The organism is Arthrobacter sp. 01T425, from assembly GCF_056398725.1.
This window is the reverse complement of sequence record NZ_JBFTPY010000022.1, coordinates 1-57,671: the sequence shown is the minus strand read 5'-3', so window position 1 is coordinate 57,671 and position 57,671 is coordinate 1. Positions and strand designations below refer to the sequence as shown.

General features: G+C 66.4%; 44 protein-coding genes and 4 tRNA genes (1 of these 48 running past the window's edge). 16 read left to right on the top strand and 32 right to left on the bottom strand.

All coding sequences use genetic code 11. The features are described from left to right. Window positions 1-440 carry the beginning of a 3-isopropylmalate dehydratase large subunit gene (leuC, locus tag AC1DNG_RS19265; protein WP_223916419.1) on the bottom strand. It extends 1,015 nt beyond the left edge of the window, so only the first 440 of its 1,455 coding nucleotides appear in the window; the start codon lies at window positions 438-440; the stop codon falls past the left edge of the window. A 130-nt stretch (window positions 441-570) separates the two neighbouring features. Here leuC and AC1DNG_RS19260 point away from each other — a divergent pair, with 130 nt between their 5' ends. Both AC1DNG_RS19260 and AC1DNG_RS19255 read left to right on the top strand, forming a co-directional pair. Then, window positions 571-1,290: an IclR family transcriptional regulator gene (locus AC1DNG_RS19260; RefSeq protein WP_026266447.1), complete on the top strand. Its 720-nt coding sequence runs from the start codon at window positions 571-573 to the stop codon at window positions 1,288-1,290. A 13-nt stretch (window positions 1,291-1,303) separates the two neighbouring features. Beyond that, window positions 1,304-1,840, top strand: a complete 537-nt coding sequence (locus AC1DNG_RS19255) for a DUF1697 domain-containing protein (protein ID WP_476857793.1) — start codon at window positions 1,304-1,306, stop codon at window positions 1,838-1,840. A gap of 34 nt (window positions 1,841-1,874) precedes the next feature. Here the strand turns inward: AC1DNG_RS19255 and AC1DNG_RS19250 are convergent, their stop codons facing one another. The 4 genes from AC1DNG_RS19250 to AC1DNG_RS19235 form a co-directional block, all read right to left on the bottom strand. Beyond that, entirely contained in the window at window positions 1,875-3,527 is a 1,653-nt protein-coding gene (locus tag AC1DNG_RS19250) for a GTPase (RefSeq protein WP_476857794.1), read from the bottom strand. After that, window positions 3,524-5,296, bottom strand: a complete 1,773-nt coding sequence (locus AC1DNG_RS19245; RefSeq protein WP_476888030.1) for a dynamin family protein — start codon at window positions 5,294-5,296, stop codon at window positions 3,524-3,526. The genes AC1DNG_RS19250 and AC1DNG_RS19245 overlap by 4 nt, the downstream gene beginning before the upstream one ends. Window positions 5,297-5,465: 169 nt before the next feature. Further along, window positions 5,466-5,538 (bottom strand) — tRNA-Glu (locus tag AC1DNG_RS19240). Window positions 5,539-5,667: 129 nt separating this feature from the next. Beyond that, window positions 5,668-5,739: transfer RNA gene (locus AC1DNG_RS19235), tRNA-Gln, on the bottom strand. Window positions 5,740-6,084: 345 nt separating this feature from the next. Here AC1DNG_RS19235 and AC1DNG_RS19230 point away from each other — a divergent pair. Continuing rightward, on the top strand, window positions 6,085-7,470 hold the full coding sequence (locus tag AC1DNG_RS19230; protein ID WP_476857795.1) for a hypothetical protein: 1,386 nt from the start codon (window positions 6,085-6,087) through the stop codon (window positions 7,468-7,470). 37 nt (window positions 7,471-7,507) lie between these two features. Here AC1DNG_RS19230 and AC1DNG_RS19225 read toward each other — a convergent pair whose 3' ends face one another. From AC1DNG_RS19225 to AC1DNG_RS19155, 15 genes are all read right to left on the bottom strand, one after another. Beyond that, window positions 7,508-8,233 carry an HAD family hydrolase gene (locus AC1DNG_RS19225; protein WP_476857796.1) on the bottom strand — a complete coding sequence of 242 codons (726 nt, stop codon included), beginning with the start codon at window positions 8,231-8,233 and terminating at the stop codon, window positions 7,508-7,510. Window position 8,234: 1 nt separating this feature from the next. Further along, window positions 8,235-9,752: a glutamate--tRNA ligase gene (gltX, locus tag AC1DNG_RS19220; RefSeq protein ID WP_476888026.1), complete on the bottom strand. Its 1,518-nt coding sequence runs from the start codon at window positions 9,750-9,752 to the stop codon at window positions 8,235-8,237. A 117-nt stretch (window positions 9,753-9,869) separates the two neighbouring features. Beyond that, complete coding sequence (locus AC1DNG_RS19215) at window positions 9,870-10,646, bottom strand: fumarylacetoacetate hydrolase family protein (protein ID WP_026538927.1); 777 nt, start codon at window positions 10,644-10,646, stop codon at window positions 9,870-9,872. A gap of 5 nt (window positions 10,647-10,651) precedes the next feature. Beyond that, window positions 10,652-11,449, bottom strand: coding sequence for an MBL fold metallo-hydrolase (locus AC1DNG_RS19210; protein WP_476888025.1), 798 nt, complete (start codon window positions 11,447-11,449; stop codon window positions 10,652-10,654). A gap of 115 nt (window positions 11,450-11,564) precedes the next feature. Beyond that, window positions 11,565-12,677, bottom strand: a complete 1,113-nt coding sequence (locus AC1DNG_RS19205) for a branched-chain amino acid aminotransferase (RefSeq protein WP_476888024.1) — start codon at window positions 12,675-12,677, stop codon at window positions 11,565-11,567. 151 nt (window positions 12,678-12,828) lie between these two features. After that, on the bottom strand, window positions 12,829-13,881 hold the full coding sequence (locus AC1DNG_RS19200) for a 3-isopropylmalate dehydrogenase (protein WP_476888023.1): 1,053 nt from the start codon (window positions 13,879-13,881) through the stop codon (window positions 12,829-12,831). Window positions 13,882-14,015: 134 nt separating this feature from the next. Further along, a complete protein-coding gene (gene metG, locus AC1DNG_RS19195; protein ID WP_476888022.1) occupies window positions 14,016-15,575 on the bottom strand; it encodes a methionine--tRNA ligase in 1,560 nt (519 codons plus the stop codon). A 9-nt stretch (window positions 15,576-15,584) separates the two neighbouring features. After that, window positions 15,585-16,352, bottom strand: a complete 768-nt coding sequence (locus AC1DNG_RS19190) for an ABC transporter ATP-binding protein (RefSeq protein ID WP_018773527.1) — start codon at window positions 16,350-16,352, stop codon at window positions 15,585-15,587. Further along, the gene (locus AC1DNG_RS19185; RefSeq protein ID WP_476888021.1) at window positions 16,349-19,135 is read right to left on the bottom strand and encodes an ABC transporter permease; all 2,787 of its coding nucleotides are present in this window, start codon (window positions 19,133-19,135) and stop codon (window positions 16,349-16,351) included. The genes AC1DNG_RS19190 and AC1DNG_RS19185 overlap by 4 nt, the downstream gene beginning before the upstream one ends. A gap of 205 nt (window positions 19,136-19,340) precedes the next feature. Next, window positions 19,341-20,936: a phosphoglycerate dehydrogenase gene (gene serA, locus AC1DNG_RS19180; protein WP_028277927.1), complete on the bottom strand. Its 1,596-nt coding sequence runs from the start codon at window positions 20,934-20,936 to the stop codon at window positions 19,341-19,343. A 127-nt stretch (window positions 20,937-21,063) separates the two neighbouring features. After that, the gene (ilvC, locus tag AC1DNG_RS19175; protein WP_026266449.1) at window positions 21,064-22,089 is read right to left on the bottom strand and encodes a ketol-acid reductoisomerase; all 1,026 of its coding nucleotides are present in this window, start codon (window positions 22,087-22,089) and stop codon (window positions 21,064-21,066) included. A gap of 78 nt (window positions 22,090-22,167) precedes the next feature. Continuing rightward, entirely contained in the window at window positions 22,168-22,680 is a 513-nt protein-coding gene (gene ilvN / locus AC1DNG_RS19170; RefSeq protein ID WP_018773531.1) for an acetolactate synthase small subunit, read from the bottom strand. Window positions 22,681-22,682: 2 nt separating this feature from the next. After that, window positions 22,683-24,581: an acetolactate synthase large subunit gene (locus AC1DNG_RS19165; protein ID WP_028277928.1), complete on the bottom strand. Its 1,899-nt coding sequence runs from the start codon at window positions 24,579-24,581 to the stop codon at window positions 22,683-22,685. Between the two features lie 471 nt (window positions 24,582-25,052). Beyond that, on the bottom strand, window positions 25,053-26,774 hold the full coding sequence (ilvD, locus tag AC1DNG_RS19160; protein ID WP_476857803.1) for a dihydroxy-acid dehydratase: 1,722 nt from the start codon (window positions 26,772-26,774) through the stop codon (window positions 25,053-25,055). 129 nt (window positions 26,775-26,903) lie between these two features. Next, a complete protein-coding gene (locus AC1DNG_RS19155) occupies window positions 26,904-27,842 on the bottom strand; it encodes a LysR family transcriptional regulator (RefSeq protein WP_230011110.1) in 939 nt (312 codons plus the stop codon). Window positions 27,843-28,027: 185 nt separating this feature from the next. On the opposite strand from AC1DNG_RS19155, the gene AC1DNG_RS19150 reads away from it, so the two are divergent. The 3 genes from AC1DNG_RS19150 to AC1DNG_RS19140 all read left to right on the top strand — a co-directional run bounded on the left by AC1DNG_RS19150 (window position 28,028) and on the right by AC1DNG_RS19140 (window position 30,461). Next, a complete protein-coding gene (locus AC1DNG_RS19150) occupies window positions 28,028-29,098 on the top strand; it encodes a sunset domain-containing protein (protein ID WP_476888020.1) in 1,071 nt (356 codons plus the stop codon). Between the two features lie 46 nt (window positions 29,099-29,144). Beyond that, on the top strand, window positions 29,145-30,272 hold the full coding sequence (locus AC1DNG_RS19145; protein WP_476888029.1) for a PQQ-dependent sugar dehydrogenase: 1,128 nt from the start codon (window positions 29,145-29,147) through the stop codon (window positions 30,270-30,272). A gap of 116 nt (window positions 30,273-30,388) precedes the next feature. Then, window positions 30,389-30,461, top strand: a tRNA-Lys gene (locus AC1DNG_RS19140). A 659-nt stretch (window positions 30,462-31,120) separates the two neighbouring features. On the opposite strand, the gene AC1DNG_RS19135 is transcribed toward AC1DNG_RS19140, so the two are convergent. The 5 genes from AC1DNG_RS19135 to AC1DNG_RS19115 all read right to left on the bottom strand — a co-directional run bounded on the left by AC1DNG_RS19135 (window position 31,121) and on the right by AC1DNG_RS19115 (window position 36,337). Continuing rightward, window positions 31,121-32,383 carry a Fic family protein gene (locus AC1DNG_RS19135; protein WP_476888019.1) on the bottom strand — a complete coding sequence of 421 codons (1,263 nt, stop codon included), beginning with the start codon at window positions 32,381-32,383 and terminating at the stop codon, window positions 31,121-31,123. A 388-nt stretch (window positions 32,384-32,771) separates the two neighbouring features. Then, a complete protein-coding gene (locus tag AC1DNG_RS19130) occupies window positions 32,772-33,524 on the bottom strand; it encodes a hypothetical protein (RefSeq protein WP_476871111.1) in 753 nt (250 codons plus the stop codon). A 79-nt stretch (window positions 33,525-33,603) separates the two neighbouring features. Then, entirely contained in the window at window positions 33,604-33,861 is a 258-nt protein-coding gene (locus AC1DNG_RS19125) for a hypothetical protein (RefSeq protein WP_476888018.1), read from the bottom strand. Beyond that, window positions 33,842-35,497, bottom strand: coding sequence for a hypothetical protein (locus tag AC1DNG_RS19120; protein ID WP_476888017.1), 1,656 nt, complete (start codon window positions 35,495-35,497; stop codon window positions 33,842-33,844). Before AC1DNG_RS19120 ends, AC1DNG_RS19125 begins: the two co-directional genes overlap by 20 nt. A gap of 213 nt (window positions 35,498-35,710) precedes the next feature. Next, the gene (locus AC1DNG_RS19115) at window positions 35,711-36,337 is read right to left on the bottom strand and encodes a thymidylate synthase (RefSeq protein ID WP_476888016.1); all 627 of its coding nucleotides are present in this window, start codon (window positions 36,335-36,337) and stop codon (window positions 35,711-35,713) included. A 128-nt stretch (window positions 36,338-36,465) separates the two neighbouring features. On the opposite strand from AC1DNG_RS19115, the gene AC1DNG_RS19110 reads away from it, so the two are divergent. Both AC1DNG_RS19110 and AC1DNG_RS19105 read left to right on the top strand, forming a co-directional pair. After that, window positions 36,466-36,837 (top strand): hypothetical protein, encoded by a 372-nt coding sequence (locus AC1DNG_RS19110; RefSeq protein WP_476888015.1) that lies wholly within the window; start codon window positions 36,466-36,468, stop codon window positions 36,835-36,837. Between the two features lie 171 nt (window positions 36,838-37,008). Then, the gene (locus tag AC1DNG_RS19105; protein WP_476888014.1) at window positions 37,009-37,467 is read left to right on the top strand and encodes a hypothetical protein; all 459 of its coding nucleotides are present in this window, start codon (window positions 37,009-37,011) and stop codon (window positions 37,465-37,467) included. A 32-nt stretch (window positions 37,468-37,499) separates the two neighbouring features. On the opposite strand, the gene AC1DNG_RS19100 is transcribed toward AC1DNG_RS19105, so the two are convergent. Continuing rightward, window positions 37,500-37,754, bottom strand: a complete 255-nt coding sequence (locus AC1DNG_RS19100; RefSeq protein ID WP_476888013.1) for a hypothetical protein — start codon at window positions 37,752-37,754, stop codon at window positions 37,500-37,502. 869 nt (window positions 37,755-38,623) lie between these two features. After that, a complete protein-coding gene (locus AC1DNG_RS19095) occupies window positions 38,624-38,812 on the bottom strand; it encodes a hypothetical protein (RefSeq protein ID WP_476873152.1) in 189 nt (62 codons plus the stop codon). Between the two features lie 288 nt (window positions 38,813-39,100). Between AC1DNG_RS19095 and AC1DNG_RS19090 the strand changes: the two genes are divergently transcribed. Together AC1DNG_RS19090 and AC1DNG_RS19085 are read left to right on the top strand one after the other, a co-directional pair. Then, on the top strand, window positions 39,101-39,730 hold the full coding sequence (locus AC1DNG_RS19090) for a DUF2510 domain-containing protein (RefSeq protein ID WP_476888012.1): 630 nt from the start codon (window positions 39,101-39,103) through the stop codon (window positions 39,728-39,730). Between the two features lie 366 nt (window positions 39,731-40,096). Continuing rightward, window positions 40,097-40,486, top strand: a complete 390-nt coding sequence (locus AC1DNG_RS19085) for a hypothetical protein (protein WP_476858791.1) — start codon at window positions 40,097-40,099, stop codon at window positions 40,484-40,486. 108 nt (window positions 40,487-40,594) lie between these two features. Here the strand turns inward: AC1DNG_RS19085 and AC1DNG_RS19080 are convergent, their stop codons facing one another. Then, the gene (locus AC1DNG_RS19080; protein WP_043433894.1) at window positions 40,595-41,077 is read right to left on the bottom strand and encodes a MarR family winged helix-turn-helix transcriptional regulator; all 483 of its coding nucleotides are present in this window, start codon (window positions 41,075-41,077) and stop codon (window positions 40,595-40,597) included. Window positions 41,078-41,186: 109 nt separating this feature from the next. On the opposite strand from AC1DNG_RS19080, the gene bcp reads away from it, so the two are divergent. From bcp to AC1DNG_RS19050, 6 genes are all read left to right on the top strand, one after another. Then, window positions 41,187-41,660 carry a thioredoxin-dependent thiol peroxidase gene (gene bcp / locus AC1DNG_RS19075; protein WP_476888011.1) on the top strand — a complete coding sequence of 158 codons (474 nt, stop codon included), beginning with the start codon at window positions 41,187-41,189 and terminating at the stop codon, window positions 41,658-41,660. Window positions 41,661-41,778: 118 nt separating this feature from the next. Continuing rightward, window positions 41,779-41,860 (top strand) — tRNA-Leu (locus AC1DNG_RS19070). Between the two features lie 237 nt (window positions 41,861-42,097). Beyond that, on the top strand, window positions 42,098-42,775 hold the full coding sequence (locus tag AC1DNG_RS19065) for a fasciclin domain-containing protein (protein ID WP_476848895.1): 678 nt from the start codon (window positions 42,098-42,100) through the stop codon (window positions 42,773-42,775). A gap of 241 nt (window positions 42,776-43,016) precedes the next feature. Continuing rightward, window positions 43,017-44,672: an ABC transporter substrate-binding protein gene (locus AC1DNG_RS19060; protein ID WP_476888028.1), complete on the top strand. Its 1,656-nt coding sequence runs from the start codon at window positions 43,017-43,019 to the stop codon at window positions 44,670-44,672. Window positions 44,673-44,750: 78 nt separating this feature from the next. Then, the gene (locus AC1DNG_RS19055; RefSeq protein ID WP_476871103.1) at window positions 44,751-46,253 is read left to right on the top strand and encodes a malate:quinone oxidoreductase; all 1,503 of its coding nucleotides are present in this window, start codon (window positions 44,751-44,753) and stop codon (window positions 46,251-46,253) included. Between the two features lie 119 nt (window positions 46,254-46,372). After that, window positions 46,373-49,552: an efflux RND transporter permease subunit gene (locus tag AC1DNG_RS19050; protein ID WP_476888010.1), complete on the top strand. Its 3,180-nt coding sequence runs from the start codon at window positions 46,373-46,375 to the stop codon at window positions 49,550-49,552. Here the strand turns inward: AC1DNG_RS19050 and AC1DNG_RS19045 are convergent. From AC1DNG_RS19045 to AC1DNG_RS19030, 4 genes are all read right to left on the bottom strand, one after another. Then, window positions 49,549-53,883, bottom strand: a complete 4,335-nt coding sequence (locus tag AC1DNG_RS19045) for a Pls/PosA family non-ribosomal peptide synthetase (protein ID WP_476888009.1) — start codon at window positions 53,881-53,883, stop codon at window positions 49,549-49,551. The two genes, AC1DNG_RS19050 and AC1DNG_RS19045, sit on opposite strands and share 4 nt — an antisense overlap. Before the next feature lie 15 nt (window positions 53,884-53,898). Further along, on the bottom strand, window positions 53,899-55,350 hold the full coding sequence (locus AC1DNG_RS19040; protein ID WP_476848891.1) for an aspartate kinase: 1,452 nt from the start codon (window positions 55,348-55,350) through the stop codon (window positions 53,899-53,901). A 75-nt stretch (window positions 55,351-55,425) separates the two neighbouring features. After that, window positions 55,426-56,697, bottom strand: a complete 1,272-nt coding sequence (gene ectB / locus AC1DNG_RS19035; RefSeq protein ID WP_476848890.1) for a diaminobutyrate--2-oxoglutarate transaminase — start codon at window positions 56,695-56,697, stop codon at window positions 55,426-55,428. Between the two features lie 473 nt (window positions 56,698-57,170). Beyond that, window positions 57,171-57,671, bottom strand: a 501-nt coding sequence (locus AC1DNG_RS19030; protein WP_476888008.1) for a M28 family peptidase, incomplete at its 5' end; no start/stop codon positions are given.

Here is a 57,671-nt window from a genome sequence, read left to right as displayed (position 1 = left end):
ATGGCGAGCGCTCCGAAGGCGCCGTGGGTTGAGGTGTGCGAGTCACCGCAGACCACGGTCATGCCGGGCTGTGTGAGGCCCAGCTGGGGGCCCACCACGTGCACGATTCCCTGTTCGGCGTCGCCGAGGGAGTGCAGGCGGACGCCAAACTCCTGGCAGTTGTTGCGCAGGGTCTGGATCTGGGTCCGGCTGGTGAGATCGGCAATTGGCTTGTCGATATCCAGCGTGGGAGTGTTGTGGTCCTCGGTGGCGATGGTGAGGTCCGGACGGCGCAGCTTGCGGCCGGCGAGCCGCAGACCTTCAAAGGCCTGCGGCGACGTCACCTCGTGCACCAGGTGGAGGTCAATGAAGAGGAGATCCGGCTGGGCGTTGGCTCCTTCGCCGTCCCCCTTGCGCACTACGTGCGCGTCCCAGACCTTCTCGGCCAGTGTCTTTGCCACGGCCTGCTCCCTTCACTGCGGTAAGTATTGTGCGTTCCGACGGACTATCTCCTCCACTGAACCAGCACAGCCAAGTAATACGCCAGCGCGTTGACTTGCATCTCAGATAATGAGACGTCAATATCATTACATGGACAATTCTAGTGGAGTCGGTGTCATCGATAAAGCGGCCCATGTGCTTGACGCACTTGAGGCCGGCCCCACCACCTTGGCGCAGCTGGTGGCGGCCACGGGACTGGCCCGGCCCACCGTGCACCGGCTGGCTCTCGCGCTGGTGCACCACAGGCTCGTGAGCCGCGATATCCAGGGCCGCTTCGTGCTCGGGAGCCGTCTGGTGGAACTGGCCTCCGCCGCCGGCGAGGACCGCCTCATCGCCTCCGCCGGCCCCGTGCTCATGCAGCTGCGCGACGCCACCGGCGAAAGCGCCCAAATCTTCCGCCGCCAGGGTGACTGGCGCGTCTGCGTGGCCTCCGCCGAACGCCCGATCGGGCTGCGCGACACCATCCCCGTCGGCACCCAGCTGTCCATGAAGGCCGGCTCCGCCGCCCAGGTGCTGCTGGCGTGGGAGGACCACGACCGCCTCCTGGAAGGCCTCCAGTCCGCCCGCTTCACCCCCACCGTCCTGGCCGGAGTACGACGCCGGGGCTGGGGCCAGAGCCTCGGCGAACGCGAGCCCGGTGTCGCCTCCGTTTCGGCCCCCGTCCGCGGGCCGTCCGGCCGCGTGATTGCCGCGGTGTCCATCTCCGGCCCGATCGAGCGCCTGACCCGCCAACCGGGGCGCCTGCACGCCGAAGTGGTCTGCAACGCCGGCCGTGTCCTGACGGAAGCGCTGCGCAAGACCAACGACTAAGTATGCTGTGCCCATGAACAGCTATGTGGTCTTCCTGCGGGGCATCAACGTGGGCGGCATCAATATCAAGATGGCCGATCTCAAGAACGCCCTGAAGTCCCGGCCATTTTCGGGTGTCGTGACCCTGTTGGCCAGCGGCAACGTCGTGCTGGCCAGCGAGCTGGATCCGGCCGGCGTCAAAAAGGAATTCGAGGCGTGCCTGCGGGAAACCTTCGGCTACGACGCCTGGGTGGTGGTGCTCACCGCGGGCCGTGTGGCAGCACTGGTGGAGGCCTGCCCCTACCCGGCCGACGACGCGTCCACCCATACGTACCTGACGCTCGCCTCTGATGAAGAGGTCCTCTCGGAGCTGCTCGAGGCAGGCAGGGCCTTGGACGGGGCCGAGCTCACCCGGCTGGGCCCGGAAGCCCTGGCCTGGCTCGCCCCCGCCGGCGGCACTCTGGACAGCCCTTTCAGCAAGCTCTCCTCGAAGGCGAAGTACAAGGCTGCCACCACCACACGCAACCTCCGCACCATGATCAAGGTCCGCGACGCCGCGGCCGGGATTTAGGCAGGCCGCATCCGGCCGGACCCGCACGGACGGCTCACTGCCGACCCGCGGCGGCCTTCAGCGCTGCCATGAACTTCGCCAGGCGGCTGAGCTCACGTTCCACGGGCGCCACGACGAGTTCCCCCGCGACGACGGCGACGGCGGCTGTCAGTCGCTTCCGTGCCACGGCACTGCGTGACGCTGCCGCGGCTCCGGAGATGAACCGCGCCCCAATCGCCAGGACGATGCCCAGCAGCACTCCCCCGGCGATCATCACCGTAGGAACCGGCCAGCCCTGGACCCGTGGGACCTCTGGCACCGGCAGTTGCAGGTAGCCGATCGCAGCCAGGACTCCCAGCCACGCGAACCCGGCCAGGGCCGTCACCAAGGCGAGCCACTGAACCGTGTTGAACCCACCCCACCACCAGGACTTCCTGCCAGCGGACAACTCTGTGGAGGCAATTGCCTGGTCCAGTGCATCCGGCAGCCGGTCGTTTCCTTCCCGGGCGGCGCCGCGGATGGCCGCCCGCCACGGGCCAGGGGCACCGGCGGACGCCGCCTCAGCGAATTCCCGGACGGCGGCATCGGTCCGCGCCTGTTCCGGCGCCCCGGCAGGCGGCAGCGAGGTCCGGTTCAGCTCAGGCTTGGCTCCCTCGCGGCGCAGGTTCAGACGCCGCAACGGATCCGGCCGGAATCTGGCCAGCCAGCGGGTCACGGGCCAGCCCGTGCGCCGGGTTGCCTCCAGCCGGTAGGACCGGGCGACGGCGTCGACCACCAACGGCACATTGGCGGCCACAGCCAACTCCCCCGCCAGCCGGGCCTTGGCCGCCGCCGTCGCACCGGCGGCCGTCCCGCCACCGGCGGCCGTCGTGCCACCCGTGGGCAGGCCGGACGCCTCGGCAAGCCGGGCGGCGGCCAGCGTGACATCTGCCGCAAGTCGCTGTGACATCGCTTTACGCTGCATCGCCACCTGCCGGATCGCGGCCCGCACCTTGTCCACCCCCGTCCCCAGCACGGCGGAAGCCCCGAGGACCTGAACTTTGTCCAGCCCGTCCCGCGCCAGGATAGCTGTGAGGGATTCCAGGACCGGCCGGACCTCGTGCTCCGGGAGCCTGTCGATTTGGTTGAGCACCACGATCGTCACGGCCCCGTGCGAGGACAGCGGTGCCAGGAAATCGTTGTGCACGGCGGCGTCGGCATATTTCTGCGGATCGACGACCCAGACGAGGACGTCCACCAGGCCCACCATCCGCTGCACAATCTCACGGTTGGCGGCCCTGGTCGAGTCAAAGTCCGGCAGGTCCAGAAGGATCAGCCCGGTGTCGTCGTCGGCGAACCCTTTGATCGGTGCCGCAGCGTGGCGCTTTCGGACCTCCAGCCAATCCAGCAGCGCATCGCTGCCCTGGACGCCCCAAATGCCCGCCAGCGGCTCGGTGGTGGTCGGCCTGCGCACGGCCGCCGTCGCGATCTCCTCGCCGCTTACGGCATTGAAAAGCGATGACTTGCCGCTGCCGGTGGCTCCAAAAAACCCGACCACCGTGTGGTCTCCGGACAGCGACCGCCGCGAACTCGCGCGGTCGAGCACCTGCAGGACACCGGCCAGGATCTCCTCCGGGAGGACTCCGGATGAGAGCTCCGTGGCGCTGTTGAGCGCTTCCAGCCTGCGATCGAGCTGGGACGTCTCGCGGGCGGCCGCATGACGGCTCATGACGTGGCCGCCAGCCGGCGCAGTGCCGCCGCATGCCCGGCAATGGCTGAGGGCGGCACGCCGCCGTCGACCTCCAGCCGGGTCAAGAACCGCCGACACTCCGCAGCCAGCAGGCCCTGGCACCGCAGATGCAGGTCTTCGCGCGCGGTCCGGGCCAGCCGGCGGACGGCGTCCTCCCCGAATACTGCCTCCAGGAGGCGCTGACCCACGACGGCGGTGCCGCCGGCAACTCCGATCTCAAGCCCGGTCAGGCCCGCGGTCATGGAGAACACCACAATCATCAAGGCAGCGCCGAGGCCGTTGATTCCGAAGGACAACCAGCGGGCCTGGGTGCGCTTGCCCTGGCCTTCGGTGCGGATGAGTTCCATCAGGCTCCCCTGCCAAGCGCGGATTTCGGCCGCCACAGCATCCGCGAAGCCCTCGGAGGCACCGGAAAGATCGTCGGTGCCCAGCACCTGCCTTCCGGCGGGGTCTGAACGCCACCGCTGGTCGGTGTGCTCGGCGGCCTTGGCGGCTTGATCGACAATGACCGCCTGCAGTCCCGTTTCGATCGCGGTTTCCACCCTGACCGCAGGCGCCGGTTCACCCCGGACGAACGCGCCCACGCGGTCACGGAAGCGTCCGATGTTCTGTTCCATGGCGCGGAAGAATTCCCCGGTCCCGACGAAGTCCTGCCAGCGCGCCAGCACTTCGCCGCGCAGCAGTGCGCCGTCGCGGGTGGCCTCGAGGATCCTGGCTACGGCGTCGTCATAGGCGTTGCGGGCGTCGGCTGCGAGAACATCGGCTGCGTGCTGCTGTTCGGACAGCGCCCGCTCCCCCGCGTCGGCGCGGTGGGCGAGCGCGAGGAGGGTGCCGTTGAGGGTGCGCCGGGCGATTCCGGCCCGTCCCGCGGCGTCCCCGGCCAGCTTCCCGAGCCAAACGCGCAGCGGCTCGACGGCCCCTGCAGGAAGCATCCCCGCGGCACCCAGCGGCAGCTCCGGCACCACAAACAGTTTGGCGGCCCCCAGCCCTTCCCGGCTGAGCATGGCCTGCAGATCCGCGCTAACCTCCGCTTCCGCCGCTGGCGGCACCCGGTCCAGGACCACGGCCACCATGATGTCGCGGGAGGCCGCATCCAGGAGCAGGCGCCAGGGCACGGCGTCGGCATACCGGTTGGCTGTGGTGACAAACACCCAGAGGTCTGCGGCGGCAAGCAACTGCCCGGCCAGCTGCCGGTTGTTCTCGGAAATGGAGTCGACGTCGGGCGCGTCGACCAGGGCGATTCCGGGCGGGACCGCCGAGTCGGAGACAAGGACCAGGGAGGTCACCGGGCCGGGATCCAACGCCGCATCAGCCGGGGCCGGCGCCCGGCCGTCCACGAGGGCACCCCGGATGCGGCCCAGGGCCGGCAGCACCCGCTGGCCCTCAAACCAGGCGGCGTCGGCGGGATGGTGCAGCAGGATGGGCTGGCGGGTGGTGGGGCGGATCGCACCGGCCCGCGTGACGGGGTGGCCCACCAGGGCGTTGACCAGGGTGGATTTTCCGGCCCCGGTGGAACCGCCCACCACGGCCAGCAGGGGCGCGTCGAGGCTGCGGTACCGGGGCAGGATGTAGTCATCGAGTTGAGCCACGGCCCTTCGAAGGTCCAGGCGCGTTTGGTCCGTCCCGGGCAGGGCGAGCGGCAGCCGGAGGGCCGCGAGGTCATGCCGCACTGCCTCCAGGAGGGCCACGCCGGTTGCGGCCCCGGGGCCGGTTTCATGGGAGCTCACTGCATCATCATGCCAGTTCAGAACGTGGTTCCTGCGGGGGCGCCGCTGCGCGGAACCAAAGCGCCATGCGCAGCGCCTAGCGGGACTCGGAGCGCCGGCAATACGCCGGCGGACGAGTCTCGCCTGGAAGCCCAGCCATCGGGGGAAACGAAAAACGGCCCCGGGCTGATGCCCGGGACCGTTTTCATTGTGACCCCAGCGGGATTCGAACCCGCGTTACCGCCGTGAGAGGGCAGCGTACTAGGCCGCTATACGATGGGGCCGCGTACTTCCTGAACAGCATTTCTGCCATTCAAGCCAAATGATTGTTTCATACATTTGGCCGCCGTTTCAAATCGGACCAGCCGATTCAAAACTTCCGAATTTCAGCGGAAACCCGCGGAACTTCAGAGCTGGGATACCAGGACTCGAACCTAGAATGACGGTACCAGAAACCGTAGTGTTGCCAATTACACCATATCCCAAAGGCACTTTCGCTCCGGATGTTTGGGCCTAAACCCTCGCTCCCGGCGCCTCAGCACGAGTAATTACTTTACCCGAGAGTTTTCACTTCCACAAATCGGGCGTACGGCGGCGGGATCGGGCCGCCGGGGCGGGCCGCGCGCGGCGTCGATGGCCGCAATACCCGCGCCAGCCCTTGCCAATCCGGCGGAAACACGTTTACGCTCGGTAAGTTACCAACGAGTAACCACCCCTCCCCCACTCCGTTGCGGGCAGCTTTGCGCTCATTTTCCGGTGTTAGCTGCGTCACAGCTGCTGGGGTGGCCGACAGCAGAGCCGCTGCCGGCGGGAACGTCGAGAGGAATCATGTGCCACAGAGTCGTGCCGCTATCAGCAAGACCCGGACCCGTGCGCAGCAAATCGCCATCGCCACCCTGGCGTTGCTGCTCATGGCCCTGCTGGGGTTCTATACCCTCGTCACGGGCCGCATCACGGACGGTTCGGCCACGCTCAAGGACGGGGCCGCCCAGGCGTCCGCCGGAGCCGGCCAGCTGGACGACGGCGCCGGGAAACTCGCCAACGGCGCCAGCCTGGCCGATACCGGGGCCGGAAAACTTTCCGCGGGGGCGGAAAAGATCTCCTCGGGCATCAGCACCCAGCTGGCACCAGGGGCGGACAAGCTCCAGGCCGGTGCCGGCCAGATGGCCGAAGGTGCCGTCAAGATCGAAGCCGACGTCACCAGCAAGCTGGCCCCCGGCGTCTACAAAGTCGACGACGGTGCGCAGAAGCTCGCGGCGGGGGCCGTGCAGCTTTCGGCCGCGCTGACGCCGACGCCGGCGGGCAACGCAGAGAACAACCTCGCCGACGGGGCCACCCGGCTCGACGGCGGCGCTGCCCGGCTGGCCGGCGGCACCGCAGCGCTGGCAGGCGGCACGGACCAGCTCAAGGGCTACCGCGGCGCCAACGGCAATCCGGAGGCCGGAACCGGGACCGCGGCCCTGGCTCAGGCGCTGGAACTGCTGGAGGAGGCGGCGGATGACCCGGTCAAGGGGCTCGTTCCGCTTTCGGTGGTGAAAGACAAGATCGCCAAGATCACCGCGGGCGCGCACAAGCTCGACGCCGGTGCCAGCCAGCTGCAGGCCGGCGCTCAGCGGCTGCAGGACGGCGCGGGCCAGCTGAACGCAGGAACGGGCAAGCTCAAGGCCGGATTCGCGACGCTGGCCGGGAAGCTCAACAGCCAGGACCCCGGCAGCCCGGGCGTGGTGCTTGGCACCCGGCTTCTGGCCGACGGCACGTCCAAGATCCGGGTCGGGATGGACGGGGTCCCCGGCGACCCCGAGCACCCGGGCCTGCTCAAGGCCGCCGCCCGGATGACCGAGGGCAGCTCTCGCCTGGCCGACGGAACCGTGGCCCTGAACGCCGGGATCAAGGGCAATCCGGCCGATCCTGCCAACCCCGGCCTGCTGGGCGGCTCCCAGGCCCTGGCTTCCGGGGCCTCAGAACTCTCGGCCGGCAGCACCAAGCTGGCGTCCGGCTCCTCGAAGCTGGCCACGGGGGCGGATAAGCTCGCGGACGGCAACGCCCGGATTGCCGATGGCACCGGCACGCTGTATTCCGGAGCTGCCGCGGTGTCGCCCACCAGCTTGCTCCGGCAGTCCGACGCCGCCACGGCACTGGGACTCGTCGCGGTGCTGGCCCTTGGCGCCGTTGGCGCCTTCCTGGCGCTGCGGAAGAGGCAGGCCGGACCACGGTAACTTCCGGTGCCGGTTGCAGCGCCGGTTGCGGCGCCCGTTACAGCGGGGGTTCCGCCAGCAGGTCCAGCAGGGAGCCGACCTCGCGGCCCAGGAAGCCCGGGGCCGGTTCCCCGCCGCGGTTCAGCCAGACGCCGAGGAGGCCGGCCGCCGTCGAACCTTCCGCATCGAGCAGCCGGTTGTCACCGACGTACAGCGTTTGGCCGGGACCCGTACCGATCCGCCGGACACCCTCGAGGTAGATCGCCGGGTCCGGCTTTGCGGCGCCAACGGTGTCGGTGCCAACCAGAACGGTAATCCGGTCCAGCCCGGCCGCGTCCAGCTTCACGCGCTGATAGTCGTGGACGTTGTTGCTCACGGCGCCGTAGGGAATGCCGGCCGCGTCCAGGGCGTCCAGCAGGGGCCCGACGTCGTCGAACGCCCGGATGTAGCCGTGCTGGCGGCTCGCGTAGGAACTCACCCAGTGGTGGGCCTGTTCGCCGTCGGCAAGTTCGACGCCGAAGTACCCCAGCGCCGCCCGGCCGCGGAGCAGGCGCTGTTCATTGAACGTGATCTCGCCGGCCAGGTAGCGGTCGTAGAAATGGGTGGTCTCGCGGGTGAAGATCCGCCCGAACCTCTCCCACCCGGCCTCGTCCAGGCCGGGCAGGAGGTGCTCGCTGACGTCGCGGAGGGCCGCCGTCATGGCGAATTCGAGGTCCACGAGGGTGTCATCGATGTCGAACAGAACCCCCTGGACAGCGCCGCCGCCCAGGCCCGCTGCCAGCATGTCAGCCGCGGAAAGCGCGCAGGCGGGCCAGGGAGGAATCCTTGCCCAGGATGACCATGGACTCGAACAGCGGCGGGGAGATCCGCCGGCCCGAGACAGCCGTGCGGACCGGGCCGAACGCCAGGCGCGGCTTGACGCCGAGGCCTTCCACGAGGGCTTCCTTCAGGGCGGTCTGGATGTTCTCGGCCGTCCAGTCGGCAACGGGCTCCAGGGCGGCCAGGGCGGCGTCGAGCACCTCGGTGAGGTTCTCCGGCAGGCCCTTGCGGGCGTCATCGGCGACGTCGATGGCGTCGTCGGCTTTGAACAGGAACGCGACCATTTCGGGGGCCTCGCCCAGCAGCGAGATGCGCTCCTGGATCAGCGGTGCGGCCTCGGCCAGGATCTCCTCATCGCGGTCCGTGAGGCTCTCCCCCACGAAGCCGGCGGCCTGCAGGTAGGGCACCAGGCGGCCGCGGAAGTCCTCGGCGCCGAGCATGCGGATGTGGGTGCCGTTGATGGCTTCGGCCTTCTTGATGTCGAAGCGTGCCGGGTTGGCCAGCACGTCGTTGACGTCGAAGTGCTCGATCAGCTGGTCCACGGTGAAGATGTCCTCGTCGGCGGAGAGGCTCCAGCCGAGCAGGGACAGGTAGTTCAGCAGGCCCTCGGGGATGAAGCCGCGGTCCCGGAGCAGGAACAGGTTGGACTGGGGGTCGCGCTTGGAGAGCTTCTTGTTGCCCTCGCCCATGACGTACGGCAGGTGGCCGAAGGCCGGCATGTAGCTGGCGACGCCGATGTCCATCAGCGCCTGGATCAGCACCACCTGACGGGGCGTGGAGGAGAGCAGGTCCTCGCCGCGGAGCACGTGGGTGATGCCCATGAGGGCGTCGTCCACGGGGTTGACCAGGGTGTAGAGCGGGGAGCCGTCGGCGCGGACAATGACGTAGTCCGGGATGCTGCCGGCCTTGAAGGTGATCTCGCCGCGGACCATGTCCGTGAACGTGACGTCCTCGTCGGGCATCCGGACGCGCAGCACAGGCTGGCGGCCCTCGGCCTTGAACGCGGCGAGCTGGTCCTCGGAGAGTTCGCGGTCGAAGTTGTCGTAGCCGAGCTTCGGGTCGCGGCCGGCGGCGCGGTGGCGGGCTTCAACTTCTTCCGGCGAGGAGTAGCACTCGTAGGCGTAACCGGCGTCGATCAGCTTGGCCACGACGTCCTTGTAGAGGTCCAGGCGCTGCGACTGGCGGTAGGGCTCGTGCGGGCCGCCGACTTCCACGCCCTCTTCCCAGGTGATGCCGAGCCATTTGAGGGCCTCGAGCAGCTGCTGGTAGCTCTCCTCCGAGTCGCGGGCCGCGTCCGTGTCCTCGATCCGGAACACAAAGGTGCCCTTCGTGTGCCGGGCGTGGGCCCAGTTGAACAGGGCGGTGCGGATCAGGCCGACGTGCGGGGTCCCCGTGGGTGACGGGCAGAACCGGACACGGACCGGGGTGTCAGCGGTGACTTCACCGGTGGAGGCAGCAAGGGCGGAGCTGGGAGCAGTAGTCATAGTGGTACCAACATTACCAATCTCTACAACCGCCACTTGTCCGGATTTCCGCTGCGGAAACGGACAGCCGCCCCGTGGATCCACGGGGCGGCTGTCTGAAATCGGCGCGAAGAACCGTTAGCGGCGGACCACCGGGTTGGAGAGCCGTCCGATGCCCTCGATCTCGACCTCATAGCGGTCGCCTGCCTGCACTGCGCCGACGCCGGCCGGGGTACCGGTCATGATGACGTCGCCGGGCAGCAGGGTGAAGGCCTGCGAGACGATGGAGACGAGCTCCCGGACGCCGCGGATCATCTGGTTGGTGCTGCCGTCCTGGCGCAGTTCGCCATTGAGCCGGCCCTGGATCTGCAGGTCCTCGGTGTCGAGCTCGGTCTCGATCCACGGCCCGAGCGGGGCCGAGGTGTCGAAGCCCTTGGCCCGGGCCCACTGCAGGTCCGTCTTCTGGACGTCGCGGGCGGTGAGGTCGTTGCCGCAGGTGTAGCCGAAGATCACATCATCGACCCGGTCCTCGGGCACATCCTTGCAGATCCGGCCGATGACGACGCACAGTTCGGCCTCGAAGGAGACGTCCTCGGAGAACTCCGGCAGGACAATGGGATCGTTGGGCCCGATCACGGAGGTGTTGGGCTTGAGGAACAGCAGGGGCTGCGCCGGGACCTCGTTGCCGAGTTCCCGGGCGTGCTCCGCGAAGTTGCGGCCGACGCCGATGACCTTGCTGCGCGGGATGATCGGCGCCAGCAGGCGGACGTCCTCCAGCTTGTGCTTCATGGGGGTTCGTTCCACGCCGTGGAAGAAGGGGTCGCCCTTGATGACAGTGACTTCCTCACTGCCGGGCTCACCTTCCACGATGCCGTAGAGGGGATCAGAATCGACTACAAACCGGGCGATACGCATGGTTCCTACCCTACCGTCCCCTCGGTGCGCAGGTAGTCCAGCTGCGCGGCGACGGAGAGCTCCGCGGCGCGGCGGACGGAGGGGTCGACGTCGGCGTACACGGCGTCCGTGACGGAGCGGACATCGGCGGCGGCGCCCAGTGCCGCGAGGGCTGCCCGGACCTGTTCGAGCCGGCCCCGCCGGTGGTCCCGGTAGGCGCGGGCGACGGCGTCCAGGGCCGGCAGCACGGGGCCGTGGGCCGGGAGCACCGTGGCGGGCCCGAGGCGTTCGAGCCGGTCCAGCGAGTCGAGGTAGTCCCGGAGGGTGCCGTCGGGGTAGTCCAGCACCGTGGTTCCGGAGCCCAGAATCGTGTCCCCGGTCAGCACCGAGCCGTGCGGGCCATCCTGCGGCAGGTGGAAGCACAGCGAATCCGAGGTGTGGCCCGGCGTCGCCAGAACCCGGATGTCAGTTCCGGCCGCCCGGATGGTTTCGCCGTCCTGCAGCGGGGGTGCGCCGTGGCAGTGGGCGGGGTCCGCGGCCCGGACCGGTGCGCCCGTCAAGGCCGAAAACCTCTCGGCGGCCGCGGTGTGGTCTGCGTGCCGGTGCGTGATCAGGATGAGTTCGACCGGTCCCTCGCCGGCCAGCGCCTGAAGGTGCGGCCCGTCGAGGGGCCCGGGGTCGACGGCGACCCTTGCCGCCGCCCCCGGGGCGCCAATGAGATAGGAGTTGGTTCCATCCAGGCTCATGGGGCCCGGATTCGGGGCGAGGCGGAACCGGGTCAGCTCACTGCTGCGGACAATGCCGCGGGATGTCTCGGAGGTCACGGACCCATCCTTGCATTGAATCGGGCTTCGTTGGCCCCAGCCCGGGACCACAGACGCCGACGGCGGCCCTCACCCGAAGGTGGGGACCGCCGTCGTGCACTAAAACGTTCTGTGGCTAGGCCAGCCGGGTCAGCCAGCCGTGGGTGTCCTCCACGGTGCCGGTCTGGATCCCGAGCAGCTGGGCGCGGATGGCCAGGGTGGTCTCCCCCGCCGTGGCGTCCTCGGAACCGATGAACTCGGTGGTGTCCTTGAGCACGCCGATGGGGGTGATGACCGCGGCGGTGCCGCAGGCGAAGACCTCGGCAATGTGTCCCGAGGCAACACCGTCGCGCCACTCATCCAGGGTGATCTTGCGTTCGGTGACTTCACGGCCCATGTCCCGGGCCACCTGGATCACGGACATCCGGGTGATCCCCTCCAGGATGGTGCCGGAGAGCGCCGGGGTGACGAGCGAGCCGTCCTTCATGACGAAGAAAACGTTCATGCCGCCGAGTTCCTCGACAGCGTTGTCGTTGAACTGGTCCAGGAAGAGGACCTGCTTGCAGCCGTTGGCCTCGGCCTCCTGCTGGGCGATCAGCGAGGCAGCGTAGTTGCCGCCGCACTTGGCGGCGCCTGTTCCGCCGCGGCCGGCGCGGGCGTATTCGCGCGAGATCCAGATGGAGACGGGCTTGAGTTCGCCGCCGAAGTAGTTGCCGGCCGGGGAGGCGATCACGCGGAAGGAAACCTCGCGCGCTGCCCGCACGCCCAGGAACGCCTCGGTGGCGATCATGAAGGGCCGCAGGTACAGGGCTTCGCCGTCGCCGGCGGGGACCCAGTCTTTGTCTGCCGCGACGAGCTCGCGGATGGCGCCGAGGAAGTACTCTTCCGGGAGTTCGGGCAGGGCCAGGCGCCGGGCGGACTTGTTCAGCCGGGCGGCGTTGGCCTCGGGCCGGAACGTCCAGACCGAGCCGTCGGCGTGGCGGTAGGCCTTGAGGCCCTCGAAGATCTCCTGGCCGTAGTGCAGCACGGCGGCGGACGGGTCGAGGGAAATCGGGCCGTAGGGCTCAACGCGCGCGTCGTGCCAGCCGCCGTTGCCGGCGGCGTCGACGCTGTAGTCCACAATCGCGGTGTGGTCGGTGAAATAGTCGCCGAATCCCGGGTTTGCCAGGATGGCGGCACGCTCTTCAGCAGACTTCGGGGTCTCCGACAGGTGCTGGGTGAATTCGACGCCATGGGCAGTCTGAGTCATGGTTCCTCCACGATCGGCTGCCTGGTGTGGGAACGTGGTTCACCCTCGGACCACGGCAGCATATTGGTGATTCGAAACAAGCTTACGCCCGTTGGCAGCACGGTTTTGCGGTGTCTGCAGTCGCCTGCCGTGCAGGAAATGCAGGCGGGGCCTACAGCGCCGCCGCGATGGCGTCGCCGATCGCGCTGGTGGTGCGGACGGCGCCGTCGCGGGCTTCGACGTCGGCCGTGACGGCCGCCTCGATCTTCCGGGCGGCGCCGGCGAAGCCGAGGTGGTCGAGCAGGAGCGCCGCGGAGAGGATGGCGGCGGTGGGGTCGGCCTTCTGCTGGCCGGCGATGTCCGGGGCGGACCCGTGGACCGGTTCGAACATGGACGGCGCGGTGCGGTCCATGTTGAGGTTGCCGGAGGCGGCGAGGCCGATCCCGCCGGTCACGGCCGCCGCGAGGTCGGTGATGATGTCGCCGAACAGGTTGTCGGTGACGATCACGTCGAACCGGGCCGGATCGGTGACCATGAAAATCGTGGCGGCGTCCACGTGCAGGTAGTCGTGCGTGACGTCGGGGAACTCCTGGGCCACGGCCTCGACCGTGCGCTTCCAGAGCTGGCCGGCGAAGACCAGGACGTTGTGCTTGTGCACGAGGGTGAGCTTCTTGCGGGGGCGGTCGTTGGCCCGGCGGAACGCGTCGCGGACCACACGCTCCACGCCGTGGGCGGTGTTCAGGGACACCTCGGTGGCCACCTCGTGGGGGGTGCCGGCGCGCAGCGTGCCGCCGTTGCCCACGTAAGGGCCCTCGGTGCCCTCGCGGACCACGATGAAGTCGATCTCGCCGGGGTTCGCGAGCGGGCTGCCGACGCCGGTGTACAGGCGGGAGGGCCGCAGGTTGACGAAGTGGTCCAGGCTGAAGCGCAGCTTCAGCAGGAGCTCGCGCTCGATGATGCCGGAGGGGATCCGGGTGTCGCCGGGGGCCGCGCCGACGGCGCCGAACAAGATGGCGTCGCGGGTGCGGAGGTCGGCGAGGGTGGCCGCGGGGAGGGTCTCCCCCGTCGCGAGCCAGTGCTCCGCCCCCAGCTTGTAATGGGTCTGCTGGAGCACGATCCCTTCTGCGGCCGCGGCCTTTTCAAGGACCTTCAGGGCTTCGGCGGTGACCTCCGGGCCGATGCCGTCGCCCGGGATGACTGCCAGATCAATCGTGGATGCGCTCATATTTTCAGCGTAGCCAAGTGATCCACATTCTGGTCAAGTTGTCTCACTATTCGATCACCCCCGTTGCCCGGGTAAGCAAAACGCCCCCGCTCCCCCGGATCAGGGGGTGCGGGAGCGTCCGGGGAAGTGCAGGCTCAGGCGTCGGCGGGTTCCTCGTACTTCGGGAACACCGGGGCCGGGGCGGGCAGTTCCGTGCCGGCGGCGATCGGCGTGTCCAGGGCCGAGAACTGGCGCGCCCCGCCCTCGGGCTGGCCGAGCGTGTGCAGGATCGCCGCCGTCGCCACCGGCATGACCGGCTGGGCCAGGATCGCGACGATCCGCAGCACCTCAAGCGTCACGTAAAGCACCGTGTTCATGCGTTCGACGTCGGTCTTGCGCAGCACCCACGGGGCCTGCTCGGCGAAGTAGGCGTTGGTGTCCCCCAGGACAGCCCAGATGGCCTCCAGTGCGCGGCTGAACTCCTGCTTCTCGAACGCGGCCCGGGCGGCGTCAAGCAGTCCGTTGGCCTGGGCCAGAATCGCGGTGTCCTCGGCGGAAAATGCGCCGGGCGCGGGCACGCGGCCCTCGCAGTTCTTGGCCACCATGGACAGCGACCGCTGGGCCAGGTTGCCGAAGTTGTTGGCGAGGTCCGAATTCATCCGGCCCACGATTGCCTCGTGGTTGTAGTTGCCGTCCGCGCCGAAGGGGACCTCGCGCAGGAAGAAGTAGCGCACCTGGTCCAGGCCGTACTGGGCCACGAAGTCCGCGGGGGCCACCACGTTGCCCAGCGACTTGGACATCTTGACGCCGTTGTTCTGCAGGAAGCCGTGGATCATGATCCGCTTCGGCAGCTCCAGTCCGGCGCTCATGAGGAACGCCGGCCAGTAGATGGCGTGGAAGCGGGAGATGTCCTTGCCGATCACGTGGACGTCGGCCGGCCAGAACTTCTTGAAGGAGTCCGAGTCGACGTCCGGGTAGCCGACGCCGGTCAGGTAGTTGGTCAGCGCATCGACCCACACGTACATGACGTGCTTGTCGTTGCCGGGCACGGGTACGCCCCAGTCGAACGTGGTGCGGCTGATGGACAGGTCCTCCAGACCGCGCCGGACGAAGCTGATGACCTCGTTGAACCGGGACTGCGGGGCACCGAATTCCGGGTGGGCCTCGTAGAGCGCCAGCAGTTTGTCCTGATAGGCGGAGAGCCGGAAGAAGTAGCTCTCCTCGGCCGTCCAGGTGACCTCGGTGTCGGATTCGCGTGAGTAGCGGATCCCGTCGTCCTTGACCACGGTCTCGTCCTCGACGTAGAACGCCTCGTCGCGGACCGAGTACCAGCCTTCGTACTTGGACAGGTAGATGTCCCCGTTGGCTTCCATCTTCTTCCAGATGGCCTGCGACGCCGCGTAGTGGTCGGCGTCCGTGGTGCGGATGAAACGGTCGTAGGAGACCCCCAGGGCCGCGTGCGCCGCCTTGTAGATCTCGGCGTTCCGGTCCACCAGATCCTTGGGCGCCAGCCCTTCCTTCTCGGCGGTCTGGGCGATCTTCATGCCGTGCTCGTCAGTTCCGGTCAGGAAGAAGACGTCGTACCCGTCCAGGCGCTTGAACCGGGCCATCGCATCGGTGGCGATGTACTCGTACGCATGGCCGATGTGCGGCACCCCGTTGGGGTACGTGATGGCCGTGGTGATGTAGAACGGGGTCTTGTCAGTTGAAGTCACGGTCTAAATCTAGATCAGTTCTGTGAGGGTATCGCTCTGGCGGACCAGTTCGTGGTCATGTGAAGCCACCAGCACGGCAATGCCGTCCGAGGTGGTGTCCTTGAGGATGCTGATGATGCGGTTGGCCGCGGCCCGGTCCAGGCTGGCCGTGGGCTCGTCGACCACCAGGACGCGGGTGCCGAGGATGAGCGCGCGGGCGATCGCGACGCGCTGGCGTTCACCGCCGGAAAGCTGCGCCGGACGGTGGCGCATGCGCCGGCCCAGGCCCACGAGGTCCAGGAGGTCCTTGGCCATGTCGCGGCGCTTCTCGACCTCGCCGTCCGGCACGGCCGGCAGCAGGACGTTCTCGAGCGCGCTCATCCCGTCGATCAGCGCACCGCCCTGGTCGACGTAGCCGATCAGGGCCCGGCGGCGGTCGGCGATCTCGTCGTCGCCCATGGTCTCGAGCGAGTCGCCTTCCCAGAACACCCGGCCCGACGTCGGCAGGGTCAGTCCCGCGCCGACGGTCAGGATGCTGGTCTTGCCCGAGCCGGAGCGGCCCGCGACGCAGTGCATTTCGCCGGCGTGCAGGGTCATGTTGAAGTCGTCCACGACGTTGACGGCCTCGGCACCGCCCTTGCCGCCGCCGTAGTGGATGGTGATGTTGCTCAGTTCCAGCGGGGTGGCGTGGTCCGTGGCCTTCACGATTGTGTTGGCGCGGGTCTTGTGCGCACCGCGACGGGTGCTGGCGGTCATCCGGTCGTGTGCCTCCCGGTCAAGGTTCAGCTCGTTAGTCATTGGACCACTTTCGTTGCAATCGGAATCCAGCAAAGTACAGCTACGAGACCGGCAATTGCGGCCCACAGCGCGGCGTAGGGGGCCAGGAGGAGGCCGATGCCGAGGGCGCCCACAACACCCAGCGGCAGCGCGACGGTTCCCACCATGGCGTTTTCAAAGAAGCGGACCTGGCCCAGCATGTCCGGGTTCCAGCCCATGGCCCGCAGCGTGCCCAGGTACTGGCGCTTGGCCTGCAGCTCGAAGCGGCCGGTGACCATGGTCAGCAGCAGCCCGACGGCAACACCGGACACGCCCAGGATGATGCTGGGCAGGGCGATGCTGGCCGCGGCCAGCCCGCTGAGGGCGCTGGCGCCGGCGGCCCGCGGAATGTCGATCAGCAGGGCGACGAGTCCGCCGACGGCCGCGGCGAAGACACCGACGGCAACGGCCAGGGAGATGGTGTTGAACTTGTTGGTGCTCAGCTGCCGGTTCGCGAAGGTCAGCGGGGAATCGACCGCGATGAGCCGTTCATCGTGTTGCGGCTCCTGGTCCACGACGTCGCGGTGGCGCAGCTGCTGCGCCGCGATGAACGCGGCACCGGCGTACAGCACCAGGACCGACGCCGAGACCACCGCGGTGGCGGTGCTCCAGCTGATCAGGCTCAGGACGATCCCGACGACGGCCAGCAGCGCGGCGCCGACGCCGAATTCGGCCAGCACCCAGGAACGGATCTTGCGCTGGGTCCAGCCCATGGCGCGCAAGGTACCGGCCTCGCTGCGGCGTTTGCGGATGTAGCTGACGGTGGACGCGCCGGTCAGGAGGGCAGCACCGCAGAGGGTCAGGAACAGCAGGGTCAGGTTCGTGGCGGTCAGCGAGCCGGACACGGCGTCCGCGGCGTCCTGGCGGACCCACGACTGCTGCACGGTGCCCAGCGGCGATTCCTTGCCGGCGTCGTCCTTGGAGTAGCCGGGAACGGCGATGCTGGCGTCTTCGCGGGCCGAACCGGCCACCACGGTGGCCTGCAGGCCCATGTCGCGGATCTCGTTGGCGAGCTTCTCCACCTCGGGCTGCGCCTGCTTCCAGCTGCCCGGGACCTTGGCGCGGACCCGGACGGCGTCGATCACGTGGGCGTTTGCATCGTAGCCGCGGGCGGCGGCGAGGCCGTAGTAGTCGGTGATGGCTCCGGCGGACTGGCTGACCAGGCCTGTGGCGCTCAGCGACGGCTTGAGTTCGGTGTTGACGTCCTTGCCGGACGCGTCTTTGGTCAGGGTGAACGGCGCGGGGTCATAGCCGCCCAGGGGCAGCCGGTTGACGTCGCCGGCAGCTTCCTTGACGTTCGCGGCGTCGAAGGTGCCGTAGACCATGGCCAGCGGCGTGGCCAGCTTCTTGCCGGTTTCGAGGTTCTGGCGGTACGAGCGCTCGTCTACAGGCTCGCGCTGGGTCTGGTCGACGGCTTCGCCGTTGGCGGCCTTGTCCGGCAGCCGGTTCACGGTGACCCAGTCACCGGGCGTGGCGCTCTTGTCAACGGCGCCGTTGGCGGCGGTTTCGCCGTCCTTGTATGTCGGGGCGGCGGCAAAGTTGGTGGTCCAGGTGGCCGGGTTGTAGAGGCCCTGGCTGAAGGATCCGGTGTCGCCCATGAGCTGGGAGAGGTCCTTGGACCCGGGCCAGGCGAGGGCGAACGGGGACTTGGAAACGAACGGCAGGTAGTCCTTGTCCAGCGAGCGGGTCACGGTGCCGACGTCCTTGGTGACGTTGCCGGAGTCGTCGATTTCCTCGATTTTGACCGAGTACTTCAGGTCCAGGGCGGTGCCCGAGCGCACGATCAGCGGGATGGCCTGGGAATCGTCGGTGAGCTGGCCGTCGCGCTTGGCCTGCTGGTACTGGGTCATCAGCGGTGCCCAGTACTTGAGCTTGACGCCGAGGAAGTCCGGGCCTTCCTTGAGTTCGTCCATGCTGATGCCGTTGGTGAAGAGGCTCTCGAAGTGCCGGCCGATCGCGCCGGCGTTGCGGGCGTCCGCGGGCGGGGCCTTCTCCAGCGGGGACAGGAAGTCACCGGCCGTGCCAAGCAGCGCCCGTTCGGAGACGGGGTCGACGGCGACGACGGACTCGGTCACCTGCGGGGCCATCGGCAGGGAAACGGAGAGGTTGAAGAGGTTGTGCTCGGAGCCGCCGGCCGGGGTGGGGAACTTGATGCCGGTCTCGCCCTCCGGGCCCTGGATACGGACGTTCTTGCCGCCGTCGACCTGTTCCTCGACCAGCTTCGCCTTTCCGAGGGAGCCCTCGGCCGTGGTCTTGAACAGGGTCTGGTCGGAGTGGCCGTCGGAGCTGACGGCGCTGGCCGTGAGGCGGTATTTCTTTGGCGTGTCGCTCAGTACCGATTCCGCGGCCGGCCACTTGCTCGGATCCGTGGCGGTCGGGTCGCCGGAGGTGCCCGCGAGGCCCGCGTTGAAGCCCAGGTAGTCGGTGGCGTCCAGCCGCGGCGACTCCAGGTTCTGCGTCACACGCGAGACCAGGCTGATGGGGGCGGCCACAGAGGTGCCGGAGAGCTTGCGGATGGAATCCAGCTGCTCGAAGCTGATGCCGCCCTGGCCGGTGGCGATGTCCGGCTGCATCAGGCCGCCGTTATCCTTCGCCTTGGCCTGCACCAGGACGTCATAGAGCCCCCGGGAGTTTTGGTCCACGGTCCTGCTCAGCGCCGCCTGGGACTGACCCTGGACGAGCACGGACAGGCACATGGCCACGATCAAAATGGACGCGGTCAGCAAAAGCACTCTGCTTCTGATGAACCTCTGGACGGCGTTCATTGGGCTCCTGAAAGCTGGATTGCGTGCGCACGCCGCAGTTCATTTCCTGAGGAAGTGAAGGCGTCCCGTGCCGGGCGTGCAAAAGTAAAGGCCGGTCTGCCGGCCAAGACCCGAAATTCGGTCCTAGCCATTGTACGCAGACCGGCCGGCCTCTCGTGGCCGCCGGCGGCGGTCATGCCGCCGCCGGGGCCACGCGGGGAGGATTTCAGTCCTCGAGGTCAACCTCGCGGACCATGTCAGCGCCGATCCCGGCCTTGATCGCGTCAAGGACCTGCTGGGGAACGGAGCTGTCGATGGTCAGCAGGGCCAGCACCTGGCCGCCTTCCGTCTGGCGTGCCACCTGCATGCCGGCGATGTTGATGTTGTTCATGCCCAGGATGTGGCCGATCGTGCCGATCACGCCAGGGCGGTCCGAGTAGGCAACCACCACGAGGTGTTCGCTGATCGGGATTTCCACCTCGTAGCCGTTGACGCCGACCAGTTTCTGGATCTGCTTCGGGCCCGTCAGGGTTCCGGCGACGGAGATCTGGCTGCCGTCGCTGAGGGCGCCGCGCAGGGTCAGGACGTTGCGGTACGACTCGGTGTCCGGCGTGGTGATGAGGCGGACGTTGATGCCGCGCTGCTCGGCGATGACGGGTGCGTTGACGTAGGAGACCTGCTCGGTCACGACGTCGGCGAAGATGCCCTTGAGCGCCGCGAGTTCCAGGACCTTGACATCGAGCGAGGAGATTTCGCCGGCCACCTCGACGTCGAACTGGGTGAGGGAGGCATGGGTCAGCGCGGTGAAGATGCGGCCCAGCTTTTCCATCAGCGGGATGCCGGGGCGGACGTCCGGTGCGATGACACCGCCGGCGACGTTGACGGCGTCGGGGACCAGTTCGCCGGCCAGGGCCAGGCGGACGGACTTGGCGACGGAGACGCCGGCCTTTTCCTGGGCCTCGTCGGTGGAGGCGCCCAGGTGCGGGGTCACCACGACGTTGTCGAGTTTGAAGAACGGCAGGTCGGTGCTGGGTTCCTTGGAGAAGACGTCGACGCCGGCGCCGGCGATGTCACCGGCCTGCAGCGCGGTGTAGAGGGCTTCCTCGTCCACCAGGCCGCCGCGGGCGACGTTGACGACGTACGCCGTGCTCTTCATCTTCTTGAACGCCTCGGCGCCGAGCATGCCGACAGTTTCCGGGGTCTTGGGCATGTGGATGGTGATGAAGTCCGACTGGGCCAGGAGCTCGTCGAGCGTCACCAGCTGCACGCCGAGCTGGGCGGCCCGGGCGGAGGTGATGTAGGGGTCGTATGCGAGGATCTTGGTGTCGAAGCCCTTCAGGCGGGCGGCGACCAGGGCGCCGATCCGGCCGAGGCCGATGATGCCGATCTTCTTCTCGAAGAGCTCGATGCCGGTGTACTTGGAGCGCTTCCACTCCCCGTCCTTGAGGGCGGAACTGGCCTGCGGGATGTGGCGGGCGAGGCTCAGGATGTGCCCGACGGTCAGTTCGGCGGCGGAGACGATGTTGGAGGTCGGCGCGTTGACCACCATGACCCCGGCCTGGGTGGCCGCCTTGATGTCCACGTTGTCCAGGCCGACGCCGGCGCGGGCGATGACCTTGAGGTTCTTGGCGGCGGCGATGGCCTCGGCGTCCAGCTGGGTGGCGGAGCGGACCAGGATCGCGTCGACGTCGGCGATCGCGGAGAGCAGCTGGGAACGGTCGGAGCCGTCAGTCTGGCGGATTTCAAAGTCCGGGCCGAGGGCCTCGACTGTGGCGGGCGAAAGTTCCTCAGCGAGGAGTACGACAGGTTTGGTGCTTGTCACCGGTGACCTCTTTAGCTCTCTTGTGTATCTGGTGGGGATTTTGGTGAATCGGGTGGTGCGGGTGGTGCTGGACAGCAGGGAAGCCGGACCCCAGGATGTGGTGTCCGGCTCCCCTGCCGGGCAATGCCTAGCGCGCGACTGTTCCTTCGGTGTAGTCGTCTTCGTTCTTGATCCAGGAGAACAGCTTGCGCAGTTCGCGGCCGGTGGCCTCGATCGGGTGGTCCTCACCCTTCTTGCGCAGCGCCTTGAACTCCGGCGCACCGGCGTCCTGGTCGTCGATGAAGCGCTTGGCGAAGGTGCCGTCCTGGATGTCCGCGAGGACAGCCTTCATGTTTTCCTTCACCTGCGGGGTGATGACGCGGGGGCCGGAGACGTAGTCGCCGTATTCCGCGGTGTCCGAGACGCTCCAGCGCTGCTTGGCGATGCCGCCCTCGACCATGAGGTCGACGATCAGCTTGAGCTCGTGCAGCACCTCGAAGTAGGCGACCTCGGGCTTGTAGCCGGCCTCGGTGAGGGTTTCGAAGCCGTACTGAATCAGCTGCGAGGCGCCGCCGCAAAGGACAGCCTGCTCGCCGAAGAGGTCGGTTTCGGTCTCTTCGGTGAAGGTGGTCTCGATGACGCCCGCACGGGTGCCGCCGATCGCCTTGGCGTAGGACAGGGCCAGTTCCTTGGCCTTGCCGGACGGGTTCTGCTCGACGGCGATCAGGTCCGGCACGCCGCGGCCGGCTTCGAATTCGCGGCGCACGATGTGGCCCGGGCCCTTGGGGGCGACGAGGGCGACGTCGACGTCGGCCGGGGGCTGGATGTAGCCGTAGCGGATGTTGAAGCCGTGGCCGAAGAACAGGGCGTCGCCCGGCTGCAGGTTCGGGGCGATGTCCTCGGCGTACACATGGCGCTGGACCTGGTCCGGGGTCAGGACCATGATGAGGTCGGCCTCGGCGACGGCGTCGGCAACGTTCAGGACCCGCAGGCCCTCGGCCTCGGCCTTGGCGCGGGACTTCGAGCCTTCCTTCAGGCCGACGCGGACGTCAACGCCGGAATCGCGGAGGCTGAGGGCGTGGGCGTGGCCCTGGGAGCCGTAACCGATGACGGCGACGGTGCGGCCCTGGATGATCGACAGGTCGGCGTCGTCGTCGTAAAACATTTCAGTCACTGGGGTGTCTCCTTTTGAGTGGATTCTTCGTAGATATTGTCTGTGGTGCTGCGGTACAACGGGGCGGCTCCGGCGGTGTTACGCGCTGCGGAGGGCCCTGTCACTCATGGAGCGGGATCCCCGCCCAACGGCCAGGGTGCCGGACTGCACGATTTCGCGGATGCCGAAAGGCTCCAGCACTGACAAGAGTGCCGTGAGCTTCTCGGGGTGGCCCGTTGCCTCAATGACCACCGACTCTGTGGAGACGTCGACCACTGAAGCGCGGAACAGGTCTGCAGCCTGGGTGACCTGCAGGCGTGTTGCGGCATCCGCACGTACCTTGACCAGGATGTGGTCACGCTGTACGGAAGATTCGGAGGTGAGCTCGACGATCTTGATCACGTTGACCAGCTTGTTCAGCTGCTTCGTGACCTGTTCGATCAGCTCGCCATCGGCGTCGACCACCACGGTCATCCGGGACATGCCCGGGACCTCGGTGGGGCCGACGGCCAGGGAATTGATGTTGAAGGCCCGGCGGGCGAAGAGGCTGGCGACGCGGGTCAGCACACCGGGCTTGTCTTCGACCAGAACGGACAATGTGTGGCGGGTCATGTTCAGTCCTCCTCTTCCCATTCCGGGGTCATGTTGCGGGCAACCTGGATCTGGTCGTTGCTGACCCCCGCGGGGACCATCGGCCACACCATCGAGTTGGGGCTCACGACGAAGTCGATGACCACCGGGCGGTCATTGATCTCCAGCGCCTTCTGGATGGTGGCGTCGATGTCCTCGTCGCGTTCGCACCGGAAGGCAGCGCAGCCGTAGGCGTCCGCCAGCTTGACGAAGTCCGGGATGCGGACCGTGTCATGTCCGGTGTTGAGGTCGGTGTTGGAGTAGCGGCCCTCGTAGAAGAGGGTCTGCCACTGCCGGACCATGCCCAGGGAGGAGTTGTTGATGATGGCGACCTTGATGGGGATCTTGTTGATCGCGCAGGTGGCCAGTTCCTGGTTGGTCATCTGGAAGCAGCCGTCGCCGTCGATCGCCCAGACCACGCGGTCCGGTTCGCCCACCTTGGCGCCCATGGCCGCCGGCACGGCGTAGCCCATGGTGCCGGCGCCGCCGGAGTTGAGCCAGGCGTGCGGGCGTTCGTACTTGATGAACTGTGAGGCCCACATCTGGTGCTGTCCGACGCCGGCGACATAGACGCCCTCGGGACCGGTCAGGGCGCCGATGCGTTCGATGACGCGCTGCGGGGCGCTGAGGCCGTCCTCGGGTTCGGTCCAGCCGAGCGGGTAGGTTTCCTTGAGGTTGTTAAGGAAGGCCCACCAGGTGGTCAGGTCCGGGGTGCCGAAGGCTTCGAACTGCAGGCGCAGGGCCTCGGTCAGCTCCGGGATGATCTCCTTGACCGAGCCGACAATCGGGACGTCGGCCGTGCGGTTCTTGGAGATTTCCGCCGGATCGATGTCGGCGTGGATGACCTTGGCGTTCGGGGCGAAGGACTTCAGGATGCCGGTCACGCGGTCATCGAACCGCGCGCCCAGGGTGATCAGCAGGTCCGACTGCTGCAGGGCTGTCACGGCGGAAACCGTGCCGTGCATGCCCGGCATGCCCACGTGCTGCGGGTGCGAGTCCGGGAACACGCCCCGGGCCATCAGGGTGGTGACCACGGGGGCGCCGGTCAGCTCGGCCAGTTCACGCAGCTCTGCCGAGGCGTGGGCCTTGACCACTCCGCCGCCGACGTAGAGCACGGGCTTGCTGGCACCGGAAATGAGCCGGGCGGCCTCGCGGACCTGCTTGCTGTGGCCGCGCACCACCGGCCGGTATCCCGGGAGATCGATCTTGGGCGGCCAGGAGAACGTCATCTGGCCCTGCTGGGCGTCCTTGGCGACGTCCACGAGGACCGGGCCCGGGCGTCCGGTGGACGCCAGGTGGAACGCCTCGGCCATCACATGCGGAATGTCGTTGGGGTCCGTGACCAGGAAGGAGTGCTTCGTGATCGGCATGGTGATCCCGACGATGTCCGCTTCCTGGAAGGCGTCGGTGCCGATCACCCCGCTGGAGACCTGGCCGGTAATGGCCACTATCGGCACGGAGTCCATGTGGGCGTCCATGATGGCGGTAACGAGGTTGGTGGCACCCGGGCCCGAGGTGGCGATGCAGACGCCAACCCGTCCGGTAACCATGGCGTAGCCTTGCGCGGCGTGGCCGGCTCCCTGTTCGTGACGGACCAGAACGTGGTTCATTTTGGAAGCCATCAAGGGGTCGTAGGTGGGCAGGATCGCGCCACCGGGCAAACCGAAAATGTCCTGGACGCCGAGTTCTTCGAGCGAGCGGACAATTGCTTGCGAACCGGTCATGACCGTCGGGGGTACGACGTTGTTCGGTCCGAGGACAGGAGAGACGGCAGCAGAGTCGACGCCGGCGTCAGCCGGACGTTCGACGCGTTCCGGAGCCTTGTGGGCTCCAGTGGACTTGGTGGCCATCAGCGAGGGGCTGATCGGCGATCCTTTGCTCATCGGACTCTTCCTTTGTGGATCTTCGGTGATCGTGGAACTACTGGATTGTTCTGGTGGTGCGGCTGGTGAAGCGGGAAATAAAAAAACCCCTCAGCCGGCGGGCTCTTCGAGGGGTTGCGCGTGACGGTTCTTTACCAGTGAAGGCTAATGAGCCACGCGCTTGGTAAGTACGACGGAAACACCTGCAGCGCTCTCGACTGCAGTGCACTCAAATTCAGTGACTCCGGCTGTAACGATCTCGATCATGCGTTCAGTTTTCCCTCTGAGTGAGACGGGTGTCAACGAGCCCGGCCCGTGTCTCACTATTTGGACAACGGTGTCCACTGGTTGGGACCATCGTTTTCCCTTGGAGAGCCTGCAGCCATCGGCGGCAGGCGGGAATCTCCTACCCCGAACACCCGGCGCGGACGCCGTGCGTTCGGGGCCCCTCGGAGCTTCCCGTATTAAGCCTGGTCACCCAGGCCCGGAGGATCAGCCGCAATACGCGCCCGTGGAGGCGCTGTGGACGAGCTTGGCGTACTTGGCGAGCACACCCTTCGTGAACTTGGCCGGGAGCGGCTCCCAGCCGACCTTGCGGGCCTCGAGCTCGGCGCCGTCGACCAAGAGGTCGAAGGTGCGGGCCGCGATGTCCACGCGGATCCGGTCGCCGTCCTTGACGAACGCGATGGGGCCGCCGTCGACGGCTTCCGGCGCGACGTGGCCGATGCACAGGCCGGTGGTTCCGCCGGAGAACCGTCCGTCGGTCAGCAGCAGGACGTCCTTGCCCAGGCCCGCGCCCTTGATGGCGCCGGTGATGGCGAGCATCTCGCGCATGCCGGGGCCGCCCTTGGGGCCTTCGTAGCGGATCACGACGACGTCGCCCTTGTGGATCTCACCCTTGTCCAGGGCATCGAGCGCGCCCTGTTCGCGTTCGAACACGCGGGCCGTGCCCTCGAAGACGTCGGCGTCGAAGCCGGCGCTCTTGACGACAGCTCCTTCCGGGGCCATCGAGCCGTGCAGGATGGTGATGCCGCCGGTCTTGTGGATCGGGTTGTCCAGTGCGCGCAGGATCTTGCCGTCCAGGTCCGGCGGGTTGATCGCGGCGAGGTTCTCGGCCACGGTCTTGCCGGTGACGGTGAGGCAGTCACCGTGCAGCAGGCCGGCGTCGAGCAGTGCCTTCATGATCACCGGCACGCCGCCGATCTTGTCGACGTCGGTCATGACGTAGCGGCCGAACGGCTTGAGGTCGCCCAGGTGCGGGATCTTGTCGCCAATCCGGTTGAAGTCCTCCAGCGTCAGCTCCACCTCGGCTTCGCGGGCGATCGCGAGCAGGTGCAGCACGGCGTTGGTGGAACCGCCAAAGGCCATCGTGACGGCGATGGCGTTCTCGAACGCCTTGCGCGTCATGATGTCGCGGGCGGTGATGCCCAGGCGCAGGAGGTTGACCACGGCTTCGCCGGACTTGTGCGCAAAGGCGTCGCGGCGGCGGTCCGCGGAGGGCGGTGCGGCCGAGCCTGGCAGGGACATGCCCAGGGCCTCGCCGATGCAGGCCATGGTGTTGGCGGTGTACATGCCGCCGCAGGCGCCCTCGCCCGGGCAGATGGCCTTTTCGATGCGGTCCAGGTCCTCGCGGCTCATCTTGCCGGCGGCGCACGCGCCGACGGCCTCGAACGCGTCGATGAGGGTGACTTCCTTTTCGGAGCCGTCCTCGAGCTTTACCCAGCCGGGCATGATGGAGCCGGCGTAGAGGAACACGGCGGCCAGGTCCAGGCGGGCCGCGGCCATGAGCATGCCTGGCAGCGACTTGTCGCAGCCGGCCAGGAGCACAGAGCCGTCGATCCGCTCGGCCTGCATGACCGTCTCGACGGAGTCGGCGATGACTTCGCGGGAGACCAGGGAGAAGTGCATGCCCTCGTGGCCCATGGAGATGCCGTCCGAGACGGAGATGGTGCCGAACTGCATGGGGAACCCGCCGCCGGCGTGGACGCCTTCCTTGGCGCCCTGGGCGAGCCGGTTCAACGAAAGGTTGCAGGGGGTGATCTCGTTCCACGAGCTCGCCACGCCGATTTGCGGCTTGGCGAAGTCGTCGTCGCCCATGCCGACCGCCCGGAACATGCCGCGCGCGGGGGCGGCGTGGATTCCATCGGTAACGACCCGGCTGCGGGGCTTGATGTCCGGCTTGGTGTCTGCTGCTGTGTGGGTGTCCTGACTCATGGCTCAAAGTCTAGGGCTCTGCTACAGGCGCCAACGACCCAAGAACGGAGCGTTAAGCGGAAAACCGGGAATATTTCGATCAAATAGTGGACCCTCGTCTCACATCATGAAACCGGGACCCGATTTGACCTAGGCCTGGTGAGCCGTGTCACGCAGTTCCGGGGCCTCGGCGACACCTTGGGCCTCGGCCTTGAGCATCGCCAGGACCTGCTGGATGGTGGTCCGGGCCGCGACGTCCGGACGGGCCAGCGCCACGATGCTCCGGCTGGCCTTCACACCCTCGAGCGGGCGCAGGACGAACCCCCGGCCCTGGTTGCTGACCGCCGTGTACCGCGGCAGCAGGCTCAGCCCGTGCCCGGCGCTGACCAGGGCTTCCAGGACCCGCAAATCCGGGAACTGCTGGGCCCGGACCGCCTGCGAGTCGGCCCGCACCTCGATCTGGCGCAGCACGGTGTCGAAGGGGAATCCCTCCGGGACTCCCATCCACGGAAAGCCGACGACGTCCTCGGCGCACAGTGTGGCTTTGCCGGCCAAAGCGTGCCCGGCCGGCAAAGCCACGTCCAGGGGTTCGTCCAGCAGCGGCACCACTGTCAGGCCCTGGCCGCCGAAGACTTCCGGACCGTCGACACTGTGCGCCAGGACGATGTCGTAGTCCGCGGTCAGCCCGGCGAACCCTGCAACGCCCGGGTCCTCGAAATGCGCCTCGAACCGCAGCCCCTCGACGGCCTTGACCCGGTGCAGCATGCCCGGCAGGAACATCTCCGCGGCGCTGGGAAAGAAGGCTGCCACCACCCGCGTCTGCCAGCCGCGCCGGTACGTGTCGATGGTTGCTTCCGCCCGCGCCATGGCCGTCGACACGTCGGCGGCGGCGCCTGCCATGGCCAGCCCTGCCTCGGTAAGGCGCACTCCCCTGCCGGACTTCTCCACCAGGACGACGCCCAGTTCCTCCTGGAGGGTCTTCAGTTGCTGCGACACTGCAGATGGCGTGACCTTCATGGCCTCGGCCGTGGCGCCTACGGTCCCGCGGCCGGCGAGTTCACGCAGTATCTGCAGTCGCTTGAAATCCATGAGGCGAGGCTACACGCCGGGCCGGGTTTGGTTCCGGTTCCGGGTTGCTCACCGGGCCGGGGATCCGCTCCAGGAATGCCCGGCATTTGGCCGCCGGGAGGGTGGACAGCCGGCTTTGCCCGGACGTAACGTCAAGCATCGGCAACCATGCCTCATGGGCTGAATACGGACTGAAAGGCTCTGCTATGGACTGGATCGTCTGGCTCGTTGTCATCATCGTGGTGGTCGCTGTGGTCTGGCGGCTGCTGAACCGCAACAAGAGCCGCCCGGGCGCAGATTCCTCATCCGCCGCAGGCACCAGCACCGGCACTGCTGCCGGCATTTCTTCTGACACCCCTGCCGGTTCGACGCCGGTGTCTGGCGCGGCGAGCGGTTCGGCGGCCAGTTCGACGGCGGCGGCCAGTCCGGTTGGCCCGGCAGCGGCCGGGGCCGCGGGTCCGACGTCGGGTGCCGCCGGTGCCGGGATGGCCGCGCCCGAGGCAGCGCCTGCGCCTGAGCCGGACGCAGCGGCCCGGGATGCCACGGCTGCCCCCGAGGCGACCGAGCCCGCAGCGGCCACCGCGGCCCCGACCATCGAGCCGGGCGCCGAGGCCGCCCCGGAAGCAACGGGAGCCCCGGGCAATGCCGAGTGGGAGACCCAGTGGTCCGAGACCGCCCCGCCGGCGGAGACACACACCGCCGCCCACGCTGAGCCGGCCCGCGGTGCGCACGCCGTGACGGCCGCCGAGCTTGGCGCTGCTGCGGAGACTGGACCGGCAGGCCTGCCCGTCCACCACCCCGAATACACTGAGCCCCACGCGCCGACTCTGCCCGGGGCGGAATCGGCAGCCGCGGAACCGGCCGACGACGAGGACACCGTTACCGGCACGGCCACTTCAACCAGCACTGGCGCTGGTACCGGCATCGGCACGGCGATGCCCGGAGTGCCCGACGCCGGGACACAGCCCGCAGGTCACGCTGACACGGAAACGACGCAGATGGCAGCCTCGCCGGCAGGGGCCGAGGCCTCCGCCAGCCAAACGGCCGAGCCCACCGGCCATTTGGCCACCGAACAGCCCTACGGCGAGGGGTCAGCGGCTCCGGCGGCCGACGGAAGCGGCCCTGAGGGTTTCACAGTCAAGGGCAATGCCTCGTCGATGATCTACCACGACGAGACCAGCCCGGCGTATGAAGAAACCCGGGCTGAGGTGTGGTTTGCCTCCCCGGCCCACGCCGAAGCAGCCGGGTTTCGGCCGCCGCGCCGGACACGGCAGTAGCCGGCGGTCCGGGCGGCCGACCTATCCCCTCTCAACGCGTCCCTTGATACTCCCGCGTTTTACCGGCAGGCGCTTCGCTGGCAGGGCAGCGGCCCGGGCCGTGGCGCTTGCCGTTGTCCTGTTTTTCTTGAGCGCCTGCAGCGGCGGCTCAACCTCGCCCGTGGTTCAGCCGGGAGACCGCACTGCCACCGGCGCAGCGGGTACGGCCGGGTCAGCGGGTGAGCCCACGGTTGCGGGCCGGGTTAATGGGCTGCAACTGCCGTGGTCCACGGTCCATCTACCCGACGGCACCGCGGTCATCTCCGAGCGCGACACAGCACTGCTCAGGACCATCAAAGACGGACAGCTCGGCACGGTCGGCAAAGTGCCCGGCGTCGTGCCCGGCGGCGAAGGCGGTCTCCTGGGCCTTGCCCTTTCCCCCAACTTCGCGTCGGACCGTTACCTCTACGCCTACTTCACCGCGGCGGCGGACAACAGAATCGCCCGCATGCGGCTGGAGGAACGTGGCGGCAGGCTGGAGCTCGGCGCCTTGGAACCGGTTTTCACCGGCATTTCCAAGGCCGGCACGCACAACGGCGGCCGGATCCGCTTTGGGCCCGACGGTTTCCTGTATGTGGGGACGGGCGACTCCCAGCGCCGGGAGCAGCCGCAGGACCGCGCGGCGCTGGGCGGGAAGATCCTCCGCCTCACTCCGGATGGCAGGCCGGCACCAGGAAACCCGTTTGGCGATAACCCGGTCTACAGCTTTGGCCACAGGAACGTCCAGGGACTGGCCTGGGACAGCGCGGGCCGGCTCTGGGCCAGCGAATTCGGCCCGGACGTCAACGACGAGCTCAACCTGATCGTGCCGGGCGGCAACTACGGCTGGCCCGAGGTGACGGGCGCCCCGCACCGCCCCGGCTTCCTGGACGCCAAGGTGGTGTGGCCGTCGACGGCGGAGTCTTCCCCCAGCGGACTCGAAATTGTCGGCAGCACCGCCTACTTGGGCGCCCTGCGCGGCCAAAGGCTCTGGGTCGTTCCCCTCAACGGCGAATTCGCCGGAGATCCTGTGAGCTATTTCACAGGAAAGTACGGCCGGGTGCGCAACGTTTCACTCGCTCCTGACGGGCGCCTGTGGCTCCTCAGCAACGCGCAAAACCCTGATTTCGCGCTGATTTTGAACCTCCCCGGCTGACCCGGACCATCCCGCGCCCCTCGATTTCACACGACAGCCAATCTCGTGTAGAGTTTCATGTCGTTGCGGAGAACAACGCGGGAAATAAAAAGCCCCGGTGAACGAAAACAACAGATGCACCTCTAGCTCAACTGGCAGAGCAATTGACTCTTAATCAATGGGTTCCGGGTTCGAGTCCCGGGGGGTGCACAAGCGAGAAACCCCGTCTCGCAGGCTTAGCGGCCTGCGAGGCGGGGTTTCTTTTTGTCGTAATCCCACCGGAGGGATATTTATGGGCTATTTATTCTGGCCTGACGTCCGGCATGGGAAGCCCAAGGAGCTCCATTTCGGGCTCGATTCCGCCCTGGATGCAGTCGGTACACGGTGGGCTTCGGACCTCATGGGCCGCTACTTGACCAGTAGGAACACGGTAGTTACAGGATCCCAATGGATCTGGATCAGACCTGGATGATCAACATAGACAGCTGTGTCTACGCGTCGGTCGCATTGACAGTTCCCTCGGATTAGTCGGCGCGGACACCTTCCGGTGCGAGTCAGGTTGCATGGAGAGCGCGACGTACACCAGTTGCGAATGACTGGCCGTCGTGCCTGGTGAAAAATCGTCGCCCGATGCATCTTCGTGACGTTGATGCTCTAGCCCGTCCTCGATGGTCAGGGCTCAAGACCCAGAAGTACGGGAGCTGGGTGGCGCGGCGACATGCATACCGTTTGATCCTCTTCAGGTCCTCGCCGAATGTCGGTCAAATCCCGGACATCCCTGAAGGTGGCTCTGGACGGGGGGGCAGCGCGTGCCAGGACCAATGTGTCCGGAGCTTTGAATCCCTCTCACCGCCCCGGCAAGAAACTTTTCAGTGCCGGGTCCGGCGGCCTGTGCGGGCCGCGAAGTTGTCCAGGGCGGCGATGATGTCGCCGGCCACCCAGACCCGGGTGCCGCGGATCTTGCCGGCCGGCGTCAGGACACCGGCGCCCTCAATCCGCTCGATCGCACGGTAGACGGTGGCCAGCGGAACCTGGGTATGTTCGCTGATCATCTCGGCGGTGACGGCCGGCTCCCCGGGGAGCATCGCTACGATCCGGCGGACCGAAGCCGGGGCCCGGGTGAAGCGTTCGAGGTAGTCGTCCTCCACGCCGCGGATCTCGGCCGCCAGCAGCCTGCCGTTGCCCACTGCATCGACACCGGATTCTGCGAAGCGCTCCGCGATGGGCTGGATGCTGCCCTCGCGGTAGGCGCCGAGCGCGTCGAAGTACAGGCCGGTGTTGGTCAGCAGGCCGGAGGAGACGGGGATGGTGACTTTCTCGGTGACGCCCTTGGCCCGCAGCAGGGCGGACACGATGGCGCGTCCGGTGCGGCCGTTGCCGTCGGCGAACGGGTGGATGGTTTCGAACTGGGCGTGCGCGATGGCCGCCTGGGTCAGCGCCGGGATGTCGTCGCGGCGCATGAAGGCGACCAGGTCCTCCATCGCCGTCAGGACCCGGTCCGGGTGCGGCGGGACGAACTCGGCGGTGTGCGGTGAGTTTCCTCGGATCCAGTTCTGCGCCTGGCGGTATTCACCGGCGATGTTCTGGTCGGAGGCGTTCAGCAGCGCGTGGTGCATGACGGCGATGTTCTCCACCGACAGGTCCTCGGACAGGTCGATGGCAGCCTGCATCGCCTTGACGTTGGAGGCGATCAGGGAGGCGTTCGTACTCGAGGTGTCCCCCAGCTGCGCCAGGGCGATGCGACGGGCGCCGGCGGTCAGGTTCTCGATCTGGGAGCTGGACGCTGATTCGCTGCGCAGCAGCAGGGCTGCGAACGGGGCTGTGTCCTGGCCCAGCTCGGCGTCGAAGCGGACCATCTCCATGGTGGCGGCTTCCACCAGCGCCTGGGTGCGGGAATCCACCTGCGGGTCCAGGTTTTCGATCTCGGGCACGACGGCAGCCTCGTAGGGTCCGCGGGCCAGCAGCCGCTGCCGCCGGGACGCGCCATGGTCAGGGTCGGCGTCCCAGGGGTATTCCTCGTATGTGATCCCCGGCCACGTCGCGGCGGCCGCGGCGGCGCCCAGCGTCAGTGACGGCTCGCGGTGGGCGAACTCTGCGTACCGGCCGGTAGTCTCGCGTGGCTGTTCGGTCATGTCTCCCCCTGAGAAAGCGTTGCCCTGATTTTCTCATAATGTATGCAGAATGAGAATATCGCGGGCCGGTTTCTCATTCGGCTGCCGAAGTGCCAGAGCGCCGCAGGCATTCTTACACTTGTCCGACGTCCTGAGTATCCCTGGCCTCAGTTACAGCGGGACGGACTTCCAGTCCGAATTCGACGGCCTCGGCTCCCCGTCACCGGCCTGGCAACCGAACTGATGTATCGGACCGGGACTCGGGTCCAGCAAGATCCTGGCTAGACGGCCCTGGGGAAGGTGCATCTCCTGGCAGTACAAAGGGAGGGGCGTAACGCACCCTCCCCTTGTTCCTGGTTGCTGGAAGCCCGGGCCTAGAGCTCGCCGTGGCGGACTCGGGAACGGATTGTCAGCGCATCGGCGACATGTTCTGTTGCTCCAGGTGGATTTCCTCCAGCACCGGGTGGAGTGCTGCAGCCCGTTCCTCGTGTTTGCCTCCGTAGGTGTAGTGCGGCATTCTCCGGACACGCTTGCTGGCGCCGTCACCGAGTACCTCGTCCACGACGTCGGCGATCCGCTTATCCGCCTCCGCGCCCGTCAGCCAGTTGAATGCTTTGCCGCCCATGGCAACCAGCGTGGGAGCCTGTCCGCCGGCGCCGTCCATGCAGATCTTCAGCTCGTCCCTCAGGATCGCGGCGCAACGTTCCACGTGGTCGATGCCCTGCGTGAGATCCAATTTGATCTGTTTGTTCAGCTTTTCCCCATCCTTGGTGGCGATCAACTTGAAGACGTCCGTCATGTAGAGGGCCGGGATCTGATCCCCTCCGGGCGTCCGGTCCTTTGCCATGGCAATGCTGTAATTCAATTTGGTGTCGCCGCCATGGCCCTCAGTGTGAAAGTTTCGCCAGTCCTCCAGGTCCGGGGTGATTGACGAACCGCCCAGGTTGATCGCGAAGAGGATGACACGTGTCGTGAACGGCTGGAGCTGGTCGAAGCCGTCCTTGCTGTGGGCCGTAATGGGCTCCAAGTCGGCGGTGGTCGTTCCCCACCGTGACCAGGACGCCATCTGGCCGAGCCGCCATGCACCATCAATGTCGGGATGACTGATGTCCATGTCGCGCAGTGCTGTGTACGTTTCGAAGCTTGCGTGGGGAAATGCCATTGTTTGTCTTGACTCCTCGTGTTGGTGCCCGGTTTGGTGTGTAGGGATGGTGCTGCCTGAGCAGATTGGTTGGTGAGTGTTAGAGCTCGCCGTGGCGGGCTACGTGCCCGGCAAAGTCGCCGGCACAGTCCGGCAGGTGAATCTGGCACAGGCGGGCCAGCGTCAGCACGTAGTGACGGACGCAGAACACGTCGGCGGACGCGCCGCTGGCCTCCTCGAACGTCACGAAGTGCGTCGGCGTGTCTGTGCAGACGGATTCGTCCCACAGGCACCGGCCGTTGCCGAACCCGTCAGCCACCAGGATGCCGTCGGTAGTGTCATTCATCGTCCGGTTCATCGTCGCTCCTTTCGATAATCTGCTCGAGGGTTTTCAGGCCGGCCTGGATTTCTTCGGCGGTCAGCGGCTGGCTCTCGTCGAGCCACCGCGCCCACTGTTCCTTGAAGTCCCGCTTGCGGCTGCTCTGGCTGACCCAGCGGAAATACTGGTGCGCGGCGATCTCGGCGGTAGCCCCGTCGTGGTCTGTGCTGACCGTGAGGATGGTGCGCTGCGCGGGAAACGCCATGCACGTCGGTGTGTCGCCGAGCCGAGCGACGAACCAGGAGTTCTCGTCGGCCCGGGCGCCGGCGGGGAGCATGTACGGCTCCAGATCGGCGTAGTCGAGGCAGTTCGCCGCTGTGTAGGCCTCGAGCTTCTGGCCATCCATGACGGTCTGCAGCGACGGATTCCGGGTGTAGCCCCTGAGCTCCGGGTTCCACCAGTTTTGGGTGCCGGCCCATGGCCGGAACGCGTTGGCCTGGTATCCGGCCTGCAGCCCGCCGGCCCGGTCGAACGCGTGCTTCTGGATCAGCGTCGGACTGTCCGCGGCGAGAGTAAACAAGACATCGTCCAGCAGCCCGACAGTGATCGGCGCGCTGTGGTTGCCGAGCGACCTCCGCAGCCAGGCTTCAACGTCCCGCGCGGTGCTGAAGTAGGTCGTGTCCGTGTCGTGGTCCTCGTAGTTCACGATGTTGTGCGCCAGTCGGTACATCCGTGCGTCCAGTCCGTCGCCCTGCCACGGCTCGGCCGCGGGTGAGGGCCCGTTGCGCCGGCTGCCGGGGACGGAGTCTCTGAGGATCCAGTTGGCCCAGTCGACAGCGTGGGCGCCGAGACCTTTGTCCTCGCCGGTCACCGGGTCGATGAAGCGTTGCAGGACACCGTCGACGGCGCACGTCACTTCCAGCGGGCCCAGCTCATCGAGCGGCGGCACGATGATCTCGTACAGGTGCTTCGAGCTGCGGACATGGCCGATGACTGGCCGCCTGCTGTCGATGCCGTCGTGATCGGTGATCACCATTTTGAGCGGGATCAGTTCCGCGCCCTTCGGCACTGCCACCTTCCCGTACTCGTCACCGGACTTCCAGACAGCCAGGTCCATCCGCCGGTGGAGAGCGGCATTCCTGACGCTGAAAGGCGCGAGGCCGGACTTCGCGAGGAACCATCCGGGAACGGCCAGTGCCGCATCAAGACCTTCGGTGAAGAACGTTTCCCGGATGAGGTCAGCGGAGTCGTCCCGCCCGCCATCGAGCCTGAGGAGGGCGACGTTGCCGTCGGTGGTGATGAGGGTGAGCTCCCGGGATCCCGTCGGGTAGGTTTCGTCCACCAGCAGCGGCGACTGCAAATAGCCGGCAAGCGCCGCCACGGTAGGGCACGGGTTCCCGCCGATGAAGACGTGGAGGTGGCTGCGTGAGGTCACGAACTCCGCGAACTTCTCCGGGGTCCAGCCCTCCTTGTCGAACACGTCATAGCCGGTCGAAAAGCCGATCACGGTGGGCCCGCCCGGCCGCTGCTCCCCCGTGAGGAGCGGTCCGGACCCCAGGCCGTTCACCGTCACGGGCAACTGCAGCAGGGCTTCGTCAAGGGCGTCCAGGGACTCGAGTGCGGACAGCACCTGGCCCCTGGACTCATCAGGGACCCAGACGTCGAACCGGGTCATCAGTTCTGTGCGACCAGGTCGGCGGCGAAGCGCGGGTCTGCGGTGACGGCCATGAAGGCCTCTGAGTTAATCATGGATATCCAATGTTTGATGCCGCCCCCAATAGACGTCGATCGTCATCGTACCGGCTATTCGTCCCGTGGACACCGTGGGCGCCAGGAATGTTTTCGCAGGTCAAAGCAGGAATGAGGTCATTCGATTCGAGGTGCGGGGCTAGACGGCCACTTCGCCCTGGATCTTGGGGTGCGGGTCGCAGCCGATGATCTCGAAGTCCTCGAGCCGGTAGTCGAAGATGGAATCAGGCTCCCGGCTAATCTTCAGCGCCGGGTACGGCCGGGCTTCATGGGAAAGCTGATCCTTCACCTGATCGACGTGGTTGACGAAGATGTGCGCGTCGCCGAAGGTGTGGATGAACTCTCCGACCTCGAGCCCGGCCTGTTGGGTGCGCCCGGGGACCCCGTGAGCTTTGACGGTCAGGGGCTCTGCCGGCATGTAATTTTCGGCGACCGGCAGCGGTACCGGCGGGCGTCGTTTGCGTTTGGCGATCATCATTGGCAGGAGCGCGACGAAGGACCACCAGGTCAGGTTGATGGCGACGCCGGTCATCAGGTTTCCGAGGGTGAAGGCCTCCTTGGGGTACAGTCCCGGCGCGGACTGGATCATTGCGTACATGAAGATCGGGAATCCGGAGGCGACGGCGGCGACGATCAGGAACACGACCAGCCAGGCGACGACCCATTTGGGGGCCTTGCGGCGCAGCTTGCCATTTTGGGCAGTGACCGTAGACTCGGCCCATGTCTGGTCCTGGGGGAACGAAAACAGTCCGCTGCGCTGCGGCATATGTTGTTGGCCTGCTGCTCGCCGGTAGTTTGGCCTCCTGCGCCTACGAGGACGAGGGTGATCCGCGGCCGACGGCGGCCGGGCAAAGCCACCGGCCGGCGCCTGCGGCCCCGACCAAAGATCCGGGGGTGCTGGGCGTGGAAGCGAGCAACTACGCCGAGCTGCACAAGCGTCTGGCCGAGGCGCCAGGGTCCGTGCTCCTCTCCGACGCCGGTCCGGCGGACGGGCCAGGGGTTGGCTTCACCAAAGCCGCAACGGTGACGGTCGCCGGTCCGCACACAGTCACCGCGGCCTGCGTGGGCATCCCCCATGCCCAGATCTTCCTCTCCCAGAACTCGCTGGGCGGAACAGAGCACACGGTGTTCGAGGTCGATTGCTCGCGAACCCAATCGCAGGTCGTCCAACTGCAGAAGGGCTACGTCAGTGCCCAGCTGACCCGCCCGGACCCGACCGGCGCCTGGACCGGGGCGGTCGCCGGAATCAAAGTCACGGGCCAGTGAGGCTAACGAGCCTGTATGGGCTCAACTCGGCGCATCGGACCCAGCCCAACATGTGGTGGAGGGACTACTGATGCCGACCGTAAATGCTGCTCTCGATCCCTATCGCGTCGCGAGGCGTGGCTGTTCCAGGACATCGACTACGGCCGGGACGGGTGCGCGTAGTCTGTCGCCATGACCTCGGGAAGCGGTGATGGCAGTAGAACGTACGAGTGGCAATCGTGGCCGTCCGACTCACTGGAGGGAATGCCGCCGAAGCGCCGCCGGCTGGTCGTCTGGGGGTTGCTGTGGCTCTTCCTCTTGAGCGGTGTCCTGCAGGGCGTCCTGAGCGCAGCGGGCATACCCGAGCCGTGGCGGTCCGTGGTGTTCGCTGCCGCCTTGCCCGCGGTCTTCGTCCCCCTGATCCGGGGAGCGGCCGCTGAAACCCGCGCCCTGCGAGCCGAAGGTGTCGACATGCCCGCCTTCGTGATGACCCGCAAGGCGCTTGTCGTCCTCTCCGTCATCACCGGCGGGCTCTGGATCGTTTTTGCGGTCCTCGCATTCACGGGTGAGTCCGCCTCCCCGCTGGTGCCGATCGCCTGGACCATTGTGCTGGCCTTCCAGGGCCGCAGCTGGAGATCCTTGCCGCGTTGAGTGCCAGGTCTGCTGTGCGGCCGGAGCCGGTCCTACAGCTGCCGGCCCCGTTGGTCCCAGTCGGCTCGGCGGGCCTCTTCCGCGTCCCAGAATGGTGCGTCGTTTCTCCGGACCCGGAGCAGATGCAGGAGTTGGATCGCGCCCATCGCAAACATGGCCGTGTAGATCCAGAAAGAGACGGCGTCGAAGCCTCTTTCCGGCCAGAGCTTGTTGAAGGCGAGCAGAGCACCGATCAGGGCCAGCCCGGCGGCCGACCAGGCGCTGAACCTCCAGGAGCCGCGAGTCATCCGGGGTTCCATTCGCTTGCGGCCCTCAGTGGTCGGCATGAGTCAGATCTCCGGATGCTTGGGGCCTTTGGCTGAAGCGGGGTTCGCTGTCGCTGCCCAGTGCTGATGGCTCACCCTACCGATTCTTGGTCCACAGTGACGATGGCTTGCTGAGCGAAGACCTTGCCCGGGCTAAGGAGACACGCAAAGGCCGGGATTCCCTGGCTGCCGGCGGTGGAACCCTACGATGGTGAGGATGAACTCCACCCGGAAGGCCTTGTCCGCATCCGCCGTGGCCCTGCTGCTCGCGGTCTCGCCGTTGGTCCTTGCGCTGCCAGCCACGGCCGGGCCCTGCAAGCCGGCCGGCCTTCTTCCCGTAAAGATCTGCCCCGCCTCGCCGACGCCGGGCCCACCGTCCGCTTCCCCGGCGCCCAGTGTGACTCCCCCGGGCAGCACAGCGCCGCCGTCGGACCCCGCGCCGCCCCAACCACCGTCACAGTCGCCGTCTCAAAGCCAGGTCCCCGGACAGGACGCGGCTCCGCCGACGCCGGGCCCCGCCCCCTCCGTCAGCCAGGGAGCCCCCACCCCACCGGCCTCGGGTTCCGTTCCGGTCCCGGCCACGGCGGGAACGTCCGCCCCTCAGTCGCCGGACGCTGGCCAGGGCCCGGAGTCCGCAACGGCGAATCCTTCCGCAGCGGCGGCCGGCAGGGTCGGTCCCGGACCGGACGGGCAAGGCAGTCTCGCCGGCGGATTCCTGCTGGCGCTCAGCGGCCTGCTCATAGGCGTCTCCGCGGCCATTGGCCTCCGCCGGCCCGTCCGGCCATGAAACGGCCGCCGAACCGTCACAGTGATCTGTGTGGTTCAGCGGCCGCCTCATGCACATCGATTTATCAGACCTTCTCGCGGGAACGGTCGCGCACCTTCTCCGGTTCTTCGACCGTGAACTCCTTGCTGCGGCGGGGGAAGGCCCAGAACTTGAATTCCGGCGCCTGCGCCCGCGTCTCCGGGCGATCCTCAGATTCCTTTGCGGCATCCTTCCTGGTTTCCCGCCAGGAATCCCTGTTGTACGAATAGCACATCACTGACCTCCTTCGTGGTGATTGCCTATTAATCGTCCTCCCGATCGGCTGGCGCGTCGATACTTCCGGACTGCCCTTTTGCGTCTGGGCGGCAGGCTGGCCCAAGGGTTCCAGCGGACGGGTCTGCGCCGTCGGCCGGCCTTTCCGCCGGCACGGGCCGCGGTTAGACTCCATCCAATGCACCACTGCGACCAATGGGGGAATCATGGAGTTGCCCATCCCCCTGTACGCTCTGTCACGGAACAGAAGAAGCCAACGCGCGCCACGCCCCGCAAAGGATGAACAGCCATGACCGTCCCGCCCAACGCCTCCGCCCCTGGCCCTGGCTGGTATCCGGACCCGGCGGGCTCGGGCCGGCTTCAGTGGTGGAACGGTTCGGCCTGGACCGGCCAGTTCAACGCACCCCAGTTCCAGGCGACGCCGCCCCGCCACCCGGTGGCGCCGCGCAGGCGCATCAGCGACCGGACACCGGTCTACAACGCGTACATCTGGACAATTGTGGCCCTGCCGCTCGTGCCGCTCATCCTGCTGATGTTCTGGAACCCTGTGCTCCGGCTGCGCACCGTGGGCCCGCGGCAGATCCAGACAATTGATCCGGCGTCGATTTTCACGGCGCCTTACTTCCTCTTCATAGCAATCAGTTTCGTGGCCTACGGTGTGTCCGCCCTCCTGGCGTACCTGGACTGGGACCGGCTGCGCAAGGACGGCGTTGTCCGGCCGTTCCACTGGGCGTGGGTGTTCCTCAGCAGGGAGGTCTACGTGATTGGCCGCTCCGTGATCGTCCACGAGGTCGCCCCGCGGCGGGGGCTCGCCCCGGTGTGGGTCACGATCAGCATCGTCTTGCTCACGGCGGTGCTCACCGGCCTCAAAATGTCAGCCATCGTAGCCGCCCTGGCGAACCAGGCCGTAACGGTGTAGGCAGCGTCAATCCAGGCAGCGGCCAACGTGCCGGGGCTGCTCCGACCGCCAACATCCTGGCTCCTGAAACGATCCGTCCGATTGCGGCAGAAACAGGGTCTTTAGTCCCTTTTGAGAGTCAATGCTGGGGCGTTGACTGGAAAGGTGCTCCGGGCAACAGTTCTGGAGCGACCGGTCCTGCAGACCCGGACCGACAACAACGCCGGCCAGAGGGCCCGACGCGACCACCAAAGATGATATTCAGATCTCCCGGTGCCCACACTGAGGATCGCGTCAGCAGACACGGAAATCATGGGCCTCCGGCAGCATGCCTGCACGGCCCGCCCCCCGGGCCAGGGAAATCGATCTCCGTAAGGATCAAGTTTCATGAACAAGGCTATTCGCATCATTGGAACAACCGCGGTGACCGCCGCACTGGGCCTGGGCGCCAGCGCCGTGCCTGCCAGCGCCGCCGCTACCACTTCGACCGCCTCCGCCAGCTCCTGGAGTCAGTCCTCATTTGTGAACCGGCACCACATGCGGGACAACAACCGGCACGACACGCGCAATGGCTGGTGGGACGGGGAGAACCGGTGGCATGACAACGCCGACGGATGGGGTTGGCGCGACGATCATGGCAATTGGCGGGACGACAACGACCACCGCGGCTCGTGGACGGGCCGGGACGGCTGCCGGCATGACAAGGACGGGTTCTGGGACCATCACGGAAACCGGCACGACAATAAGCACCACAACCACCACAGGAACACCTGGTGACGGGTCACCACTGAAGGGCCTCGAGAAACTGAAGGGCCTCGAGAACGGAACTGATTGGGACGGCGGGAAACCCTGCCGTCCCGTTCCCGTTCCCCCTCAGCAGCGTGGCTAATTCAGCGGGGTGGCCCCGGCAATGGCGCCCGGCTCGGCAGCCGTGACGATGGCATTGGCCTCCGGCGAGGAAGACTTGGTTGCCAGCACCCTGACCACGGCCTGGAGCTCCTGCCGCAGCACGTCGGGGTCAATGGGCGTGGCGGCGAGCACGGAACGTTCCATGTCGGCGGCCGCGGCAACCGCCTCGCGCCCCTGGTCAGTCAGCGACACCACATGGCTGCGCCGGTCGGAGGTGCTGCGGTGCCGCGAAATGTGGCCGTGCGCTTCCAGCCGGCTCAGTGTCTTGCCCATCGTCTGGGCCTGGACCCGGACGAGCTGGGCCAATTGGGCTTGCGTCATCGGCCCATTCGCCGAGAGCACCTCCATGGCGATCACCCCGGCATGGGTCAGGCCAATGGCCCCCAATTTTTCGTTCCAGGAGTGTTCTACAAGACGTGCTGCCGTGGACAATAGGCGGCCCGTGGGCCAGCGATCCATATCAGGCATACCCAAGAGTATAGCGAGCAGCGGATTCGTCCGGCGCCGATCGCGTCACTACGCTGGATTATCACCCCGCTTCATGACCAACCTCACCAAGGAGACACCCGTGTCCGAGCGACTCACCGCCGGTGCCACAGCACCGGATTTCACCCTCAAGAACGCCGAAGGACAGAACGTCAGCCTGCGTGATTTCCGGGGCCGGAAGACCGTGCTCTACTTCTACCCGGCAGCCGCCACGCCGGGATGCACCAAGGAGGCCTGCGATTTCCGGGATTCCCTCGGCGCGCTTCAGGCCGCAGGTTATGACGTCGTGGGCATCTCCCCCGACCCCGTCGGGAAGCTTGCCGCGTTCGCGGCCGCCGAAGGGCTGAACTTCCCGCTGCTCTCCGACGAGGACCACTCCGTCGCCGAGGCCTACGCGGCCTGGGGCGAAAAGAAAAACTACGGCAAGACCTACCAGGGCCTGATCCGCTCGACCATCGTCGTCGACGCCGACGGCCGGGTTGCCGTCGCACAGTACAACGTCCGGGCCACCGGGCATGTCGCCAAACTTCGCCGGGACCTGAAACTCGACGCCTAGTCCCCGGTCTCCGGTCCGTCCGCCCGCGGCAGCCGTTGCAACCAGCAAACCGGCAATAGGTACAATGGAGCCTGGCGTCCACCGCCGGGGTTCTTTCCCGGGACGACGACGGCGCCGCGCGCGAGTGGTGAAATTGGCAGACACGCAGGATTTAGGTTCCTGTGCCTTCGGGCGTGGGGGTTCAAGTCCCCCCTTGCGCACAGAGAGAACCCCGGTCTTCGGACCGGGGTTCTTGTGGTTTCCGGCGCTGTTCCGGGATTTTTCAGGAGTTTTGACCCCGCCAAAAAGAATTTCACATCCGCACCCATCCGTTTCCTCCGAGCAGCCGAATACCCATTGAGACACCAACCAAGGGTCGGTGCCCAACAGTCGGGAAAGGGCCGCAGCGGCAAAAATTCGCCGCCGGCAAACATCGGCACAACAAAGGAGAAACCGAAATGCAGAACATCAAGCGCACCACGTTCGCCGTTGCAGGTATCGCAGCTGCCGCCATGCTCAGCCTCACTGCCTGTGGCGGAACCAGCGCCTCGTCGGCCCCCGCCTCCTCGGCCCCGTCCTCCGCACCGGCGGAATCCAGCATGGCCTCCCCCTCCACGAGCGCCTCCGCCGCGGCCATGGATCCGGCCGCCAACCTCGTCGGCTCCGGCTGCGCCGCCTACGCCGCCCAGGTTCCCAGCGGTGCCGGCTCCGTCTCCGGCATGGCGCTTGACCCGGTAGCCACCGCGGCGTCCAACAACCCGATCCTCACCACCCTGACCGCCGCCGTGTCCGGCAAGCTCAACCCCAAGGTCAACCTGGTGGACACGCTCAACGGCAGCGAATTCACCGTCTTCGCCCCGACGGATGACGCCTTCAAGAAGATCGATCCGGCCACGGTCGAGGCCCTGAAGACGGACGACGCCACGCTGAGCAAGATCCTGACCTACCACGTTGTCCCCGGCAAGATCACCCCGGACCAGATCGTCGGCACCCACAAGACGGTTGAAGGCGGTTCGGTGACGGTCACCGGCACCAAGGATGCCCTCAAGGTTGACGGCGCCAACGTTGTCTGCGGCGGCGTCCAGACCGCCAACGCCACTGTCTACATGGTCGACTCAGTCCTGATGCCCAAGTAGTCAGCCCATTTGCACTCCTGCCCGGCTCCAGCCTGACTCCCTGGACCACTAGGAGAAGCGGAGGCCCGCACCACCAGGTGCGGGCCTCCGCTTTTTGCGCTGCCGTGCGCCTTGCGGCGGTGTGCCACAAGAGCTGGCGGACCCGGCCGTCAACTAGACTGGGGCTGGTCCGCAGCCGGCGGACCATCCAGTTCCCAGAGGTGATTCTCGAGTGCCCAGCAGTACAGTGCCCAGCAGGACAGTGCGGCGGATTGCCGCCAGCATCGGGGCCGCCCTCCTTGTCCTGCCGCTCGCGTCCTGCACGGGCAGCCTCGGCCCGGCACCCAGCTCCCCCACCGCCTCTTCCACCGCCAGCGCGGCACCTACCGCGCTTTTCACCTTCGGCACCGGCTCGGAGCCGCTCGGGCTCGATCCTGCCCTGGTCTCCGACGTCGAGTCATACCGCGTCACCCGGCAGGTACTGGAAGGCCTCGTGGGCGTAGACCAGACCACCGGCCAGCCCACGCCGCTGCTGGCCACCGAATGGTCCCAGAGCGATGAAGGCCGGACCTACGAGTTCAAGCTGCGCGGGAACGTTAAATTCCAGGACGGGACACCGTTCGATGCCGCCGCGGTCTGCACCAACTTCAACCGCTGGTTCAACTTCTCACCGGCCCTCCGCGAACAGGCCACCGGTACCACCTTCAAGGGCGTCTTCAAGGCCCATGCGGACCAGGCGTCGCTGTCCATATACAAGAACTGCACCGCCGTCGCGCCGGACAATGTGCGGATCGGCCTCACCCAGCCCTTCACGGGTTTTCTCCAGGCCCTCACCCTGCCGGCCTTCGCGATCTCTTCGCCCAAGGCCCTCGCCGCGGAGAACGCTGACGTCCTGAACCAGCGCCGGGGCGGGCAGCCGGTATCCGCCTACGGCCTCCACCCGGTAGGCACAGGGCCGTACGTTTTCGGCTCCTGGGACTCGGGCAGCGTCTCCCTGGCCAGCAACAAGGACTACTGGGGTGACAAAGGGCAGATCGGCACCATCAAGTTCGTGACCTACGATCACCCGCAGACCCGGATGCAGGCGCTCCTGGACGGCAAGATCGACGCCTACGACGCCGTCACCGTGGGAAACTTTGACCAACTGGTCAAGAGCGGAAAGCAGATCATCCAGCGGGACCCGTTCTCCGTGATGTACCTGGGCATGAACCAGCAGGTCCCCATCCTGCAGAACCTCAAGGTCCGCCAGGCGATCGAAATGGCGCTGGACAAGGACACGCTGATCCGCCGGTTCTTCATCGACAACACGGCCCAGGCATCCCAGTTTGTTCCGCCCAAGCTCAGCGGCTTCAACAACAATGCCGCGGCGCTCGGCTACAACCCGGGCAAGGCCAAGGAACTCCTGGCCGAGGCCGGCTACAAGGGCGAGGAGCTGAAGTTCTACTATCCGCTCAACGTCACCCGGCCCTACCTGCCGACGCCGGAAAAGGTGTACGCCGAGATCAGCCGGCAACTGACCGCCGTCGGGCTCAACGTCAAGCCCGTACCGGTGGACTGGGCTGACGGCTACCTGCAGAAGGTCACGTCCCCGGGCGACCACGCCCTGCACCTGCTGGGCTGGAACGGCTCGTATTCGGACCCCGACAATTTCGTGGGCCCGCTCTTCGGCGAGAACACCGGCGAATTCGGTTACCAGGATCCCCAGGTCTTCTCCAAGATCGCCCGGGCCCGGGGCCTGCCGGACGGCAAGGACCGCACCGAGGAGTACCAGACCATCAACGGGCAGATCGCGGCCACGGTGCCCGCGGTTCCCATTGCCTTCCCGATCTCGGCCCTGGCGCTCTCGGACCGGGTGCTGAAGTACCCGGCGTCGCCGGTGCTGAACGAAGTTTTCACAAAGGTCGAGCTAAGGCCTTGACGCCCGGGGCCAATTTCAGTTAGTGGGCGGTGCGGGATATTCTGTGACAGCCAGAGCCGCTGCTATCGGAGACTGATTGTGACTTTCATTTCCAAGACCCAACACGCCGACGTCGTCCTGATTGGCGGCGGCATCATGAGCGCCACGCTCGGCGCCTTCATCAAGCAGCTTGAGCCGAACTGGACCATCTCGCTCTTTGAGCGTCTGGACGAGCCCGGACTGGAAAGCTCCGACCCGTGGAACAACGCCGGCACCGGACACGCTGCCCTGTGTGAGCTTAATTACTCCCCCGCAGCCAAAGACGGCTCGGTGGACCCCGGCAAGGCCCTGAACATCAACGAGCAGTTCCAGCTGTCCCGCCAGTTCTGGTCCCACCTCGTCTCGAACTCGCTGATCGGCTCCCCCAAGGGCTTCATCAACACCGTTCCGCACATGAGCTTCGTGATCGGCGAGGACCACACCAAGTTCCTCCGCACCCGCTACGAGGCACTCAAGCCGAACCCGCTGTTCCGTTCGATGGAGTATTCCGAGGACCACGCGCAGATCGCCAAGTGGGCCCCGCTGATCGTCAAGGGCCGCGACCCCAAGCAGCGCGTCGCGGCAACCCGCGCCGCCGAGGGCACCGACGTCGACTTCGGCGCCCTGACCCGCGAGCTGACCACCTACCTGGGCAACAACGGTGTGGAGATCAACTACGGCCACAACGTCAGCGACATCAAGCGCGCGTCCGGCGGCGGCTGGGACCTGTCGCTGAAGCACGCCAGGAGCGGCGAGCACGGCTCCATCCACGCGAAGTTCGTGTTTGTCGGAGCCGGCGGCGGGGCCCTGCACCTGCTGCAGGCCTCCGGCATCCCGGAAGGCAAGGGGTTTGGCGGTTTCCCGGTCTCCGGCCAGTTCTTCCGCTGCACCGACGAGAGCATCGCTGCCCGGCACAGCGCGAAGGTCTACGGCCAGGCGTCTGTCGGCGCCCCGCCCATGTCCGTGCCGCACCTGGACACCCGCTACGTCAACGGCAAGCGCTCCCTGCTGTTCGGCCCGTACGCCGGCTTCTCTACGAACTTCCTCAAGAGCGGCTCTTACCTGGACCTGCCGCTGTCCATCCGCCCCTCCAACATCATCCCGATGCTGGCCGTGGCCAAGGACAACATGGACCTCACCGCCTACCTGATCAAGGAAGTCGCCAAGCGTCACGGCGACAAGGTCGAGGCCCTGCGGGAGTACTACCCCGAGGCCAAGGACGGCGACTGGGAGCTCATCACCGCCGGCCAGCGGGTCCAGATCATCAAGAAGGACCCGAAGAAGGGCGGCGTGCTGCAGTTCGGCACCGAGGTCATCGCCGGACGCGACGGCACCATCGGCGCCCTGCTTGGCGCATCCCCGGGCGCGTCCACCGCCGTGCCGATCATGATCGAACTGCTCCAGAAGTCCTTCCCGAAGAACTTCAAGGGCTGGCAGTCCAAGCTCAAGGACATGATGCCCGGCTACGGCGTCAAGCTCAACGACAACCCTGAGCTCGCCGCCACGCTGGAGGCCGAGACGGCCAAGGCGCTGCAACTCGAACAGGTCACCGCCAGCAACTAAGCCGGCGCCCGGCCGCGGCTGGTTTACACTGCTGGTTTGGGACCGCTGCAACCCGTGACGTCCCCGTTTTTTGATGTCCCGTTGTGCAGGACGCCCCCGACCCACCAGGAGACCATGAGATGTTCCGGCTCGCAAAGCTGTCTCTCGCCAACCGGGCCCTGATCGCGCTGATCACGGTGTTCGCTTGCGTTTTCGGCGTGATCACGATGTCCTCGCTGAAACAGGAGCTCATTCCCTCCATCGAGTTCCCGCAGATCACCGTGATCTCCTCGATGCCCGGTGCGTCGCCGGAAGTCGTGGACAAGCAGATCAGTGCCCCGTTGGAAAAGGCGCTGAACAGCGTCGAGGGGCTGGAATCGACGTCGTCAACGTCCCGGAACGGCGTCTCGCAGATTTCCCTGGCGTTCACCTACGGCTCCAACCTGGACCGGGCCAGGAACCAGATCGACCGCGCCATCTCCAACGCCAAGCAGGCCCTGCCGAAGGACGTCCAGCCGCAGGCGATCGCCGGGAGCATCAGCGACTTCCCGATCGTCTTCCTGGCCGTGTCCTCCGACAAACCGCTCAGTGAACTCAACGCCGATCTCGCCCGGCTCAGCGTCCCTGTGCTGCAGAAGCTCGACGGCGTGCGCGGCGCCGACGTGACCGGCGGCGCCACGCAGCACATCCAGATCCTGCCGCGGCCCCGGGACCTGGCGGCATCAGGGACGAGCCTCCAGGCCATCAGCGACGCGCTGAAGAACAACGGTGCATTGGTCCCGGCCGGCACCATCGAGGAACAGGGCAAAACCCTCTCGCTGCAGATCGGCAGCCCGGTCGACTCCCTCGACGCCATCAAGGCCCTCCCGCTGGGCGCGGCCCGTGATGCGGCGACGATCGGCAGCGTGGCGGATGTCAGCCTGGTCGAGGACGCCCGCACGTCAATCACGCGGACCAACGGCAAGGAAACCCTCGCCCTGTCCGTGACCAAGAAGCCCGAGGGCGACACCGTCGCGATCTCCCACGCGGTCAAGGACGCCATCCCGCAACTTGAGGCCGAGCTTGGCTCCAACGCCAAATTCACCCCGGTCTTCGACCAGGCGCCGTTCATCGAGAAGTCCATCAAGGACCTCACCACCGAGGGCCTGCTGGGACTGGGCTTCGCCGTCCTGGTGATCCTGGTGTTCCTGATGTCAGTGCGCGCCACCCTGGTGACGGCCGTGTCCATCCCGCTGTCCCTGCTGATCACGTTCATCGGCCTCGCTGGCACCGGCTACTCACTCAACATCCTCACCCTTGGCGCGCTGACCATCGCCATCGGCCGCGTCGTGGACGACTCGATAGTGGTCATCGAAAACATCAAACGGCACCTGAGCTACGGCGAGGACAAGATCACCGCGATCGGGACCGCCATCCGCGAAGTTGCCGGCGCCATCACGGCGTCCACCCTGACCACCGTGGCCGTCTTCCTGCCCATCGCCTTCGTCGGCGACCTGGCCGGTGCGCTGTTCCGGCCGTTCGCCCTGACAGTGACCATCGCCCTGCTCTCCTCGCTGCTGGTCTCGCTGACCATCGTGCCGGTGCTGGCCTACTGGTTCCTGCGCACGCCCGCCGTCACCGGCTCTCCGGCTTCTGCCGCTGGCATCGCCGCCAAGGCGCACGAGGCCGAGCAGAGCACGCTCCTGCAGCGCGGCTACCTGCCTGTCCTGTCCGGCACGCAGCGGCACCCGGTCCTCACCCTGGTCGCCGCGGCCCTGGTGCTTGCCGGCACCGTGGCGATGTCCCCGCTGCTCGCCACCGACCTCCTGGGCCGCTCCGGCGAGAACAGCATGACCGTCAAGCAGGCCCTGCCGGCAGGGACCAGCCTTGACGAGGCCAGCGCTTCGGCGATCCGCGTCGAGGACACCCTGCGGGGCATCGACGGAATCAAAGACGTCCAGGCCACCACCGGCAACGCCCAGACCGGCTTCTCGGCCCTGCTCTCCTCCGGCGCGTCCAATTCGACGTTCACCGTGGTGACGGACGAGAAGGCCAACCAGGGCAAGCTCCAGGAGACCGTCCGCAGCGAACTCTCCAAGCTCGGCGATGCCGGAAAGATCACGGTCGGTTCCCAGCAGGGCGGCTTCGGCACTTCGTCAACCGTGGACATCACCCTCAAGGCCGCCACCACCGCCGACCTCCAGACGGCCAGTGACGCGATGGTCAAGGCCATGGACGGTGTCCCGGGCAGCAGCGAAGTGGCCACCAACCTGGCCGCCAGCCAGCCGGTGGTCCAGGTCAAGGTGGACCGCGCCAAGGCCGTCGCGGCCGGCCTGAACGAGGAGCGCGTGGCCGGGGTCCTGGCCGCCACGATCAGCCCGATTCCGGCCGGGACGATCCGCATCGACACCAACGACTTCCCGGTCCGGATTGGCGAGGGCACCCGCTTCACGAGCATCGAGGCCGTCCGGGACATGCCGCTCCCGACGGCGGCCGGCGCCGTTGCGCTGGGCAGCATCGCCTCGGTAGAGCAGGTGGACGTCCCCGTCTCCATCACCGCCAGCAACGGCCAGCGCACCGCGCGGGTCTCGGTGACGCCGTCGGGCTCCAACCTCGGCGCGGTCAGCACCGAGGTGCAGAACCGGCTCAAGTCAGTCCAGCTGCCGCCCGGGGTGACCGCCACGATCGGCGGTGCCACGACGCAGCAGGCCGATTCGTTCCGCCAGCTCGGGCTCGCGCTGCTCGCCGCCATCGCGATCGTCTACGTGATCATGGTGGCTGCGTTCAAATCGCTCGTGCAGCCGCTGATCCTGCTGGTCTCCGTCCCGTTCGCCGCGACAGGCGCAATCGCCCTGCTCGTGGTGACCGGTGTGCCGTTGGGCCTGCCGTCGCTGATCGGCATGTTGATGCTCGTGGGCATCGTGGTGACCAACGCGATTGTGCTGATCGACCTCATCAACCAGTACCGCCAGCCGCGCACCGGCGAACCCGGGATGAACGTGGCGGACGCGATCATGCACGGCGCCCGCCAGCGCCTCCGCCCCATCCTCATGACGGCGCTCGCCACGGTGTTCGCCCTGACACCGATGGCGCTGGGACTGACCGGCGGCGGCGGATTCATCTCCCAGCCCCTGGCGATCGTGGTGATCGGCGGCCTGATCTCCTCCACCGCCCTCACACTCATCCTGGTCCCGGTGCTGTACCGCCTCGTGGAAGGCCGGCGCGAGCGCAGGACACTGCAGAAGTCGCTGCGCCGCGGACGCCATTCCGGGCCGGCCGTGACCGAGGACTTCCCCGACGACTTCCCCGAAGACGCTCCCCTGCCAACCAGTTCGCACTAGGAACCAGAACCCGGCGTCCCTGCTTTGTCCTCGGCCTCGACGTTAGGCTTGACGAGGGTCCGCGCTGCCTTGGGAGCCCTGTGCGTCCCGTGAGTTGCGTAGGTTCCCTTCGAGAGTCTGACGAGTCCAGCGGGTACTGCGACGGCTTCCCGGTGGCGGGGGCCACCGTGGCGCGGAACGCCGTAGCGAGGGCTCCCAGAAACCACGGCCGCGAGCGGTTTGGGGGCGACGGGGCTTGTCACCTCCCGCGCCGGGTTGCCGGTATAGGTTGCATCTTCCGGGACGTCTTCGCCCTTCATCAAGAGGGCGTCGGCACCGAGTGACGAACCATCCTGCATCGTCACCCCGTAGTTGACCCACGAATCCACGCCAAGGGAGCAGCGGTTGCCGAGAACGATGTAGTCGGACTTGAAGGCCCCGTCTTCCATGGAGTGGCCCTGAATGGTGGCTCCTTCATTGAACGCACAATCATCACCGATAGCCACAAGAGTTTTCTCCGGTATGTTGGCGCCGGCATCGTAGAGCCGCTTGCCGACTTTGACGCCCAGCATTCGCCAGATCACGGGCTTGAACGGGGTTCCGTTGAAGCCCGGCATGGCCAGCAGCTTCCATAGACGTTCGTGCCGCCAGAAGTAGGGGTCGTAGATGGAGCAGTATTGCGGCTTCAGGTGGCGGAAGCCCATGACCGAGCGCTCAACAAGCACGGCAATCAGTACGCGGAACAGCAGCAAGGTGAGCATCATGGCTGCGATCGCCAGCACACCGAGGAAGCTGAATGCCGACACGGCAACGGCGGCGCTAAACGTGGCAACAAACAACAGGAACCAGCGCACGGCCAGGAACAGCACCATGCTCAGGATGTTGTGCCGGTTCTTTGCCGGGAGAGCGCTGTTCCGCGCCTCTGCAATCGTCTGTTCATCAAATTGGGCGTCACGCTGAACAGACCGGGGAATCTCGAACGGCGGTGACCCCAGCAGGCCCACATCCGCACGGATCGGACCGTCGATCGGAATCATCACCTTCGTGGCCAAGAGACAGTTCTCCCCGACCCTGGATCCGATCGGAACACTGATGGCATTACCGAGAAAGTTGTGGCCAGCCAGGTGGACCCGCGAGAGACGGAACGACGTGCTTGAGAAGTCGGCGTTCATCATGTTGAGGCCGTCCGCGACCATAGTTCCTGTTCCCACTGAGCTCAGGAACGGCGACTCGTGGGCCAGTGTGGGGCCGAAGTTTGACCCGGTTTGCTCCACCCTGCCGAGGTTATAACCCAAGGCCTTGAGATAGTGCACTATGTACGAACTGTCGCCGAAGACATCTTTGTACAGTTTGACGTTGGACACGCGGGCGATCATGCGCTGGATGGTGAAGTGCACGCCGTACAGCGGATAGACCTTTTCCGGCTTGATGAAGCGGTTGAGCAAACGCGGGATGCTGAAGATGATGATCAGGCCGGTGATCAGCCCGACAACGAACAGAACCAGTGTTACGGCGAGTACGTCTATGAAGAAGTTTGGGGAGCCCGGCTGCAGGTGTCCCGTGCTCAGGTAGGGGGGCAGGAGCACGGCAAGCCCGAGAAGGCCCGCCGGAACCACCAGGACCAAACGGTTGAACAACTGGAGAAGGCTGAAAATGACCCTGCGTCGCGTGCCGCAATTAGTGGGCGGCACACGCAGGTAATTGGTGTTGGTGCGCGCAGCAGGCGAACCGTGCCAGATTTGTCCACCAGGTACAACCTGCCCGGTCTGCAACGATGAAGCATGTCCCAGCTGAGTGTCGTCTCCCATCGACGTACCAATGTCCAACGTGGTTTTCTCCGACACAAGGACATTTCTGCCCAGCATCACGGGACCGGTTTCAATCATGCCCGAGCGTGCCCGATAGCATTGGAACGAGGAGTTCTTGTGGATGACTGTGTTGTCACCGACGGTGAGCAGGTCCGGGCACGCGGGCACCTTCCGGGAGAAGATCACCACCCCCTTGCCGATCTTTGCGCCCAGGAGCCGCAGGTACACCACATACAGCGGAGAGCCGGCGAACAAGACCAGTGGATTTGCCCTGGTAAGTGTCTTGACTGCCCAAAAACGGAGATAAGCCAGACTCCATATTCGGATGTTGCCCGGCTTCCACCGCCCAACCAGAATCCACTTGGCGAGGATCGGGGTCGCGGAAAGGATCAGGAACATGGCGGCGCCGAAACCAATGGACCGCAGCCACATGTCAAATGGATTGCTGCCCCCGGATGTCCACTGGAAGCCGATAATCAGCAGGGAAGCAGCGTACGAAGTGTAACCCAGGAAAATCAGCAACTGAATTGCCCCGCACATGACGAACTGGAAGGTGCTGGGTGGTGGCATCGGAACCGGGGGTACAGCGTCGGTCTCTGCTACGGCCGCGCTGAGGACGGATTCACTGTGCCGGGCTTCGAGGCAGGCGGCGAGCTGCCGGACCGTCGGGTTCTCATAGATATCCTGCATCGCGGCTGCGGGCAGGGCGGTTTCTTTCCTGATGCGGGCGCAATAGCGGGCCATCAACAGCGAGTCGGCGCCAAGGTCGTTGAAGAAGTGGGCATCGGTGGAAACCTTCTCAAGGCTCAGGACGGTGCCAAGCTGCGCGGCCAGGGCCTCTTCGGCGGCAGTTGTGGGGGCGGTAAAGGACCCCGCGGCCGCCCGGCTGATCCTGTGCTCGGGACGGGGTAGCCGCTTCCTGTCCACTTTGTCACTGGCCATCATGGGAATGGAGTCCAGCTGTTCAAAATAGGCAGGAACCATGTATCCGGGGAGCCTGGTGCGCAGCATCCGGTGGAGGTCATGAGCATCCACGCCCTCCACGTCCTGGCGCAGGGTGTAGTAGGCGGCCAGCTCCACGGTTCCTTGTTCCGGCTCATACGTCTGTACGACTGCCTGTGCAATGCCGGGGAGCTGCAGGAGGACGGATTCTATTTCGCTCAGTTCGATGCGGTAGCCACGTATTTTGACTTGGGTATCGATCCGGCCGAAATATTCGAGCTGCCCGTCGTCGTTCACCCGTCCGAGGTCCCCTGTGCGATAAATCCGGCCGGACGGGTTGTTCTCGATTCCGAGGAAATCCGGGACAAAGGCCCGCTCCGTCAGGTCCTGACGGTTCACGTACCCGCGCGCCAGCCCCACCCCTGCGAGGCCGATTTCTCCCATTTCACCGCGCGGCAGGGCCCGAAGCTCGGCGGGATCCACAATGACCGCGGTGTAGGTGGGCAAGGGCACTCCGAGGGACACGGGCAGGTCCGGGTCCAGGACCGACCAGGTGGCAGTCACGGTCGCTTCGGTGGGGCCGTAGACGTTCAGGAAGCGCCGGCCGGGGCGGTGCCAGCGCATCACGAGATCCTTCGGGCACGCCTCTCCGGAGACCAGCAGGAACCGCAAATCGGGCAGGTCCTCGTCAAGCGTCGCCAGCAGCGTTGGAACGCAGCAAAGGGCGGTGATCCGTTTTTCCTGCAGGTACTCCGCGAGTTCGGCACCCAGCATGCTGGACCGGCCCGGCTTGGGCACCAGCGTGGCTCCGACCATCCAGGCAACCCAGATTTCCTCCACCGAGAAATCGAAGGCGATCGTCATACCTTGGTACACGCGGTCCGTGGACTCAATCCCGTAGATGTCAGAGGCCACCCGGACAAAATTGCAGATGCTGGCCTGCTCCACTGCCACGCCCTTGGGCCGGCCGGTCGAGCCGGAGGTGTAGATAATGTAGGCCAGCTCATCCTTGGTTCCGCCATGGTCCGCGCTTCCCAAACGGGAGGAATCCTTGGCGTCGATCTGGGCCTGCACATCATCGACGCACACCGTGACAGCGGCCACCTCAGGCAGCAGATCCCTCAGATGGGACAGAGACAGGACCATGGCCACGTTGGCGTCCTCGACAATGTACTGAAGACGGTCAGGGGGGAAACCCGGGTCCAGGGGAACATAGGCCGCGTGGATCTTCAGAACGGCCAGCATCGCCACGTAGGCCCGCCATGGCTGGTCAAACAGCAGGGCGATGCGGTCACCCGGCCGGGCACCGCACACCAAGAGATGCCGCGCCAGCTGGTTCGCCCGTTCATCCAGCTCCGTGTACGTCAGGACAACGTCCCCCGCATCGACGGCAACCTGGTCGCCGCGCCCCTGTTCCCGCAAGCGGTCGCAACTATCCTCAAACAGCCGGTCCAACCGCTCGCCCCGCCGCCAGCGGGCGGCCTGATCGGGCGCAGCCGACGTCAGGACAGTTCCGCCTTCCGAGCCGCCGATCATCGACATGATTCCCCGCAACTCGGGAGGTCTGGTGAGGCCGTTTCCGGTCCTCGCGGTCTTGCCCATCCTTTAGCTCCTTCGCTAGAAGTGACGTGCCACAGTTCTGTCGCCCGCCGGAACAGGGGTCATATCCTGGCCGGAAATCGGGACCCACGTCTGGAGCGGGGGGCCAACAGCGGGTGTGAGATGGCCTTCATGACCGGCCGCCGTTGCCTCGTCCGCCGGGGTCATGCCGAAGGCCCGCCGGACAGCGCGCTCGGCATCCGCGAGCCGGTCGGCGTGCGTGACAGCCCCCACGGACGTCTCGGAGATGTCGACGAGATCGAGCTCCACGTCGGCGTCGGACAGGGCCTTGAGGAAGGTGCAGAAGATTTGCGGGGACGACCGCATGCCCAGTCCAGTAATGGACACCCGGCCCACCCGGTCGTCGTGCTGCAAACCTTCAAATCCAATGCTTCCCTTTTCGGCATCCAGCACAGCAAGGGCGTTACCTGCATGGGCAGCAGGCACGATCAGTGCAACATCGGAACGCCTCGGGCCGGGGCCGGCCGTATTTTGGACAATTGCCTGGACATGCGCCCCGGACCGAGAGAGGACATGCAAGATGCGCGCCATGCTCTCCGGCTGGTCCGGAATTCCCACGACAGTGATTTTCGACGCCGAGTTGACCCCGGCTACAGCGGTCACCTCGGGTTGTTCCCTGGCGGGCTGGAGCAGTGGATGACGGTCAAGGCCGGGCAGGATCAACGTCCCGGGCTCCGGCACGAAGGAGGACCTCACATGGATCGGAATACCGAACCGGCGGGCGTATTCAACACACCGCAGGTGCAATACCTTGCAGCCGGAGGCGGCGAACTCAAGCATTTCCTCGCTCGAGAGGATCTCGATCTTCCGCGCCGTCGGGACAACCCGGGGGTCCGCGGTGTAGACGCCGTCGACGTCCGTGTATATCTCGCAAATATCGGCTTCGAGCGCAGCGGCCAGGGCGACCGCGGTGAGATCCGAGCCGCCACGGCCGAGCGTGGTCACCCTGTTCCGTTTCTGCGTCCTGCCCTGGAATCCTGCGACGATGGGAACCTCGCCACGGGCCAGACTACTGCGGACGCGGTCCGGCCTGACATCGGTGATGTGTGCCTTGCCGTGGATGTTGTCGGTAATGAGGCCGGCCGCACTGCCCGTAAATGTGCGGGGCAGCTGGCCGAGATCCGCCAGGGCAATCGCCAAAAGGGCCGAGGACACAAGCTCGCCGATGCTCAGCAGGGCGTCAAGGTCCACAGGCAAGGGCCGGGCGGAAACTTCCGCGGCAAGATCGCAGAGTTCATCGGTGGTGTCCCCCATGGCGGACACCACCGCCACGACCCGATAGCCGTTGGTCCGTGTTTTGGCGATCCGCTCGGCTGCCCGGAGGATACCCGCGGCATCCGCCAGGGACGAACCGCCAAACTTTTGAACAATGACACTACCCGGGGGAATCGCCCGGTCGGTTTCCGCTAGATCACTGTCGTTGAAAGCTGTTGCCTTGCGGGTACCCATTTTGCTCCCCGAAATCTACTTCGATTCTTGCAAGGGGCACTGGCCCCTTCGAGCCGTTTCGCCCTGATCAGATGCTCAAATGGTTGATCCCAAGGCCACCGGCTCCCCGGTCACAGTCACTGCGGCCGCAGCGAGAATATCGAGTCCCTTCTGAAGATCCTCGGGGCTGATAGTCAGCGCGGGCATCGTCTTGACCACTTCCCCTTCGGGTCCGGACGTTTCCACGAGCAGACCCCGGGCAAAGGATTCAGCCGCAATCCTCTCCGCAGTCTCGGGGTTGGGGTAGTAAACACCCGCGAGCAGTCCCCGGCCACGGACCGTGGCGCCTTCGACGCCCGCTGCGATCTGGGTAAGCCCCTCGTGGAGCTGGGAAATGAGCCCCGCGACGCTTGACTGGAAGCTGCCGTCCCGCCAGTAGTGCTCCAGGGCAGCGGCGCCGGTGACGAATGCCGGGTTGTGCCCCCGGAAAGTTCCGTTGTGCTCGCCAGGCTTCCAAATATCCAGTCCGGGTTTGAACAGTGTCAGTGCCAAAGGCAGTCCAAAGCCCGAGATGGACTTCGACAGGCAGACGATATCCGGAGTGATCCCCGCCTCCTCGAAGCTGAAGAAGGTCCCGGTCCGTCCGCAGCCGGCCTGGACATCATCCACGATGAGCAGGATGTCGTGTTGCCGGCACAGCTCGGCAAGGCCTCGCAGCCAGGACACCCGGGCGGCCCTGAGCCCACCCTCGCCCTGGACGGTTTCCACGATCACCGCTGCGGGCTTATCGATGCCCGATCCCCTGTCCTCCAAGGCTTGCCGGAGCCACAGAAAGTCCGGCATCTGACCATTGAAGAACCCGTCATAGGGCATGCTCGATGTGTTCGTCAGCGGGACGCCGGCTCCCTGCCGTTTCATTGAATTGCCCGTGACCGACAACGATCCCAGGGTCATCCCGTGAAACGCGTTGGTGAAGCTCAGGACATGCTGCCTGCCGGTAACCTTCCGGGCAAGCTTCAGGGCTGCCTCCACTGAGTTTGTTCCCGTCGGTCCGGGGAACATGACTTTGTAGTCCAAATTCCTGGGCTCGAGGATCAACTCCCGGAAGGTTTCCAGGAAGCGCCGCTTGGCCGGTGTTTTCATATCGAGTGAATGAACGATTGCGCCGGAGAGAAGATAGTCCACCAGCGGCTGCAGCAGCACCGGGTTGTTGTGCCCGTAGTTCAGTGCTCCGGCACCGGAAAAGAAGTCCAAATATTCTCTGCCGTCTTCACTGTAGAGGCTGCTGCCGGACGCACGTTCAAACACGGTGTCCCAACTGCGGCAGTAGCTGCGGACCTCAGACTCCAAGCTTTCGAAGATATCCATCTGTCGATGTCCCCCGTACTTCCGACTAGCGAAGTTGCCCGAGCGCAAACACAACCCGGGTTCCCGGATGACGGGCGCGGGGAAGGGGACAGCGCAGCGCCTGTGGCGCACTGACCTTTGCTTCACGGGGCCCGTATTTACTCCCGCATAGAGGTGCTCTAGGCGGGAACTGGGCAGATCCTAGACGCCTGCCCAAATGCTTTTCCGTTTCTTATCGTAAACTCAGGAAACTCACAGCACCTGAGTAGCGGGTACCTGTCTTTTCCCCTCAAACGGCTGATTAACTACCCGATTCGGCAGGGTTTCTCACCTTTGAAGGCCCCGGGCTACTCGGAAAAATGCCGGCTGCCGGGCATCCGGCGGACATGGGCGCCGGCGCCATGGACATCCGACTTCCTCTCCCAACGGGGCCGGCGAACGCGGCGAGGGATGGGACACCGTTTTGAGAGTCGTTTGAAAGGCGAAGCTGGTGTTTAGCCGGTCTTGGCCATCGCGTAGGCCACGGTGCCGTAGGCCAGGGCGCCGGACATTTCGGTGAGCAGTTGCGGGTTGGTGTTGGCGATCGTGTCGCAGGCCTCGTGGTAACAGGGATCCAGGTCCTTGCCCGCCACCCCGCCATAGGACTGCGCCTGGGCCTGGGTCTTCCGCTTCTCATCGCCGGTGAACAGCCCGCCGCCGGGAATGCCGGCCGAGAGGAAGGCGTCGTAGTCCGAGCCGCCGTCAAAGGGCGTGGTCTCTGCCGGCAGCGCGTTCTCCTGGAAGTACCGGAAGAAGACGTCCTCGATCGCCTTGGACCCGGCCGGGCCGGCGTCGCCGAAATCCGATCCGTCCCCGTCATGGACCGAGCGGACCCCGTTGGGCGAGGCCACCATGTCCACGTTCAGGTTCGCCGCGGTCTGGCCGATCTCGGCCGCACTCAGTTCGTCGACGTAGTGCTGGGACCCGTACAGCCCGTCCTCCTCGCCGCCCCAGAA

What these genes read in the sequence shown, in the direction of transcription:
- AC1DNG_RS19200 (WP_476888023.1), bottom strand. Translation starts at nt 13,881, where the DNA reads ATGAGCGCATCCACGATTGATCTGGCAGTCATCCCGGGCGACGGCATC.
- AC1DNG_RS19135 (WP_476888019.1), bottom strand. Translation starts at nt 32,383, where the DNA reads ATGACCGAACAGCCACGCGAGACTACCGGCCGGTACGCAGAGTTCGCC.
- AC1DNG_RS19215 (WP_026538927.1), bottom strand. Translation starts at nt 10,646, where the DNA reads ATGCGTATCGCCCGGTTTGTAGTCGATTCTGATCCCCTCTACGGCATC.
- AC1DNG_RS19065 (WP_476848895.1), top strand. Translation starts at nt 42,098, where the DNA reads ATGCAGAACATCAAGCGCACCACGTTCGCCGTTGCAGGTATCGCAGCT.
- AC1DNG_RS19255 (WP_476857793.1), top strand. Translation starts at nt 1,304, where the DNA reads ATGAACAGCTATGTGGTCTTCCTGCGGGGCATCAACGTGGGCGGCATC.
- ilvN (WP_018773531.1), bottom strand. Translation starts at nt 22,680, where the DNA reads ATGACCCGCCACACATTGTCCGTTCTGGTCGAAGACAAGCCCGGTGTG.
- ectB (WP_476848890.1), bottom strand. Translation starts at nt 56,697, where the DNA reads ATGGATATCTTCGAAAGCTTGGAGTCTGAGGTCCGCAGCTACTGCCGC.
- ilvD (WP_476857803.1), bottom strand. Translation starts at nt 26,774, where the DNA reads ATGAGTCAGGACACCCACACAGCAGCAGACACCAAGCCGGACATCAAG.
- AC1DNG_RS19130 (WP_476871111.1), bottom strand. Translation starts at nt 33,524, where the DNA reads ATGGCATTTCCCCACGCAAGCTTCGAAACGTACACAGCACTGCGCGAC.
- AC1DNG_RS19125 (WP_476888018.1), bottom strand. Translation starts at nt 33,861, where the DNA reads ATGAACCGGACGATGAATGACACTACCGACGGCATCCTGGTGGCTGAC.
- AC1DNG_RS19085 (WP_476858791.1), top strand. Translation starts at nt 40,097, where the DNA reads ATGAACAAGGCTATTCGCATCATTGGAACAACCGCGGTGACCGCCGCA.
- AC1DNG_RS19190 (WP_018773527.1), bottom strand. Translation starts at nt 16,352, where the DNA reads ATGACTAACGAGCTGAACCTTGACCGGGAGGCACACGACCGGATGACC.
- AC1DNG_RS19090 (WP_476888012.1), top strand. Translation starts at nt 39,101, where the DNA reads ATGACCGTCCCGCCCAACGCCTCCGCCCCTGGCCCTGGCTGGTATCCG.
- AC1DNG_RS19045 (WP_476888009.1), bottom strand. Translation starts at nt 53,883, where the DNA reads ATGGGCAAGACCGCGAGGACCGGAAACGGCCTCACCAGACCTCCCGAG.
- AC1DNG_RS19040 (WP_476848891.1), bottom strand. Translation starts at nt 55,350, where the DNA reads ATGGGTACCCGCAAGGCAACAGCTTTCAACGACAGTGATCTAGCGGAA.
- AC1DNG_RS19205 (WP_476888024.1), bottom strand. Translation starts at nt 12,677, where the DNA reads ATGACTCAGACTGCCCATGGCGTCGAATTCACCCAGCACCTGTCGGAG.
- AC1DNG_RS19105 (WP_476888014.1), top strand. Translation starts at nt 37,009, where the DNA reads ATGACCTCGGGAAGCGGTGATGGCAGTAGAACGTACGAGTGGCAATCG.
- AC1DNG_RS19100 (WP_476888013.1), bottom strand. Translation starts at nt 37,754, where the DNA reads ATGACTCGCGGCTCCTGGAGGTTCAGCGCCTGGTCGGCCGCCGGGCTG.
- AC1DNG_RS19050 (WP_476888010.1), top strand. Translation starts at nt 46,373, where the DNA reads ATGTTCCGGCTCGCAAAGCTGTCTCTCGCCAACCGGGCCCTGATCGCG.
- AC1DNG_RS19225 (WP_476857796.1), bottom strand. Translation starts at nt 8,233, where the DNA reads ATGCTGGCAGCGGGCCTGGGCGGCGGCGCTGTCCAGGGGGTTCTGTTC.
- AC1DNG_RS19095 (WP_476873152.1), bottom strand. Translation starts at nt 38,812, where the DNA reads ATGTGCTATTCGTACAACAGGGATTCCTGGCGGGAAACCAGGAAGGAT.
- gltX (WP_476888026.1), bottom strand. Translation starts at nt 9,752, where the DNA reads ATGACTACTGCTCCCAGCTCCGCCCTTGCTGCCTCCACCGGTGAAGTC.
- AC1DNG_RS19115 (WP_476888016.1), bottom strand. Translation starts at nt 36,337, where the DNA reads ATGCCGCAGCGCAGCGGACTGTTTTCGTTCCCCCAGGACCAGACATGG.
- AC1DNG_RS19080 (WP_043433894.1), bottom strand. Translation starts at nt 41,077, where the DNA reads ATGGATCGCTGGCCCACGGGCCGCCTATTGTCCACGGCAGCACGTCTT.
- AC1DNG_RS19165 (WP_028277928.1), bottom strand. Translation starts at nt 24,581, where the DNA reads ATGAGCAAAGGATCGCCGATCAGCCCCTCGCTGATGGCCACCAAGTCC.
- AC1DNG_RS19155 (WP_230011110.1), bottom strand. Translation starts at nt 27,842, where the DNA reads ATGGATTTCAAGCGACTGCAGATACTGCGTGAACTCGCCGGCCGCGGG.
- AC1DNG_RS19250 (WP_476857794.1), bottom strand. Translation starts at nt 3,527, where the DNA reads ATGAGCCGTCATGCGGCCGCCCGCGAGACGTCCCAGCTCGATCGCAGG.
- AC1DNG_RS19120 (WP_476888017.1), bottom strand. Translation starts at nt 35,497, where the DNA reads ATGACCCGGTTCGACGTCTGGGTCCCTGATGAGTCCAGGGGCCAGGTG.
- AC1DNG_RS19185 (WP_476888021.1), bottom strand. Translation starts at nt 19,135, where the DNA reads ATGAACGCCGTCCAGAGGTTCATCAGAAGCAGAGTGCTTTTGCTGACC.
- AC1DNG_RS19260 (WP_026266447.1), top strand. Translation starts at nt 571, where the DNA reads ATGGACAATTCTAGTGGAGTCGGTGTCATCGATAAAGCGGCCCATGTG.
- AC1DNG_RS19150 (WP_476888020.1), top strand. Translation starts at nt 28,028, where the DNA reads ATGGACTGGATCGTCTGGCTCGTTGTCATCATCGTGGTGGTCGCTGTG.